41 protein-coding genes (1 of these 41 only partly in view) are annotated in these 46580 nt (G+C 47.2%); 26 read left to right on the top strand and 15 right to left on the bottom strand.

What is annotated here, in order from left to right; genetic code table 11:
* Together DPF93_RS10200 and pdxY are read left to right on the top strand one after the other, a co-directional pair.
* Positions 1 to 207, top strand: a 207-nt coding sequence (locus DPF93_RS10200) for an integrase core domain-containing protein (RefSeq protein WP_164675314.1), incomplete at its 5' end; no start/stop codon positions are given.
* A gap of 808 nt (positions 208 to 1015) precedes the next feature.
* Positions 1016 to 1903, top strand: a complete 888-nt coding sequence (gene pdxY / locus DPF93_RS10195) for a pyridoxal kinase PdxY (RefSeq protein WP_114766080.1) — start codon at positions 1016 to 1018, stop codon at positions 1901 to 1903.
* Positions 1904 to 2023: 120 nt separating this feature from the next.
* On the opposite strand, the gene add is transcribed toward pdxY, so the two are convergent.
* The 5 genes from add to glnA form a co-directional block, all read right to left on the bottom strand.
* Positions 2024 to 3025: an adenosine deaminase gene (gene add, locus DPF93_RS10190; RefSeq protein WP_114766079.1), complete on the bottom strand. Its 1002-nt coding sequence runs from the start codon at positions 3023 to 3025 to the stop codon at positions 2024 to 2026.
* A 92-nt stretch (positions 3026 to 3117) separates the two neighbouring features.
* Positions 3118 to 5658 (bottom strand): phosphodiesterase GepA, encoded by a 2541-nt coding sequence (gene gepA, locus DPF93_RS10185; protein ID WP_114766078.1) that lies wholly within the window; start codon positions 5656 to 5658, stop codon positions 3118 to 3120.
* A 192-nt stretch (positions 5659 to 5850) separates the two neighbouring features.
* Positions 5851 to 7254 carry a nitrogen regulation protein NR(I) gene (gene glnG, locus DPF93_RS10180; RefSeq protein WP_114766077.1) on the bottom strand — a complete coding sequence of 468 codons (1404 nt, stop codon included), beginning with the start codon at positions 7252 to 7254 and terminating at the stop codon, positions 5851 to 5853.
* A 38-nt stretch (positions 7255 to 7292) separates the two neighbouring features.
* A complete protein-coding gene (gene glnL, locus DPF93_RS10175; RefSeq protein WP_114766084.1) occupies positions 7293 to 8342 on the bottom strand; it encodes a nitrogen regulation protein NR(II) in 1050 nt (349 codons plus the stop codon).
* 333 nt (positions 8343 to 8675) lie between these two features.
* Positions 8676 to 10085, bottom strand: coding sequence for a glutamate--ammonia ligase (gene glnA, locus DPF93_RS10170; protein ID WP_075651984.1), 1410 nt, complete (start codon positions 10083 to 10085; stop codon positions 8676 to 8678).
* Positions 10086 to 10651: 566 nt separating this feature from the next.
* Between glnA and typA the strand changes: the two genes are divergently transcribed.
* Both typA and DPF93_RS10155 read left to right on the top strand, forming a co-directional pair.
* Positions 10652 to 12487, top strand: a complete 1836-nt coding sequence (gene typA / locus DPF93_RS10160; protein WP_114766075.1) for a translational GTPase TypA — start codon at positions 10652 to 10654, stop codon at positions 12485 to 12487.
* Positions 12488 to 12588: 101 nt separating this feature from the next.
* A complete protein-coding gene (locus DPF93_RS10155; RefSeq protein ID WP_114766074.1) occupies positions 12589 to 13149 on the top strand; it encodes an AAA family ATPase in 561 nt (186 codons plus the stop codon).
* Here the strand turns inward: DPF93_RS10155 and DPF93_RS10150 are convergent.
* Positions 13127 to 13768 carry a DUF2959 domain-containing protein gene (locus DPF93_RS10150; RefSeq protein WP_114766073.1) on the bottom strand — a complete coding sequence of 214 codons (642 nt, stop codon included), beginning with the start codon at positions 13766 to 13768 and terminating at the stop codon, positions 13127 to 13129. The two genes, DPF93_RS10155 and DPF93_RS10150, sit on opposite strands and share 23 nt — an antisense overlap.
* A gap of 37 nt (positions 13769 to 13805) precedes the next feature.
* On the opposite strand from DPF93_RS10150, the gene DPF93_RS10145 reads away from it, so the two are divergent.
* The 3 genes from DPF93_RS10145 (at position 13806) to DPF93_RS10135 (ending at position 16179) form a co-directional block, all read left to right on the top strand.
* A complete protein-coding gene (locus tag DPF93_RS10145; protein WP_114766072.1) occupies positions 13806 to 14750 on the top strand; it encodes a virulence factor BrkB family protein in 945 nt (314 codons plus the stop codon).
* Positions 14722 to 15156 (top strand): D-aminoacyl-tRNA deacylase, encoded by a 435-nt coding sequence (gene dtd, locus DPF93_RS10140; RefSeq protein ID WP_114766071.1) that lies wholly within the window; start codon positions 14722 to 14724, stop codon positions 15154 to 15156. The genes DPF93_RS10145 and dtd overlap by 29 nt, the downstream gene beginning before the upstream one ends.
* A 93-nt stretch (positions 15157 to 15249) precedes the next feature.
* Positions 15250 to 16179, top strand: coding sequence for a bifunctional GNAT family N-acetyltransferase/hotdog fold thioesterase (locus DPF93_RS10135; protein ID WP_114766070.1), 930 nt, complete (start codon positions 15250 to 15252; stop codon positions 16177 to 16179).
* Here DPF93_RS10135 and DPF93_RS10130 read toward each other — a convergent pair.
* The 4 genes from DPF93_RS10130 to hslR form a co-directional block, all read right to left on the bottom strand.
* Positions 16149 to 18119 carry an AsmA family protein gene (locus tag DPF93_RS10130; protein WP_114766069.1) on the bottom strand — a complete coding sequence of 657 codons (1971 nt, stop codon included), beginning with the start codon at positions 18117 to 18119 and terminating at the stop codon, positions 16149 to 16151. The two genes, DPF93_RS10135 and DPF93_RS10130, sit on opposite strands and share 31 nt — an antisense overlap.
* A 109-nt stretch (positions 18120 to 18228) precedes the next feature.
* Positions 18229 to 19857 (bottom strand): phosphoenolpyruvate carboxykinase (ATP), encoded by a 1629-nt coding sequence (pckA, locus tag DPF93_RS10125; protein ID WP_114766068.1) that lies wholly within the window; start codon positions 19855 to 19857, stop codon positions 18229 to 18231.
* A gap of 336 nt (positions 19858 to 20193) precedes the next feature.
* Positions 20194 to 21069 carry an Hsp33 family molecular chaperone HslO gene (gene hslO / locus DPF93_RS10120; RefSeq protein WP_114766083.1) on the bottom strand — a complete coding sequence of 292 codons (876 nt, stop codon included), beginning with the start codon at positions 21067 to 21069 and terminating at the stop codon, positions 20194 to 20196.
* Between the two features lie 29 nt (positions 21070 to 21098).
* On the bottom strand, positions 21099 to 21485 hold the full coding sequence (hslR, locus tag DPF93_RS10115) for a ribosome-associated heat shock protein Hsp15 (protein ID WP_114766067.1): 387 nt from the start codon (positions 21483 to 21485) through the stop codon (positions 21099 to 21101).
* A gap of 227 nt (positions 21486 to 21712) precedes the next feature.
* On the opposite strand from hslR, the gene gspC reads away from it, so the two are divergent.
* From gspC to DPF93_RS10055, 12 genes are all read left to right on the top strand, one after another.
* On the top strand, positions 21713 to 22588 hold the full coding sequence (gene gspC / locus DPF93_RS10110) for a type II secretion system protein GspC (RefSeq protein WP_244204707.1): 876 nt from the start codon (positions 21713 to 21715) through the stop codon (positions 22586 to 22588).
* 34 nt (positions 22589 to 22622) lie between these two features.
* On the top strand, positions 22623 to 24641 hold the full coding sequence (gene gspD / locus DPF93_RS10105) for a type II secretion system secretin GspD (RefSeq protein ID WP_114766065.1): 2019 nt from the start codon (positions 22623 to 22625) through the stop codon (positions 24639 to 24641).
* Positions 24642 to 24643: 2 nt separating this feature from the next.
* The gene (gene gspE / locus DPF93_RS10100) at positions 24644 to 26131 is read left to right on the top strand and encodes a type II secretion system ATPase GspE (RefSeq protein ID WP_425275303.1); all 1488 of its coding nucleotides are present in this window, start codon (positions 24644 to 24646) and stop codon (positions 26129 to 26131) included.
* Entirely contained in the window at positions 26131 to 27366 is a 1236-nt protein-coding gene (gspF, locus tag DPF93_RS10095) for a type II secretion system inner membrane protein GspF (protein WP_114766063.1), read from the top strand. The genes gspE and gspF overlap by 1 nt, the downstream gene beginning before the upstream one ends.
* Before the next feature lie 33 nt (positions 27367 to 27399).
* Positions 27400 to 27846 (top strand): type II secretion system major pseudopilin GspG, encoded by a 447-nt coding sequence (gspG, locus tag DPF93_RS10090; RefSeq protein WP_114766062.1) that lies wholly within the window; start codon positions 27400 to 27402, stop codon positions 27844 to 27846.
* A gap of 69 nt (positions 27847 to 27915) precedes the next feature.
* The gene (gspH, locus tag DPF93_RS10085; RefSeq protein ID WP_114766061.1) at positions 27916 to 28500 is read left to right on the top strand and encodes a type II secretion system minor pseudopilin GspH; all 585 of its coding nucleotides are present in this window, start codon (positions 27916 to 27918) and stop codon (positions 28498 to 28500) included.
* Complete coding sequence (gspI, locus tag DPF93_RS10080; RefSeq protein ID WP_114766060.1) at positions 28487 to 28843, top strand: type II secretion system minor pseudopilin GspI; 357 nt, start codon at positions 28487 to 28489, stop codon at positions 28841 to 28843. Before gspH ends, gspI begins: the two co-directional genes overlap by 14 nt.
* Positions 28830 to 29486 (top strand): type II secretion system minor pseudopilin GspJ, encoded by a 657-nt coding sequence (gspJ, locus tag DPF93_RS10075; protein WP_114766059.1) that lies wholly within the window; start codon positions 28830 to 28832, stop codon positions 29484 to 29486. Before gspI ends, gspJ begins: the two co-directional genes overlap by 14 nt.
* Positions 29476 to 30489: a type II secretion system minor pseudopilin GspK gene (gene gspK, locus DPF93_RS10070; protein WP_114766058.1), complete on the top strand. Its 1014-nt coding sequence runs from the start codon at positions 29476 to 29478 to the stop codon at positions 30487 to 30489. Before gspJ ends, gspK begins: the two co-directional genes overlap by 11 nt.
* A complete protein-coding gene (gspL, locus tag DPF93_RS10065) occupies positions 30455 to 31663 on the top strand; it encodes a type II secretion system protein GspL (protein ID WP_114766057.1) in 1209 nt (402 codons plus the stop codon). The genes gspK and gspL overlap by 35 nt, the downstream gene beginning before the upstream one ends.
* A 10-nt stretch (positions 31664 to 31673) precedes the next feature.
* Positions 31674 to 32165, top strand: coding sequence for a type II secretion system protein M (locus DPF93_RS10060; RefSeq protein ID WP_114766056.1), 492 nt, complete (start codon positions 31674 to 31676; stop codon positions 32163 to 32165).
* A gap of 4 nt (positions 32166 to 32169) precedes the next feature.
* Positions 32170 to 32931: a type II secretion system protein N gene (locus DPF93_RS10055; protein WP_114766055.1), complete on the top strand. Its 762-nt coding sequence runs from the start codon at positions 32170 to 32172 to the stop codon at positions 32929 to 32931.
* A 66-nt stretch (positions 32932 to 32997) separates the two neighbouring features.
* On the opposite strand, the gene envZ is transcribed toward DPF93_RS10055, so the two are convergent.
* Positions 32998 to 34305, bottom strand: a complete 1308-nt coding sequence (envZ, locus tag DPF93_RS10050; protein WP_114766054.1) for a two-component system sensor histidine kinase EnvZ — start codon at positions 34303 to 34305, stop codon at positions 32998 to 33000.
* A 70-nt stretch (positions 34306 to 34375) separates the two neighbouring features.
* Positions 34376 to 35095 (bottom strand): osmolarity response regulator transcription factor OmpR, encoded by a 720-nt coding sequence (ompR, locus tag DPF93_RS10045; RefSeq protein ID WP_075652052.1) that lies wholly within the window; start codon positions 35093 to 35095, stop codon positions 34376 to 34378.
* Positions 35096 to 35398: 303 nt separating this feature from the next.
* Between ompR and greB the strand changes: the two genes are divergently transcribed.
* Entirely contained in the window at positions 35399 to 35875 is a 477-nt protein-coding gene (greB, locus tag DPF93_RS10040; protein ID WP_114766053.1) for a transcription elongation factor GreB, read from the top strand.
* Between the two features lie 82 nt (positions 35876 to 35957).
* The gene (locus DPF93_RS10035; RefSeq protein ID WP_114766052.1) at positions 35958 to 38279 is read left to right on the top strand and encodes a Tex family protein; all 2322 of its coding nucleotides are present in this window, start codon (positions 35958 to 35960) and stop codon (positions 38277 to 38279) included.
* 89 nt (positions 38280 to 38368) lie between these two features.
* Here DPF93_RS10035 and DPF93_RS10030 read toward each other — a convergent pair whose 3' ends face one another.
* Both DPF93_RS10030 and bioH read right to left on the bottom strand, forming a co-directional pair.
* On the bottom strand, positions 38369 to 38839 hold the full coding sequence (locus DPF93_RS10030; RefSeq protein WP_114766051.1) for an ATP-dependent Lon protease: 471 nt from the start codon (positions 38837 to 38839) through the stop codon (positions 38369 to 38371).
* Positions 38840 to 38973: 134 nt separating this feature from the next.
* Positions 38974 to 39765: a pimeloyl-ACP methyl ester esterase BioH gene (bioH, locus tag DPF93_RS10025; RefSeq protein ID WP_114766050.1), complete on the bottom strand. Its 792-nt coding sequence runs from the start codon at positions 39763 to 39765 to the stop codon at positions 38974 to 38976.
* A gap of 64 nt (positions 39766 to 39829) precedes the next feature.
* On the opposite strand from bioH, the gene DPF93_RS10020 reads away from it, so the two are divergent.
* Both DPF93_RS10020 and nfuA read left to right on the top strand, forming a co-directional pair.
* On the top strand, positions 39830 to 40546 hold the full coding sequence (locus DPF93_RS10020) for a ComF family protein (RefSeq protein ID WP_114766049.1): 717 nt from the start codon (positions 39830 to 39832) through the stop codon (positions 40544 to 40546).
* Positions 40547 to 40637: 91 nt separating this feature from the next.
* Positions 40638 to 41225: a Fe-S biogenesis protein NfuA gene (gene nfuA, locus DPF93_RS10015; RefSeq protein ID WP_075652064.1), complete on the top strand. Its 588-nt coding sequence runs from the start codon at positions 40638 to 40640 to the stop codon at positions 41223 to 41225.
* Between the two features lie 52 nt (positions 41226 to 41277).
* Here the strand turns inward: nfuA and DPF93_RS10010 are convergent, their stop codons facing one another.
* Positions 41278 to 41886, bottom strand: coding sequence for an outer membrane beta-barrel protein (locus DPF93_RS10010; RefSeq protein WP_114766048.1), 609 nt, complete (start codon positions 41884 to 41886; stop codon positions 41278 to 41280).
* 352 nt (positions 41887 to 42238) lie between these two features.
* On the opposite strand from DPF93_RS10010, the gene nudE reads away from it, so the two are divergent.
* The 3 genes from nudE to DPF93_RS09995 all read left to right on the top strand — a co-directional run.
* Positions 42239 to 42787, top strand: a complete 549-nt coding sequence (nudE, locus tag DPF93_RS10005; protein ID WP_114766047.1) for an ADP compounds hydrolase NudE — start codon at positions 42239 to 42241, stop codon at positions 42785 to 42787.
* Between the two features lie 25 nt (positions 42788 to 42812).
* Positions 42813 to 43640, top strand: coding sequence for a 3'(2'),5'-bisphosphate nucleotidase CysQ (gene cysQ / locus DPF93_RS10000; protein WP_114766046.1), 828 nt, complete (start codon positions 42813 to 42815; stop codon positions 43638 to 43640).
* Positions 43641 to 44488: 848 nt separating this feature from the next.
* Positions 44489 to 46580: the 5' portion of a beta-N-acetylhexosaminidase gene (locus tag DPF93_RS09995; protein ID WP_114766045.1), read on the top strand. It continues 554 nt past the right edge of the window; 2092 of the gene's 2646 nt are visible here — the first part of the coding sequence; it begins with the start codon at positions 44489 to 44491; the stop codon falls past the right edge of the window.

Below are 46580 nucleotides of genomic sequence, written 5' to 3'. Positions count from 1 at the left end.
TGCTACCAGAATGCGTTAGCAGAGAGAGTCAATGGGATACTAAAACAAGAGTTCCTACTCAATAGATGTCAAGACATCAAAGAGCTCAACCAACTAGTAAAAGAGTCTATTAGTATCTATAACAATATGAGACCACATCTTAGCCTCGGGATGAAAACCCCAAATGAGGTTCATGAAAAAAGCCAGCTGCTAACGCAGTTGGCTTAGCATAAAACTGTCAACGTATTTTAGGACGAGACACTGCGAAAATGAAATTGGAACGCTCGATATCTACAATATCGAATTTCGGGAGCTCGCCGTATCTGTAATACGTCGTTTCGAGAGGCGAGAGTCCAGAGCGTTTCGCACTAGAGATGCTTCACTTCTATTTCTCTTTGCTTATCCATCTTCCTAAATGTGTGTTTATCACTGCTTGCCGCTTTAACGCTTCTGAAAGAGCTTTCTATGTTTGTTTAGCTGAAATGCTACTCCGTTATAAGGAAACTTGTATTATCGCGCTACAGAGTTCGTTGAGGGGCTTTTCGTTAGGTTGGATCAGCGATCTTTTGCTGATTAAGTTTAGTTGTGATTGTATTGAATGAAGTGAGTACGCTAGAGTTGTCACTAGTGTGCAAATAATTGTACATCGTCATTTGCCTCCTTTTTATTCATCCTGCTCGTGTAACTGTTATCGCAATCACACAACCATTTACTCACTATCAAAAGGCTAGTTTTAGTGCAATACACCTTGATCGAGGAATTGAAATTAAATCTGGCGAGACATCAAGGTTTTAGTCGATATTTTTTGTACCCCAATATTTACGGGGTTTTTATGCTTATCACAGCGCTTAGTGTTTCTTTTATTGATTAAATAAATTCTAATTAAAACTATTAAACAGACCTAGATATGTAAAGTCATTGTGATGGTGGCAACTGAGCCTAGGCATTGATTTACTGACCGATCCGCCGTGCAGTTTTGGCGTTTTGGGTGGTAATTACTTTTTACAGCGATTTGCAATTTAAGAGGTTTAGACAAATGCGCGGTGTGATTTCAATTCAAAGTCATGTGGTTTACGGCCACGCGGGAAATAGCTCAGCTGTTTTTCCATTGCAACGTATGGGGTTTGAAGTATTCCCTATCCATACTGTGCAGTTTTCTAATCACACTCAGTATAAAGAAGGCTGGACTGGTCATGCTTTCCCAGCGTCTGATATCGAAGATCTCACGCAAGGTTTAGAAAACATTGGTGCACTGAAAAAATGTGATGCTGTGGTGACGGGTTACCAAGGTAGCGTTGAACAGTGTGAAATGGTTGCTGAGCTGGTTAAAAAAGTGAAGTCTTACAATCCTGCTTCTATCTACGTTTGCGATCCTGTGATGGGTGCACCGGATAAGGGCTGTATTGTTAGCGAAGGGATTTCAGAGTATTTGCTTAATACACTAATGCCGATGGCGGATGTGATTGTGCCGAACCAATTTGAACTGAGTCAGTTTGTTGGCATGGAAATCAACAGCCTAAACGATGCAGTTGCGGCATGTAAGAAGGCATTGACCTTAGGTCCTCAAATCGTACTGGTGAAACACCTGTACTCAATCTCTGACGATAAGTTCTCTATGATGTTGGCATTTGATGATCAATGCTTTATTGCTCAGCGTCCACAGTTGGACTTTGATAAAGCGTTGGTTGGCGTTGGTGATCTTATCTCATCTCTGTTTACGGCAGGATTACTCAAAGATTGGTCGGTCGCACGTGCGTTTAAACACTGCAATGAAGCGGCATATGCTGTGGTGAAGAAAACTCATCAGCTTGGTGAGTGGGAGCTGCAAACTATCGCTGCGCAAGACGAGTTGGTTGAGCCTGTTGAGAAGTTTGATTTGGGTAAGTGTGTACAAGATAACTCATTTACTTACTACTCAATCTAAACCTGAATTAAATAAAAAGCCGTTCGTGAGACCTCTCGCTCATGAACGGCTTTTTGCTTTCTATCTACCCACACATTTTGCCAATATCGCTATCAACTTGGCGTGTAGTTAGATTCGAGTTTAGCGGTTGGCTACTTTGTCTTTTAGCGCTTGTTTTTCCGCTTGAGAGATAAACGCAAGCTCTAGACCATTAATCTGCGCACGGCGAATCTGCTCAGCCGTTAAGCCAGCTTGTGGCGCTGCGACTTCATATTCGTGTGGCAGTTCAATCCCTTCCACTGCAGGGTCGTCTGTGTTGATACACGCCATAACACCGTGATCAAGGAATTGCTTAAGTGGGTGGTTTGCTAGTGACTCGACGGTGCTGGTTTGAACGTTTGAAGTTAAGCACGACTCAATACCAATCTTGTGCTCAGCTAAGTAATCCATCAGCTTTGGATCGTGGATTGCTTTCACACCATGACCGATGCGTGTGGCACCAAGCTCTTGGATCGCCTGCCACATGCTTTGTGCGCCCGCCGCTTCACCAGCGTGAACGGTAACATTGAGACCGGCATCTTTAACTTGGGCAAAGTGTTTTACAAACAGCTCGCCTGGTTGACCCAGTTCATCACCAGCAAGGTCTACTGCCACGATGTGGTCTTTTTGGCTTAGAATTGCATCGAGTTCTTGTTGGCAAGCATCAGTACCAAAAGTACGGCTCATAATACCGATCAGGTTTGCTTTGATGCCAAAGTCACGAATACCCGCTTGCACACCATCCACAACCGCTTCAACCACGCCAGCAACCGGCAGGTTGTGTTTCATTGCCATGTAGTAAGGGGAAAAGCGCAGTTCAGCGTAGTCAATCTGCGCGTTGAGCGCATCTTCAACGTTTTCATAGGCGACGCGACGGCATGCATCAAGATCGCCCAATACAGCGACGCCCCAGTCTAGCTTTGCAAGGAAAGCGACGAGAGAAGGCTCGGCTTCGACAATTTGTACGTGAGGTGTTAGCCCTGCAACATCATTAGCTGGTAAAGCCACTGCAAATTTCTGACCTAACTCAAGAATGGTTTGAGTGCGGATATTGCCATCAAGGTGGCGGTGCAGATCGGTGAGGGGCAAATTCTTAGTTATCATTATACTTAGCTCAATTGTGTGATTTGAGCTAAGTATAAGAAGCAAATTACTGAGTGTCAGCCCAGTAAAGCGCCTATTTCGGTGAAAATTGACTATTCCGGCTTCATGTTAACCAAATCTGTTGGCCAGTCGGCAAATGGCACTGGGCGGCTGTAGAGAAAGCCTTGCCCTTGTGGGCAATCGAGTTGTTTCAGCATTTCTGCCTGTTCTACGGTTTCAATACCTTCCGCGACGATATCTACCTTCATGCCACGTGTCATATTGATGATTGCCGCGACGATAGATGTATCAAGCTGATCGGCTTGTAACTTATTAACAAAGGTGCGTTCGATTTTTAAGCAGTCGAATGGCAACTTATATAGGTAGGCAAGTGAGCTATAGCCGGTACCAAAATCATCAATCGCGATTTGGATGCCCAGATCTCGAATCGCCTGCATATTTTGTATCGTCACTGGATCGTTATCAACTAAGCGCGACTCGGTAATTTCTAGTAGTAAATTCTTCGCTGGCAACTTGGTTTGGCTCAAAATCGCTTGCAGCTCATCTAACAAACCCGCCTGCGAAAGTTGGTTCACTGACAAGTTAACATGCAGGTGGAAGCTGTCATCCCACTTACCTTGCTGCATACCTAAAACCGCATCATGGCAGGCTTGAGTGAGGATCATCTTACCTATCTCTGAAATAAAGCCACTCTCTTCGGCAATGGGGATAAATTCCAGTGGCGAGATCAGCCCAGCACTTGGTGAGACCCAACGAGCCAGTGCTTCTGCGCCAATTACTTTGCCTGATTGGATTTCAACGATAGGCTGGTAATAAGGGATAAATTCTTTGAGCTCGATAGCCTGTTTGATTTTTGCCAACATACGCGTTTTTTTGCGTGAAATGTCCGCCATTTCAGGTTTGTAGTAGCTGATTGAAGCTTGGGCTTGTTTTGCGTTACTGAGCGCGATGCTGCCATTGCGTAGCCAAGTCGTCATACTGCAAGGTTCAATGCCATTCACCACGCCGAGCGATACTTGCAAGATGATACTTTCTTGTCCCATACAAAACGGGGCTGAGAACATCTGTTGAATGCGCCCAGTGGCTAAAGAAATCTCTTCATTTGATTGCGGGCTTGGCAGATAAATAGCGTATTCATCGCCACCGATACGGGCAGTGAGTGCGCCGTCGTCAAATGTCGTTTTGATGCGCTCGGCAATAAGCACCAATAACTGGTCACCACTTAAGTGTCCCATACTGTCATTGATGTTACGGAATTTATTCACGCCGATTAGGATCAAACATCCTTCAAGTTTGGTCAGTTGATCGCAGGTGTTAACTAAGCCTTCTCGACTGTATAGCTTGGTCAAAGAATCATAGCGTAGGCGAGAGCTGATTTCTTCAAATGATGCTTTAAGGTTATCCGCCATATCATTAAAAGCGTGCACCAACATCGACGTTTCGTAGATTTTGCCCGGTTTTGGCATCTCACTATCCCAGTTACCTTGGGCAAGTTGTTTGGCGGCGTTTGCCGTTGAAGTAATTGGTGTCACGGTGCGGTTAAAAGCAAACAGACCGATGATGATGCCAATCGCACTGATCACAAAGCCGATGATCCAGCTATTGTGTTGATTTTCAACCATAGAGCCGAGGAGATCGTGTTCGGCAATTGAAACGCCGATATACCAGTTGAGACCATTGGTATCGTGATATGGCGTAATCAGGTGGAAATAGCGTTCACCCTCGATGTAGGTGGTAAAGAGCTTGTCCGCTTGAGGCAGGGCAATATCATGTGCGTAAAGGGCGCTGGATTGGATCACCGCGTTAGAGCTCTCGGCGCTTAATAAACGCTGTCCTTTCAGGCTTTGCTCGGTACCCCAAGAGATGATGCTGCCACCTGTGGAGTGGGCAACCAGACGACGCTGCTCGTCAAACAAGTAGATCACTGCGCCAGTATTAGTTTGCTGCTGATGCAAGAAAGCATTGAAAGTACTGAGTTTAACATCGCTGACCACAACGCCCTGAAGCGTTTGACCGTAATAGACTGGCTCTATCGCCGAAAGTGTGACTTCTTGGCGCTCATCGGCATTGGCATAAATTGGTGACCAGCGTGAGTCTTTAATGCCAGCGAAAGGCTTATACCAAGGGCGAAAGCGCGGATCGTAATCTTTGATAACAGAGCGTACATTGTTACTCACTTGGTGGTCTTGATAGATCACCAAACCGCGATAGTGAAGATTGTCTTGCAGCATCAGCGTGAAATCATCCACGTCTTCTTTACGCAGACCCACGTACTCACCGTTTTCGCTGCCAAAGCCGATGTTGTCGAGCTGTGGAACGTGTCCATACAAATCGCGGAATTTACTCAGCATTGCGGTTTGAATCGCCGAGACATCATGAGGTTGATACAGAGAGTGCAGCTCAATGCTGTGGCTGAGGGCTAAGCTTGCTTGTAGAGGCTGCTCAAGGAACGATGATAGCTCAAGCTCTACATTATCACTCAACGTTGATAGTTGCTTACGACTCACATCGGTCGCCATTTTCTCATAGTTGCTATTTTGCACTACGGTCAGCACGGTAAAGGTGCAGAGAAAAATCAGCACGAACGGTAAAACCACTGCCGTTCTTAACGTAAATTGGTGGTTGAGCAGCATTACTTTTATTCTTTTAATATGGTGTACTGTAATTGTATTGATTTTATACAATAAGGCGAGCGCTTTATGGCGTAGAACGCTGAGAAATTGACAAAATTATCATTCCGGTGAATTGGTTAATTTTGTCATTGAACGGGCTTAAACGAGCCAAAATAGGTCATTCAAGCCATAAGTGTTCAAATGCCGATTGGTTTAATACAGCTCTTTGAGTTTGCGAGTTAAGGTATTTCTTCCCCAGCCCAATACTTTCGCCGCATCCTGTTTATGCCCGTTGGTATGCTCTAGCGCCACTTCCAATAAAATACGCTCAAACTCGGGTTGCGCGAAATTGAGCAATTCAGTATCGCCATTGGCTAGTGCCTGTTTTGCCCATTGGGTAAGCTGTTGCTGCCAGTTTCCTTCACTATCGTGGTGAATGCTCGCTTTGGCTTCAAGTAATTCAGCAGGTAAATCATTAGGGAGTACCTCACTGCCACTCGCCATCACGGTTAACCAACGACAAATATTCTCTAGTTGACGTACATTGCCGGGCCACTCGAGTTTTGCCAGTGTTTCAATGGTACTTGGGTGCAGGGTTTTCACATCCACCGCCAGCTCTTCAGAGGCAAGCTGCAAAAAGTGTAGTGCTAATTTTTCAATGTCTTGGCGACGCTCACGCAGCGCAGGGATCTGAATGCGAATCACATTGAGGCGATGGAATAAGTCTTCACGAAAATCGCCTTTGTGCACCAATTTTTCCAGATCTTGGTGGGTCGCAGCGACGATGCGTACGTCGACTCGGATCGGAGAATGACCACCGACTCGATAAAACTGCCCATCAGCGAGGACGCGCAAGAGGCGAGTTTGAATATCAAGCGGCATATCACCGATTTCATCGAGAAACAGTGTGCCACCATTGGCTTGTTCAAAACGCCCTTGGCGCACACTGTTGGCACCGGTAAAGGCGCCTTTTTCGTGTCCAAATAGCTCTGATTCAATCAAATCTTTAGGAATCGCCGCCATGTTGAGGGCAATAAATGGATTTTTCGCTCTAGGGCTGTGGCGGTGTAGTGCATGGGCAACTAATTCTTTACCCGTTCCGGACTCACCATTGATCAGTACAGAAATCGATGAGCGCGAAAGGCGACCAATGGCGCGGAAAACCTCTTGCATCGCAGGTGCCTCACCAATGATTTCTGGTGTCGGTTGTAGCTGGTTATCTGCTTTGGCTTGCTGCTGGCGTTGCTCTTGGTTATGGGCGATGGCTCGTTCGACTAAGGTGAGAGTTTCATCAACATCAAACGGTTTCGGTAGGTATTCAAATGCACCTTGCTGATAGGCGTTAACCGCAGCATCAAGATCGGAGTGGGCGGTCATGATGATCACCGGTAAGTCAGGTGATTGCTGATGAACTTGACTAAGTAGCTCTATCCCACTGATGCCGGGCATACGAATATCTGAGATCAAAACGTCAGGAGTTTCTCGCTCAAGGGCAAGTAAGACGCTTTCTCCGTCAGCGAAAGTGTCGCACTTGATATTGGCTGAAGAGAGTGTTTTTTCCATCACCCAACGAATCGAACTGTCGTCATCAACAACCCAGACGTTTCCTTTACTCATAGTTCCTCCTCACAGCCATGCGTTAAATCCTAGCGTTATTATTTGATTGGCAGATAAATCGTAAAACAGGTGTGCCCTGGCCAACTTTCTACGTCTATCTTGCCTTTATGTTGGTCAATTAAGTTTTGTGAAATAGATAAACCCAGCCCCGTCCCTCCATCGCGACCACTGACCATAGGGTAGAAAAGCGTATCTTGCAGATCGGCTGGAATGCCCGGTCCGTTATCTATCACCTCGATGCGCGCTGCTAATTTGTAGCGCTGACCATGAATATTAGCTTGATGCACCGTTCTGGTGCGAATGGTGATCTGCCCTCGCTCTTGGCTAGCTAAGATCTGTCCGGCGTTGCTGACAATGTTCAGTAGTGCTTGCTCAATCTGCTCTACATCCATATTGATGTCAGGCAAGCTGGGGTCATAATCGCGTTCGATAACGATTTGGCTGCCGACATCGAGCTCAACCAGTTGGCGAACTTTTTCGAGAATAAGGTGCAAGTTCTCGCAGCTTTTCTTACCTGGTTTTTGTGGCCCTAGCAAACGGTCGACCAGCGAGCGTAGTCGGTCTGCTTGTTCGATGATGATCTGGGTATATTCTTTAAGGCTTGCATCAGGAAGGCAGCGTTCAAGCAGTTGCGCGGCGCCTCGTAAGCCACCAAGTGGATTTTTGATTTCGTGGGCAAGCCCACGCACCAAAAGTTTTGCCGCTTGTTGCTGGGCATGTTGGTTGAGCTCTTGTGAGAGTCGGCGTTGCTGATCAATCTTGCGCATCTCCACCAAAAGTAGCAGCTCTTTTTGCCAAGTGATTGGGCTGACGGTGACTTCTAACATCAATGGGCGACCATCCACCACAAAGGTGACGTCACTGTCGGTGATGCTTTGACCGCTCTGTAGTGGCTGGGAAAGTAAAGCGAGATCAAGAGAAGCATGCTGAATATGTTTACTCAGCGGAGACGAGATCAAGCGTTTGGCGCTTTGCGAAAACAGCTGCTCTGCGGATGGATTGGCATAACGAATCTGCAGTGACTCGTTCATGATTAAAACCGCAGTTACTTGATGATTCAGTATTGTGGTAGTTAGCTCGACACTCACTCCGATCTCCATTTCCTTGTAATGCACCATGTTGGTGCATTATCGCTAAACTGTTGCTGTTTCTCTATGAGATAAATGGCGAAAACTAGCGTGATAGTATGATCCCGTCGTGGTTTTGCACATCATTGGTGAGAAAGCTCAGTCACTAAGCATGCATTTTCCCTTATAGATAGAGTAATGCAATTTGCTTGCCGTACTAGGTAGCGCCATCTTTCTCTTTCCTCAACTCTCAATTCTCACCTCTCAATTCTCAATTCTTTCTTCTCACCTCACTTTTCCGCTGGGCAAAAAAAAGACCCGCCATCTGGCGAGTCTTATCAAGCTACTGAGTGATTAAACAGAGTAGTAAAGTTCGAACTCAAGTGGGTGAGTCGCCATGTTTACGCGCTCAACATCTTGAGATTTCAGTGCGATGTATGAATCGATGAAGTCATCAGAGAATACGCCGCCTGCAGTTAGGAACTCACGGTCTTCGTCTAGAGCTTTCAGTGCAACTTCTAGAGACTCAGCCACTTTTGGAATCTCTGCTGCTTCTTCAGCAGGTAGATCGTACAAGTCTTTATCCATTGCTTCGCCTGGGTGGATCTTGTTCTTGATACCGTCAAGACCAGCCATTAGTAGACACGCAAACGCTAGGTATGGGTTTGCTGCTGGATCTGGGAAGCGAGCTTCGATACGACGAGCTTTCGGGCTTGGTACCACTGGGATACGGATAGAAGCTGAACGGTTACGAGCTGAGTAAGCTAGCATTACTGGTGCTTCGAAACCTGGTACTAGACGCTTGTATGAGTTAGTTGATGGGTTAGCAAACGCGTTGATTGCGCGAGCGTGCTTGATGATACCACCGATGTAGAATAGAGCTGTTTCAGATAGACCGCCGTACTTGTCACCAGCAAATAGGTTAACGCCATCTTTTGCTAGAGATTGGTGCACGTGCATACCAGAACCGTTATCACCTACTAGTGGCTTAGGCATGAATGTCGCAGTCTTACCAAATGCGTGTGCAACGTTGTGTACTACGTACTTGTAGATTTGGATTTCATCCGCTTTAGTTGTTAGCGTGTTAAAGCGAGTTGCGATTTCGTTTTGACCCGCTGTTGCTACTTCGTGGTGGTGCGCTTCTACTACTAGCCCCATTTCTTCCATGATTAGACACATAGCAGAACGGATGTCTTGAGAAGAGTCAACTGGAGCTACTGGGAAGTAACCGCCTTTCACGCCTGGACGGTGACCTTTGTTACCGCCTTCGATTTCAGAACCTGTGTTCCACGCTGCTTCTACGTCGTCGATCTTGAAGAAAGAACCAGACATGTCGTTAGAGAACTTCACATCATCAAATAGGAAGAACTCCGGCTCTGGACCAACAAGAACAGTGTCTGCGATACCGGTAGCGCGCATGTAGTCTTCTGCACGTTTAGCGATTGAGCGTGGGTCACGGTCGTAACCTTGCATTGTTGCAGGCTCTAAGATGTCACAACGGATGTTTAGCGTTGCGTCTTCTGTGAATGGGTCAAGAACAGCTGAAGATGCGTCAGGCATCATCACCATGTCTGATTCGTTGATACCTTTCCAGCCAGCCACTGAAGAACCATCAAACATCTTACCTTCTTCGAAGAAGTCTGCGTCGATCTGGTGCGCAGGGATAGAGATGTGTTGCTCTTTACCTTTCGTATCAGTAAAGCGTAGGTCAACAAACTTAACTTCGTTTTCTTGAATCAGTGATAAAACGTTTTCTACTGACATCTTGGATAACCTCCAGTGTTATTAAAGCGGTGTATAGCTCGGTTAACTAAATCATATCTTGAATAAGTTGAAATTTGAGCTACTAAACAATGTTGTATTTCCTAAAGCCAAATCCGTGCCAAAAAAATTAACTCATATATTTCATTGGTTTACGTAAATTGCTTCTTCCGTGCGAAAAGTTATTGCACCAAATTGATCTTGTATTGCACTAAGTTGGTGCAATTTGGCGGTAATGCACAATGTTGGCGCAATACGCTGCTGGTTATTCCGCACCGAATTGCACAATATGTCAACGACAGGAAGATTAAATTGGAAACTTTGTTGGCTAAAATTTCGACAGAGCAAGGCAAAGAAGTTAGCTATGCTTAGGGTGTACTGGAAAATTGACAAAATAGAGGCTACCGAAATCTCATTTTATCGCCTAAAACCTCAGGATAGATCACATATTTCTAGGTTTTTCGCCAAAATCTGGTACATTAATGGCCGTTTTTTTAATCAGAAAATGTCGCTGGGGAGCACCCGTTCCCAACTAGGGGCATTTCATTTAAATTAAGTGAATCAAATCCATGGCTACTCCACAGATTGATAAATTAAGAAATATCGCGATCATCGCGCACGTTGACCACGGTAAAACCACACTGGTTGATAAGCTACTTCAACAATCAGGTACGCTAGAGTCTCGCGGTGAAGCTGAAGAGCGAGTCATGGACTCGAACGACATCGAGAAAGAGCGTGGCATTACCATCCTTGCTAAAAACACAGCAATCAACTGGAATGACTACCGCATCAACATCGTAGATACTCCGGGACACGCGGACTTCGGTGGTGAAGTTGAGCGTATCATGTCGATGGTAGACTCAGTGCTACTTATCGTTGACGCTGTTGACGGTCCAATGCCGCAAACGCGTTTCGTAACGCAAAAAGCATTTGCTCACGGTCTTAAGCCAATCGTTGTAATCAACAAGATTGACCGCCCTGGTGCACGTCCTGATTGGGTTATGGACCAAGTGTTCGACCTATTCGACAACCTAGGTGCAACTGATGAACAGCTAGACTTTAAAGTAGTTTACGCATCAGCACTGAACGGTTGGGCGACGCTAGAAGAAGGCGAAACTGGCGAGAACATGGAACCACTATTCCAAACTATCGTTGACCAAGTTGAAGCGCCTCAAGTTGACCTAGATGGTCCACTACAGATGCAAATCTCTCAGCTAGATTACAGCTCATACGTTGGTGTTATCGGTGTTGCTCGCGTAACTCGTGGTAGCGTTAAGCCAAACCAACAAGTAACTATTATCGGTGCAGACGGTAAAACGCGTAACGGTAAAGTAGGTACAGTAATGGGTTACCTAGGTCTTGAGCGCCATGACGTTGACCAAGCACACGCTGGCGACATCATCGCGATCACAGGTCTTGGCGAGCTAAAAATCTCTGACACTATCTGTGCACAAAACGCAGTAGAAGCGCTTCCAGCACTGTCTGTTGATGAACCAACAGTAACCATGACGTTCCAAGTAAACACGTCACCATTCGCTGGTAAAGAAGGTAAGTTCGTAACTTCACGTAACATCCTTGAGCGTCTAGAGAAAGAACTAGTGCACAACGTAGCACTACGTGTTGAAGAAACAGACAACCCAGATCGTTTCCGCGTTTCAGGTCGTGGTGAACTTCACCTATCTATCCTGATCGAAAACATGCGTCGTGAAGGCTTCGAGCTAGCAGTATCTCGCCCAGAAGTAATCATCAAGCGTGACGAAAATGGTAACCTTCTAGAACCGTTCGAAACAGTAACAATCGACGTTCAAGAAGAGCACCAAGGCGGTATCATGGAGAAAATCGGTTTACGTAAAGGTGAACTGAAAGACATGTCTCCAGACGGTAAAGGTCGTGTACGTATGGACTTCGTTATGCCATCTCGTGGCCTAATCGGTTTCCAAACTGAGTTCATGACACTAACTTCAGGTTCAGGTCTGCTATACCATACGTTTGATCACTACGGTCCACACAAAGGCGGTAACATCGGTCAACGTATCAACGGTGTACTAATTGCTAACGCAATGGGTAAAGCGCTAACTAACGCACTGTTTAACCTACAAGAGCGTGGTCGTCTATTTATCGGTCACGGTGTTGAAGTTTACGAAGGCATGGTTATCGGTATCCACAGCCGTGACAACGACCTAACAGTAAACGCACTGAAAGGTAAGCAGCTAACGAACGTTCGTGCATCTGGTACAGATGACGCGCAGGTTCTTACTCCGCCAATCGTTATGACTCTTGAGCAAGCTCTAGAATTCATCGATGACGACGAACTAGTAGAAGTAACACCTGAAAGCATCCGTATCCGTAAGAAATTCCTAACGGAAAGCGATCGTAAGCGTGCTTCTCGCGAAGCTAAGTCTTAATTATTAAACTCATCGTTTAATAGTGATCGCTAAGCGATAGATGAAAGGGCTCTGATTGATATCAGGGCCTTTTTTATAGCTGTTTTTCATCGAGGCAATGCATGTTACCTATCATAATTACCGGCGGACCGGGTGCTGGCAAAACCAGTTTAATTAATCAGTTGGCAAAGCAAGGTCATCAGACTTTTGCTGAAGTCTCTCGCGACCTGATTGAGCAGCAGGCGCAATTAGAAAATGGCATTTTGCCTTGGCATGATCTGCCAGGGTTTGCCGATTTATGTCTAACTCACATGGGTGAGCAAAAGCGACAAGCGGCGCAGCACCCTGTGGCATTTTTAGATCGTGCCATCCCAGATATTTGTGGTTATTTAGCTGAGGCTAAGCTGGAGATTGATACGCGCTATCTTGAAAGCAGTGCGGGCTATCATCCGCAGGTGTTTTTCTGTCGCCCACATCAGGCTATTTATGTGCAAGATGAGGTGCGCCCGTACCCATTTGCTGGCGCGTTGGCGATTCATGATGCGCTGGTGGCAATCTATCAGCAGCTAGGCTATCAAGTGGTGGAAGTGCCTTGGGGCAGCTTAGATGAGCGCGTGGCGTTTATCGAGAGCGCGATTGCGCTCCCGATAGAGAGTAGGCTTACTTGGCTTGAAGTTTGTTGAGGAACTTGTCCGATTCGTCGATTGCTTGGTTCATCTGACGGATTGCCTGTTCAATCTCTTTCTCTAAGCTAACAAACTCACCTTGTAGCGAGCCAATCGCGCTGGCGTTAAGGTTGTGCTTAAGAAAGAGCGTATTGTCACGTAGGGCATTCAATACTGGTGTCATGCGTTGCTCGGCGCGCTGCATCGCTTTAATCATGGTGTTGTACGAAGTGCGCGTTTCACGCAGTTTCTGCTCGCTGGCGCGGCGTAGAGAAGCGCTGGTGTACAGATCAAGCTCATCTTGCCATTCAGCAAACAGCGCTTCTGAGACATCTTCAATTGCAGCAATGCGATCGCTAACATCTTGCGCGGCGCTCTCACTCGCTTCATATTTATCATTGATTTGGTTGTAAACCGTTTCTAGTTCACCACCATCAAAATTGGTTAAAGCTGACAGAGCTTCCAAAGCACTGGTAAACTCTTGTTGTGCTTCTTGTTGTGACTGCTTAGCATCTTCTACGCGGTCGACCATAATATCGCGTTTATGTACGCCGACTTGCTCCATTGCCGCATAGTAGGTGGACTGACAGCCCGTAAGAGTGGTGAGGGCAATAAGCATCGCAATCAGATAAGGCATCTTTAAGTCCCTGTAATAATCAATAATAGTAATTAGGATGAATCAGATGATAGGGAGATACAAGTTGAAAATGACTTCTATCATTCAGCATATTAATCAATTTGCGCGCTATCTCTTAACCCGCATGTTGCATGACCGGGTCAATGTTAATGCGGGGTATTTGGCGTACATTACCTTGCTTTCAATCGTGCCAATGTTGACGGTGTTGCTCTCGGTATTATCGTCGTTTTCGGTTTTCGCTAATGTCGGCACGGTGATTCAAGATTTTGTCATTACCCACTTTGTGCCCACCGCCGGTGATGCGGTGAAATCGGCGTTGCTCGAATTTATCCAAAACACTGGCAAGATGACCGCGGTCGGTGGTGCTTTCTTGTTTGTCGCTGCACTAATGCTGATCTCCAATATCGATAAAAATCTCAACTATATTTGGCGGGTAAAGCACAAGCGTCGCGCGGTGTTTTCCTTCTCAATGTACTGGATGATTCTGACCCTAGGACCGATTTTGGTTGGCGCAAGCATTGCGGTGACTTCGTATGTTACTTCTCTGACGGTAATGGATAACCAAGTTGTCTCAAGTGCTTATCAGTTGATGCTGCGTTGGCTGCCGTTGATTCTCTCTTTCTTAGCGTTTGTTGGCTTGTATATGTTGGTGCCGAACAAAAAAGTGCAACTTTCCCACGCTATGATCGGAGCTTTAGTCGCGGCGCTGCTGTTTGAATTGAGTAAAAAAGGCTTTGCTGCTTACATCACTCAGTTTCCATCGTACCAACTAATTTATGGCGCGTTGGCAACGATTCCGATTCTGTTTATTTGGGTTTACCTATGCTGGTTGATTGTGCTGGTTGGCGCTGAGGTAACCGCGGCACTTGGTGAGCAAGAGCACTGGAGTGACGAGACAGAAATGGTACACTCGGACTACAGATATTTGCCGAATAATCAAAAAGGAAGCCCAAGTGATAGCTCTGATCCAGAGAGTGAGTGAAGCCGCAGTACGCGTTGATGGAGAAGTGGTTGGTGAAATTGACAGTGGTCTTTTGGTGCTTTTGGGCGTAGAAAAAGACGACGATGAAGCCAAAGCGCAGCGTCTTATGGAGCGCGTCACCACTTACCGTGTGTTTGAAGACCAAGATGGCAAGATGAACCTCAATGTCAAACAAGTTGAGGGTAAGGTGCTGGTGGTTTCGCAATTCACTTTGCCAGCTGATACCAAAAAAGGCACTCGAGCAGGATTTTCGCGTGGCGCGCATCCGGTTGATGCGGAGCGTTTGTATGACTACTTTGCCGATCAATGTGAGCAAGTGCTGCCAACAGAACGTGGTCGCTTTGCCGCAGATATGAAAGTGTCACTGGTCAACGATGGTCCGGTGACGTTCTGGTTGCAAGTATAACGAACCAATCCCCAAGCCGCTTAATGGTTTGGGGAACCATTGCAGCACTCTGCTGCCTAAATTGATTGATGAGCAGCAATAAAAGGGATTTTTATGTTTAAGCTGATCACGCCAAAAACAGATAACCAACTTAATAAGTACTATCAGTTTCGCTGGCAAATGCTGCGCGAACCTTGGCGTATGCCGCAAGGCTCTGAGCGTGACGAATTCGATGCCATGAGTCATCACCGTATGATTGTTGATGGTCGCGGTCGTCCGATGGCGATTGGTCGATTGTATATGACGCCAGACAATGAAGGTCAGATCCGCTTTATGGCGGTAAAAAGCAATCGCCGTAGCAAAGGCATGGGCTCGCTAATCTTGGTGGCGTTGGAGTCGTTAGCGCGTCAAGAAGGTGCCAAGCGTTTGGTATGTAATGCACGCGAAGAGGCGATCGACTTTTACGAGCGCAATGGTTTCGAGCGTCGTGGTGAGCTCAACGATCAGCGTGGTCCGACGCGTCACCAGCAGATGGTGAAACCGCTCGACCCTATGGCGAATGTGCTGCGCCGCCCTGAGTGGTGCGCCGAACTGCAAGAGCGTTGGGAGCATCATATTCCCATCAGCGATAAAATGGGCATCAAGATCAACCAGTACACTGGCTATCAGTTTGAATGTAGCGCCCAACTTAATCCCAATCTTAACCCACATAACACCATGTTCGCCGGATCGGCGTTTACCTTAGCGACGTTAACCGGTTGGGGGATGACGTGGTTATTGCTCAAAGAGCGTGGCCTGCATGGCGATATAGTCTTGGCAGATAGTCAGATCCGTTATCGCCATCCTGTCGAGCAAAATCCCGTTGCCCAGAGTTCACTCGATGGCATTAGTGGTGATTTAGACCGCCTGGCGAGCGGACGCAAAGCGCGCATCATTATCCATGTGACTATCTACAGTGGCACTCTCGCCGCTGTCGAGTTTGTCGGCACTTATATGCTGCTACCCAATTACAATCAATTACTGGATTCAAGGCTCGATTGCTGAGGGTTTAACTGCTTGTTGGATAACGGCTGTTGCGTGTTTAGCTGTGGGCAGATATCTTCAATTTGGTAAGCTTTCGCACTCAGATCGAGTTGTAGACGCTGACATTTATCTTCGAGCTGTAGCAAAACCGTCGCCAACTGCGGTTTTGCTAAATCAATTTTTCCTGCCAGCTGCGCACTCGGCGTTTCATTTGGTGAGTTTAAGATTATTCTGCCGCGATCTGCGGTGATCATTAGCTTATCAAGGGCGAAGTCGTGGCTAAATTCACTCTTCTCTTGTTTCGCCGTTTTGCTTGGCGCTAGCACCGAGAGTTGGCTCTCGCGCAAGCTGGCATCAATGCTGCCGCTTAGTGAATGTGCAAACATCGAATAATCTCCAGCTAAGCCATTGAGTTTGCCGTGCCAATCACTGATACCACTGAGATGTAGTGCTGCAGGAAGAGTGGTTAGTTGCTGCTCAAATGGCAAGCCATCGACAGTAAAATCGAGCTGCCATGGCGCGCTCAGTTGTTGTCTATCCCAACTTCCAGAGGCTTCAATATAGCCCGTTTCTAGTGGTAAAAATAAGCGATCAAGCTGCCAAATGTTAGCTTTATTGCTCATTTCTATAATTGCTTGAGTGCTGAGATAGTTGGCGTAGCTGGCACTATTTGCGGTGATTTGCAGCGAGCCCTGCCATAAACCGAGCTTGTTGTTCTGTTTAATAGCTAACTGCTTTCCTTCAACATTCACTCCAGACGCTTGCCAGAAAGGTTTATCGTTAATCTGGATCAGTTGGGCGTTATTAATATCCAATTGATCTATGGTCAGGTCGGCAATCTTATCGCCCCAATGACTGATTGCTGCGAGCTTTTCTTTACCAATATCGAGCCACTTGGCACCCGAAATGGTTAGGTTTTTTAGCTGGATGGCATCGGGGCTGACTTGCCCTTGTAATTGCACTCTGCCTTGCTGCCAATCGGTGTCGAGCTCGGCAACCTCAATGTTGTTGGGTGAGAAATAGAGCGTAGCACTTGGTGCAACAAATTGTTCGCCTTGGTAGTTAAGTGTATCGGCATTAAATGACAAATAACCTTGTTTTTGCTGCCATATCGATACAGATGGCGTGATTTTTTCCACAGAAAGGTCAAGGTTGAGTAATTCGATACCTTGATAGCTAAGGTTACTTTTTAGAATGTCTAAGCTATTGATGTCGCGAATCCAACCACTTTTTGCCAACTCGTTTAACCAACGGAGTTCATTTTGTGTCTGAGTCAGATTAAGCCCATCAATGGTGACATTGATCAGTGACCAACCTTGTGGGTATTGCTCTGCTTGCCCAGAGATTTGCCCGCCATTCCATTCAAAAGAAGCCCCATATACTGTGCTGTCTTGCGCTTGGTAATTCACATCAACCAGCAGGTTATTGAGCGCGTGACCTTGATAGTAGAGCTGGTCGGCAGCAAATTGAATATTACCAAAAGGTAGCCCTTGTCTCGGCTTCCAGATGGGTTGTTCGATTTGCACGTTCACATTGCGTGCGGACACTTCGCCCCAACTGAGATCGCTGTGCTTAATCGCTAACTGTCTGGTGGTGAAGCGCGTGGTGAGTTGCGCTAATGGGCTTAACTCCTGTTCTGATTGCAAGGCAAGATTAGCCCCTTCAATCACTAAAGCATCAAGCTGGATACTGTTGGCGCTTGGTAATGTAGCCGCAAACCATAACTCCGCTTTAGGCAGGTAGAAGGAGTCGTCAGTGGCATAGCGCACCCCTTCAAGCGTGAGTTGCAGCGGGGGGGTGTAGCTCGCTTGTTCGACTTGAATTTCGCTGTGAGTGATATTGAGCAAGTAATTGACCAGCGATGTGGCGTATTGGCTGCGCAGAGCACCGTATAAGGCAGCCAGCGCTGCAATAGCAATAAGCGCCAATAACAAAAAGAGATAACTCAGTCGTTTAATCAATGTCTTGTCCTAATAAGAGCCACATGGTGATTCTGTGCGTTATTCTGCCGAGCTGCAACAAAAAAGCCCCTCAAAAGAGGGGCTAGTGGTTAGAATCAAGCCGTTGTCACTAATCGAGCTGAGGACCAGCTGCGACTAATGATTTGCCTTCTGCATTGTCAGTGTATTTATCGAAGTTGTTGATAAAGCGCTGCGCCAGATCGTGCGCTTTGCTTTCCCATTGTAGTGGGTCGACGTAAGTATCACGTGGATCAAGGATGCTTGGATCCACACCTGGTAGTGATGTTGGTACTTCTAGGTTAAAGATCGGAATATGCGTGGTTTCTGCATGCTCAATTGAACCGTCCAAGATTGCGTCAATGATGCCGCGCGTATCTTGAATCGAGATGCGCTTACCGCTGCCATTCCAGCCGGTGTTAACGAGGTAAGCTTCAGCACCCGCCGCTTCCATACGTTTTACTAGTACTTCTGCGTACTTAGTTGGGTGTAGAGTTAGGAATGCTGCACCAAAACACGCTGAGAAGGTTGGTGTTGGTTCAGTGATACCGCGCTCTGTACCCGCCAATTTAGCGGTAAAGCCAGATAGGAAGTGGTACTTAGTTTGCTCTGGCGTCAGTTTTGACACCGGTGGTAGTACGCCAAATGCGTCGGCAGAAAGGAAGATCACCTTGTTGGCGTGACCGCCTTTTGAAACAGGCTTAACGATGTTGTCGATATGATGCAGTGGGTAAGAAACACGCGTGTTCTCAGTTTTCGAACCATCATCAAAATTGATTGAACCGTCGTTGCGAACCGTTACGTTCTCAAGCAACGCATCACGGCGGATCGCATTGTAGATGTCTGGCTCAGCTTCTTTTGATAGCTTGATGGTTTTCGCGTAACAACCACCTTCGAAGTTGAATACGCCGTCATCATCCCAGCCGTGCTCATCGTCACCGATCAGTGCGCGTTTAGGGTCGGTCGATAGCGTGGTTTTACCTGTACCTGATAGACCGAAGAAAATAGCCACATCGCCATCTTGACCCATATTGGCACTACAGTGCATTGAAGCAATATCTTTAAGCGGTAAGAAGTAGTTCATCATTGCGAACATACCTTTTTTCATCTCGCCGCCGTACCAAGTACCACCGATTAACTGAGTACGCTCAGTTAGGTTAAATACAGTGAAGTTTTCAGAGTTTAGTCCATGCTCTTCCCATTTCTGGTTAGTGCATTTCGCGCCATTCATCACCACGAAGTCAGGCTCAAAGGTTGCCAATTCTTCTTCGCTAGGACGAATAAACATGTTTTTCACAAAGTGAGCCTGCCACGCTACTTCAGTGATCACTCGAATGCTTAAGCGAGTATCAGGGTTAGCGCCACAGTAACCGTCAATAACAAAAAGGCGTTTGCCAGAAAGTTGAGAAGTGACCAATTGCTTAAGATCATTCCACACTTCTTGGTTGATTGGTTTGTTATCGTTTTTCACCGCATCGGATGTCCACCACATGTGTTCTTCTGTCGTAGCATCTTTAACGATGTATTTATCTTTTGGTGAGCGACCAGTGAAGATACCAGTATCAACCGCTACAGCGCCAAGCTCGGTCACTACACCGCGCTCATAGCCTTGCAGATCGGCACGAGTTTCTTCCTCGAAAAGCATTTCATAGCTTGGGTTTCTAACCACTTCTTTTACGTCGTATAGCCCATGCTTCGAAAGATCAATTGTTGCAGCCTTTGTATGTTCCATAACGGTCATAGGTGCTCCTTGTGATAAGTTTTTGTAGGGATTTTGTAAGAATGTTTTAATTTTTATATGTTAACCATGCTAGCAACGGGCCCGCGACAAAACAGGGGTATAGCTCAAATATTGCCCATAAATTTTGTGAGGATTTAGGTAACGCGTCACATATTGGCTTCACTATTTTATCGTGTGCGCAAACAGTTGCGCTAGATCAAATATATTATTAATGTGTAGAAATTAAGTATAGCGTTCGGTGCTAACAAAGCCTGTTATGGTGGGGTTTTAGGTGTAAAAAAAGCCAGCATAAAGCTGGCTTGTATAACATTTTAGTTACTTGTTAAGTTACGCAAATTAATGCAGTGTTTCGTTACCATTTTCTGCGTTGATGAATAGCTCAGTAACTTCTGCTTCGTCGAATGAGTATGTTGTGCCACAGTAATCACAATGTAAAGACACTGTGCCAGACTCCGCCAAAATGTCATTAATTTCAGCACGGTCGACGGTAATGATGGCAGCACCACTGCGCTCACGTGAACAGCCACAGTGGAACTCAACTGGTTGTGGTTCAAACAGGCGAACTTTGTCTTGGTTGTAAAGACGGTAAAGTAGCTCTTCTGCACTTAAGCCAAATAGCTCTTCGTTTTTCACTGTATTAGTCAGTTGCTCTAGATGCTCGAAGTCATCTGGCGTACCTGTGCCATCTGGCATTACTTGGATAAGCATACCTGCAGCGTGCGCTTTGCCTTGGAACTCACCAGTGCGGATCCATAGGCGCGTTTTTAGCTGCTCAGAGTTTGCGAAGTAGTTTTCGATAACTTGCGTTAGGTTTTCACCTTCAAGACCAACCACACCTTGGTAGCGTTCACCTTTTTTCGGCTCGATGGTGATCACTAGGTAACCTTTACCCATCATCTCGTGCAGCGTTGCGTCTTCAGCAATGTCGCCTTCCCAACGCGCCACACCACGGATCTTCTGATCGTGGTCGCCGTTGATCACGGCAAGAGAAACCGGACCATCACCTTGAAGTTGGATCGTGATTGAACCTTCAAACTTCAATGTTGCGGTAAGTAGTGTGGTTGAAACCAATAGCTCACCAAGTAGCTTTTGTAGCGCTACAGGGTATTCCTTGCTGGCAATAATTCGTTGGTATGCTTCATCCAGTTGCACCAATTCGCCACGTACTGATAGTTCTTCAAATAGGTAGCGGTTTAAAACGTTGTTGTTGATTACAGTATCAGTCATTTGGAGAGTCCAACTTATTGATGTTTAAACTTGATAATATCGCGGCGCTGCTTTTTGTCAGGGCGGCGGTCCGGGCTAGGGTTGTGCGCATTGAGTTTGCGTTGAAGCGCATGCGCTTCACGTTTAGCAATGCTTTCTGTAGTTTCAGTGTAGAGGGTCTGGGCTTCAGGTGCACCGCGGCGTTGCCCGGAAATCTTCTCTATCGTCACGGTTTTTTCTTCATTACCTTGACGTAAAGTGATCACCGCACCCAGCTCAACAGCTTTGCTCGGTTTGCTGCGTTGCCCATTATAATGGACTTTACCACCATCAACCATATTTCGCGCGATGGAGCGTGTTTTATAAAAACGTGCCGCCCAAAGCCATTTATCCAATCTTATTGCTTCTGCTGGGGAACTCATCTCGCTCTCTACCTTCTAACTAGCTCGAATATTGCCCATACAATGGTGATATGGAGCCCATTTTTCAAGTTAATGCTCAAAAAATAATTAACATCCCAGTTTGTAGGAATCTTTTCTATATAGCCCTAATCTATAGTTTGCTAGAATTAAGGGTTGCTGGTCATATAGATAGAAGCAACTAACCCCAATCAGCGACCTCAGTGAATGCCAGTTACCAAGGAAATGCCGTGAAACTCAGCACCCGTTCTTCAGTTTTACCTAAGCTTATTGCCAACCAAGCGCGAGTCAGTCTGTTGCTGACTATCACGTTATTGTTGTGTACGGCATGGGTGTTAGGGCGTTTAGTGTGGTTTCCCTATCAGCAAACCCAAATTACCCCTTGGAAAGCGAGCGCTTCATCAAATCAAGCCACTGATGCCCGTTTAGATACCGCCAACTTGTACAACAGCCACCTGTTTGGTGAATACCAAGCGGCAGTAAAACCTGTCGTTAAGCCAAAATTGGAAGATGCTCCTAAGAGCCGCTTAAATATTGTGGTTGTCGGGGTGGTAACCAGCACCAATCCACAAAAGAGTCTGGCGGTGGTCGCTAAAGGCGGTAAACAGGCGACTTATGGCATTAATGAGGTGATTGAAGGGACGCGCGCTAAGCTGGTTCAAGTGCAAGCGGACCGCATTATTGTCGATAACGCTGGACGCAATGAAACGGTGATGCTGGAAGGGTTGAAGTACGCAAAACCGGAACCACAAGTGAGCACAACGCAGCCGGCAAAAGCCAATCAAGTGGTGGCGAGCAAAGATAAGCTCAGCCAAATCCGAGCAGAAATTACCAGTAATCCACAACAGATTTTCCAATACGTTCGCATGTCACAGCTCAAGCGTGATGGTGAGCTAGCTGGTTACCGACTTAGCCCAGGCAAAAGTCGTGAACTATTTGATTCAGTCGGTCTCAAAGAAGGCGATGTTGCCACACATTTAAATGGCAAAGATTTACGCAATGCGGCCGCAATGGGCGAGGTCTTTAAGAGCTTGCCGAACTTAACCGAATTGAACTTGACCGTAGAGCGTGATGGACAACCCTACGATATTTATATCGAATTGTAAGACGCGCAGAGAGTGATCCTTTGAGGAGTAAAAAGTGAAGCATTGGCTTAAAAAAAGCGCATGGTTATTGGCAGCATCGTTAGCTGCTTCTCCGATGGCAACCGCGAGTGAATACAGCGCCAGCTTTAAAGGCACCGATATTCAAGAGTTCATTAATATCGTTGGTCGCAATCTAGAGAAAACCATCATTGTTGATCCATCTGTACGCGGCAAAATTGACGTGCGTAGCTACGACACGTTAAGTGAAGATCAATACTACAGTTTCTTCCTCAATGTGCTTGAGGTGTATGGCTACGCTGTAGTGGAAATGGACAATGGCGTGATTAAGGTGATCAAATCGAAAGATGCGAAAACCTCCGCGATTCCAGTGGTTGGTGACGGCAATGTTAAGGGTGATGCTGTCGTTACACGCGTGGTTGCCGTGCGTAACGTATCAGTACGTGAACTCTCGCCTTTGCTACGCCAGCTTAATGACAACGCGGGTGCGGGTAACGTGGTGCACTATGACCCAGCCAACATTATTTTGATCACAGGTCGCGCAGCAGTAGTCAACCGCTTGGCAGATATTATCAAACGCGTTGACCAAGCAGGTGACAAAGACATTGAGTTGGTGGAGCTTAATAATGCATCTGCAGCGGAAATGGTGCGTATTGTTGATGCGCTAAACAAAAGTAGTGACAGCAAGAACACGCCGGAATTTTTACAACCAAAATTGGTAGCCGATGATCGCACCAACTCAGTGCTGATTTCTGGTGATCCACAGGTTCGCAAGCGTCTGCGTAAGCTTATCCAGCAGTTGGATGTTGAGATGGCGACCAAAGGTAACAACCAAGTGGTGTACCTAAAATACGCTAAAGCCGAAGACTTGGTAGATGTGCTAAAAGGCGTATCAGACAACTTACAAGCAGAGAAATCGGCGGGCACCAAGAGTTCTGGTTCATCAAATAATGAAGTGGTAATTGCCGCTCATGCATCAACCAATGCTCTCGTTATCACCGCGCCACCATCGATTATGAGCGCACTGCAAAACGTGATTGCGCAGTTGGACATTCGCCGCGCGCAAGTGTTGATTGAAGCGCTGATTGTCGAAATGGCTGAAGGCGACGGTATCAATCTTGGAGTGCAGTGGGGTTCACTAGAGACAGGTGCAGTAGTGCAATACAGCAATACGCAAGCGCCAATTGGTCAGGTTCTTGTAGGCTTAGAAGAAGCAGGCGATCAAACTAGCACCGAATACTACACCGATAATAATGGTAATCGTGTTCCTTATAGCGTGACCGAATCTGGCGACTACAGCACCCTCGCATCAGCTCTTGCTGGCGTAAATGGTGCAGCGGTAAGCCTAGTGATGGGTGACTGGACGGCGCTACTCACGGCGGTATCGAGTGACTCAAACTCGAACATTCTTTCTTCACCAAGCATTACTGTGATGGATAACGGCGAAGCGTCATTTATTGTCGGTGAAGAAGTGCCAGTTCTGACAGGCTCAACAGCAGGCTCAAACAACGACAACCCATTCCAAACCGTTGATCGTAAAGAAGTAGGCATCAAGCTAAAAGTGGTACCGCAAATCAACGAAGGTAACTCAGTACAACTGAACATCGAGCAAGAAGTGTCGAACGTACTGGGCGCAAACGGTGCCGTGGACGTGCGTTTTGCTAAGCGTCAACTGAATACCTCGGTGATTGTTGAAGATGGTCAAATGATTGTACTGGGTGGTTTGATTGATGAGCGCGCACTCGAGAGCGAATCAAAAGTGCCGCTGCTGGGTGATATTCCGGTTCTGGGTCACCTGTTTAAATCAACCAGCACTCAAGTTGAGAAGAAAAACCTGATGGTGTTTATCAAGCCAACCATTATTCGTGATGGCGTGACGGCTGATGGCATTACTCAGCGTAAATACAACTTTATCCGTGCAGAGCAGCTGTACAAGTCTGAGCAAGGCTTAAAGCTGATGGATGACAGCCACATTCCAGTGCTGCCTGAATTTGGTCAAGAGCGTAAGCATCCGGCTGAAATTCAAGCCTTTATCGATCAGATGGAAAGCAAGTAATGATGGATATGCCGCTCACGACTGTGCAGCGCCGTCTGCCATTCAGTTTTGCTAAGCGCTTTAACTTGGTGCTGGAGCATGACGTGCAAGGTGCGACCTTGTTTTACGTTGCCCCTTTGGCGATTGAAGCGCTACTGGAAGTTAAACGTGCGATTTCTGCTGACTTTGCTCTGCAGGCGGTGACGCAGGATGAGTTTGAGAAAAAACTCACCCAAGCTTACCAACGCGATTCTTCGGAAGCGCGTCAGTTAATGGAAGATATCGGCGCTGACAGCGACGATTTCTTCTCACTGGCGGAAGATTTACCGCAAGATGCCGACTTGCTGGAATCAGAAGACGATGCGCCAATCATCAAGTTGATCAACGCCATGTTGGGCGAAGCGATCAAAGAAGGTGCATCGGACATTCATATCGAAACCTTTGAGAAGAGCCTGTCGATTCGTTTCCGTGTCGATGGTGTGTTACGTGATGTGCTTTCGCCAAGTCGTAAGCTCGCGCCACTGTTGGTGTCGCGTGTGAAGGTTATGGCGCGTTTGGATATTGCCGAGAAGCGCGTACCACAAGATGGTCGTATCTCGCTGCGTATTGGTGGACGAGCGGTGGACGTGCGTGTTTCAACCATGCCATCGTCACACGGTGAGCGCGTGGTAATGCGTCTATTAGATAAGAACGCGACGCGTCTTGATCTGCACAGCTTGGGCATGAAGCCACATACCTATCAGCAGTTCCGCACCATGATTGAACGCCCACACGGCATCATCTTGGTTACCGGTCCGACGGGTTCAGGTAAATCGACCACGCTATACGCTGGTCTACAAGAGCTGAATAGCAACGAGCGCAATATCCTCACCGTAGAAGACCCAATCGAATTTGATATCGACGGTATCGGTCAAACCCAAGTAAACCCGAAAGTGGACATGACCTTTGCGCGTGGCTTACGTGCGATTTTGCGTCAAGACCCGGATGTGGTGATGGTGGGTGAGATCCGTGACTTAGAAACCGCACAAATCGCGGTACAAGCCTCACTGACGGGTCACTTAGTGATGTCGACGTTGCACACCAACACTGCGATTGGTGCTATCACTCGTTTGCGTGATATGGGCATCGAACCGTTTTTGATTTCATCTTCACTGCTTGGTGTGTTGGCGCAGCGCCTGGTGCGTACCTTGTGTTCATGTAAGCAGCCATATTCTGCCGATGCGGCGCAAAAAGCGTTGTTTGGTCTTGGCAGTGAGCAAGAGCTAACTCTCTACAAACCACAGGGTTGTGAGAAGTGTAGCGGTAAAGGTTATCGTGGTCGTTCTGGTATTTATGAACTGCTGGTGGTCGATGAACAAGTCCAAGAGCTGATCCACAACGAAGCGGGTGAGCAGGCGATAGAAAAAGCGATCCGAGCGAAAACGCCAGCGATTCGCGACGATGGTTTAGAGAAAGTTCGTCAAGGTATCACTTCGCTTGAAGAAGTGATGCGAGTAACCAAGGAAGGCTAATGGCGGCGTTTGAATACAAGGCGCTCAATGCAAAGGGCAAGTCGCAAAAAGGCGTTCTTGAAGGCGATAATGCCCGTCAAGTACGCGTGCGTCTAAAAGAGCAAGGGCTGGTGCCAATTGAAGTGGTGCCGACTCAAGCTAAGCAGTCGGCTGCGAAAGGCAAGTCGACCGCGCCAGCAACCTTGACCTTTAAACGCGGTCTGAGTACGCCTGACCTAGCGTTGATCACTCGTCAACTGTCGACGTTAGTGCAATCAGGTATGCCACTTGAGGAATGTCTGCGCGCAGTGTCAGAGCAATCAGAAAAACCGCGCATTCGTACTATGCTACTGGCGGTGCGCGCTAAGGTCGTTGAAGGTCATACCTTGGCTGATGGCTTTGCTGATTACCCGCATATCTTTGACGAATTGTTCCGCTCTATGGTGGCAGCTGGTGAGAAATCAGGGCATCTGGATAGCGTGCTTGAGCGTTTGGCGGACTACGCCGAAAACCGGCAAAAGATGCGCAGTAAGCTGCAACAAGCGCTGATTTACCCAGTGGTTTTGGTGGTGTTTGCTATCAGTATTGTGGCGTTTTTGCTTGCCTCTGTGGTGCCAAAAATTGTTGGTCAGTTTGTGCAGATGGGGCAAGAGTTGCCATTCTCAACGCAAATCTTGATTGCTTGCAGTGAGTTTGTTCAAAACTGGTGGATTCATTTGGCGATCGGCTTTATTGCGCTTGCCTATTTGTGTCGCTTTGCCTTAACCAAGAAAAACATCCGTTTAAGTTGGGATCGCAAAGTGATCGGTATGCCTGTGATTGGCAAAATTGCGCGTGGTTTAAATACGGCTCGTTTTGCTCGCACACTATCGATTTGTACTTCGAGCTCAATTCCGATTTTGGAAGGCATGCGGGTTGCGGTTGACGTGATGTCGAATCAATTCGTTAAGCAACAAGTATTGCTGGCTGCTGATCGCGTACGTGAAGGTGCCAGTTTGCGAAAGTCACTTGAGCAAACCAAGCTCTTTCCACCCATGATGCTGCATATGATTGCTTCGGGGGAACAAAGTGGTGAACTGGAAGGCATGCTAACGCGCGCTGCCGATAACCAAGATACTAACTTTGAATCTATGGTCAATATTTCACTGGGTATTTTTACCCCATTGATGATTGCTGTGATGGCTGGTTTAGTGCTGTTTATCGTCATGGCGACCATGATGCCGATTTTGGAAATGAATAACTTAATGAGTGGCTAATTCACTCAACGCTTTGTGTTACTGGAGAAAATAATGAAACAACAACACAAGAAAAAACAATCTGGTTTTACCCTGCTGGAGCTGATGGTTGTGGTTGTTATCCTCGGTATTTTAGCGAGTGTGGTAGCGCCAAACCTACTAGGTAGTAAAGACACGGCATCGCAAAAGAAAGCGGCAGTCGATATTAAAGCATTGGAAACTGCGCTTGATACGTACCGCCTAAACCACAACGTGTACCCAACCACAGATCAAGGTTTGGAAGCGTTGGTGAGCGAGCCGAGTAATCCAACGCCGCGTAACTATCCAAAAGATGGTTATATTAAGCGTCTACCACAAGACCCATGGGGCAACGATTACCAATATTTAAGCCCAGGAGATAAAGGCACCATCGATATCTTCACTTTAGGCGCTGACGGTGAAGAAGGCGGTGAAGGCGTGAATGCTGACATCGGCAACTGGAATCTAGAAGACTTCCAATAATTATCATCCCAGTGGCGGCTTCGGTCGCCATTTGTAGCTTATATGTTCTGCGTGGTGCCTAAGAGTAAAATGCCAAAGAATAAAGGTTTTACCTTATTAGAAGTGTTGCTGGTGATTGCTTTGCTGGCGGTTACTGTCACCACGGTGGTGTTTGCTTTGCCTGATAACCAGCGTGATGAAGCGAAACAGCAAGCCAATGCACTCTGGCACCGCTTGCAATTACTTAATGAAGAAGCCTTGCTCAGTGGGCGCGATTACGGTTTACGCGTCGATGAAGAAAAAGCGACTTATTACCTGCAACAGTTAGAGGAAAACGGCTGGCAACCGCTATCGCTGGATCGTATTCCCTACGAGAGCGAGCTACAAGATGGCTTGGCAGTGAAGTTCACTCTAGGAGGTTCAATCTGGCAGGACCAAGCTCGGCTATTTGAGCCAAGCTCTTTGTTTGATGAAGAGATGTTTGCCGAATTTGAACAACAGAAGCAACTGCCACAACCGCAGGTGTTCTTTATGTCGAGTGGTGAAATCACGCCATTTTCTATTGCTATTTATCCGCAGGAGACTGATATCGAACAGTCTGCTTGGCAAGTAGTGGCAAAAGAAAATGGTCAAATCATTTTACTGGCACCGGGAGAGCAAGATGAAGCGCAATGAACGCGGGCTCACCTTGTTAGAAGTGCTGGTGGCATTGGCAATTTTTGCTATGTCGGCGATGGCGCTGATTCGTTCGGTCGGACAGCACATCAACACTTTGACCCTAATGGAAGAAAAAACCTTTGCCGCTATGGTGGCAGACAACCAAATTGCTCAGGTGATGCTCAATCCTAAAGGGCTGAGCAAAAAGAGTGGCAAAGAGACGTTAGCTGATCGTGAATGGTTTTGGACCGTCGCGCCAGTCTCCACTCAGCAAGGTTTAATTCGTGCGTTTGATGTAGAGGTGGCTCGTGAAAACAAAGGCGAAGCCATAATTACGGTGAGAAGTTATGTGCCAAAGTAACTTATCTCAAGGTCGCAAACGCCTATTGGGTTTTACCCTGATTGAAGTGCTGATTGCGATGGCAATTTTTGCCTTTATGGCGATTGGTGCGCAGCAGGTGTTGAGTCAGATCTATCGTAGTAACGATATTTCACAGCAGCGTAGCGAGCGACTGAAAACGCTGCAACGAGCGCTAGTGTTCCTTGATAACGATTTTCGTCAAATGGCGCTGCGTCAGATGCGCACCAACGGTGAAGAGGCGAGCGATAACTTGCTCGAATGGCGTGATTACTTGTTGGACTCCGATCTAAAAGGCGTGATGTTTACCCGCAGCGGTTGGCATAACCCAGCGCAGCAGTTTCCCCGCGGTGAAGTCACCAAAGTTGGTTATCGAGTGAAAGAGGGTGTGCTGGAACGAATCTGGTGGCACTACCCAGATACACCTGCTGGGCAACAGGGCGCTGAAATGCCTTTGATTGACCAAGTTGAAGAGTTTGATTTGCGCTTTTTTGATGGCAAGCAGTGGAGCAATAGCTGGGATAAAGCATTGAGCTTGCCGACTGCTGTCGAAGTGATGCTGCGTTTTAAAGATTATGGCGAAATTAAGCGCGTCTATTTAACCGGAGGCGGCAGTCTTGCGGCGGAGGGGCGTGATGAAAACTAAACAGCGCGGCGTTGCCCTGCTGATCGTGTTACTGCTCTTGGCGATGATGACAGCGGCTGCGGCAACCATGTCAGAGCGATTGTTTGGACAGTTTAAACGTTCCGCAAACCAAATTAATTATCAGCAAGCGTATTGGTATGCGATGGGGGCAGAGGCTATCGCCATTGAAGCCATCCAGCAGAGTTACAAAGACAGCGATACCATTAACCGCTCACAACCTTGGGCGATTGAAGAGCAAAGCTACCCGCTTGATTACGGCACGCTAACAGGAAAATTAGTCGATCGCCAAGCTTGCTACAACCTCAATGCGTTAGTTGAGACGGCGGCAGTAAACAACTCGCAGAATGCACCTTATCTGGTAACGGTGCTGCAAGATTTGCTTAGCGAGCTTGAGGTTGATGAGTATGTGGCAGAAATTGTTGCTCATTCGGCTTGGGAGTTTGTCGATCGTGATAATGATATCAACTCTGTCACGGGTGTCGAAGACAGCACTTATGAAGCTATGTCGCCAGCCTATATGGCAGCAAATGGTATGTTAGCCGATGAGAGTGAGTTTCGTGCCATCAACCAAGTTTCTGGTGAGGTCATGGCGATAGTTCGCCCTTATCTTTGTGCTTTGCCAACGACGGAGTTTCGCCTTAACGTCAACACCTTAATGCCGGAACAGTCGGCGTTATTAGTGGCAATGTTTGCCAAGCAACTCAGCGAGAGTGATGCGAAAACCGTGTTGGAAAATCGCCCTTTCGATGGCTGGGGAAGCGTGGATGATTTTTTGGCTGAAACCCAAATCGCAGCATTAAACGAAGCGTTAAGAAAACAAGCAAAAGGCTATCTTTCAGTAGATAGCAAGTATTTTGAATTGGATGCACAAGTTGTTGTGGATGAGTCGCGCGTGCGCATTCGTAGCCAACTATTTAGTGCCAATCGAGAAACTGCGACGGTGATTAGCCGCCGCTTTGGAGGAATCGGTGAGCGAGTTCTTAATCGTTCGACTGAGCAATAACAAACAAGCTAACCAACAGTGGTTAGTTTGGTCTGAAAGCCAGCAAGAAGTGATCGCCAGTGGCGAGTTGAAGGCTGAGCAGTCATTGGCAGAGATCGAAAGCTATGGTCAGCAGCGCCCAACGATTGTGCTGCTAAATAGCGCCGATGTGTTACTCAAGCAGGTAGACATTCCGGCGGGTGGCGCCAGACAGTTCGACAACATGTTGCCATATCTGATTGAAGACGATGTCGCACAAGATGTTGAAGGTCTGCATATCAGCACGCTGGCTAAACAAGGTAATCACGCGTTTATCGCTGCGGTAGATAAAGCTTGGTTATCTGAGCAGCTAACCCAGTTAGCGGAAGCGGGCTTTGTGGTGATCAAGGTATTACCAGATGCGCTTGCGCTACCTGAACTTGATGCGATCAGCGCGGTTGAAATTGACGGTCAATGGTTGCTGAAAAAATCTGCTTATCAAGCCATCAGTGTTGATAGCGCTTGGCTCGCTATGGTAGCGCAGTCTGAGTGGGTAAAAAGCGACGATAACTGGCTTGATTTGCAAGCGTATAGCCCGTTGCCAGAGCTTGCGTTAGCAACCGAGCAGCATTGGCAAAATATAGAGCCACAACTGGTGATGCAGTTACTGGGCACTCAAGCGATCCACAGCAAAATTAACTTACTAACTGGTAGTTTTAAGCCTAAGTCTTCTTTAGTGAAGCATTTGAAAGTGTGGCGAAAAGCAGCGATAGCAGCGGGTGTCTTGGTGGTGGTACTGCTGGTGCAAAGCTTAATTCAGGCTCAGCAAGCTCAGCAACAAGCGGATGTGTATCGCGCTGAAAGTGAGCGCATTTTCCGAACTGTGTTGGCGAAGAATAAGATCCCAACCACCAGTTATCTAAAGCGTGAACTTGAGAGTGAAGTAAAACGTCTTTCTGGCGTAGCCTCGGATGACTCAATTTTACATTGGTTAGTCAAACTGCCAAATACGCTGAAAAATATTCCTAACTTTGAAATGACCGGATTTACCTTTGATAGCAATCGCGGTGAAATCAAGCTTGAAGCACGCAGTAAAGACTTCCAAGCGTTTGAACAAGCACGAACTCAGTTAGAGCAACAATTTGCCGTTGAACAAGGGCAAATCAGTAAGTCTGGTGATTTTGTCACTGGTAACTTTGTTCTGAAACAGCAGTGAGGAGAATGAGATGCAAGCTATTTTAAACTCGCTGCAGATTTGGTGGTATCGCATTACCCCACGTGAGCAGCGTTTAGTGATGATTGGCAGTTTAGTGCTGGTGTTTGGCGTATTGTATTGGGGCATTTACCAGCCGATCACGCAACGTGCTGAGCAAGCGCAGTTTAACTTGAACAGCGAAAAACAGCTGCTAGGTTGGGTAAGTGACCAAGCGGACAAGATTGTTGAGTTACGCGGCAATGGCGCGAAAGCGATTTCACCCCTGCCGTTAAACCAAGCGATCTCTTCGTCAGCACGTCGCTTTGATGTAGAGATGGTGCGCGTGCAGCCTCGTGGTGATGAAATGCAAGTTTGGGTACAACCTCTACCTTTCAATCAGTTGATTTCTTGGGTTGAATACATGCAAGCAAACCATGCGATTGAGGTGCTGTTTCTTGATATCGATAAGAGCAGCCAAGCGGGTATGGTTGAGGTAAAGCGTCTGCAATTAAGCAAAGGATAAGCAAGTGAAAGGAAAACTATTGTTGGTCTTAGCGCTGCTGGTGACTTTTCTTGTCAGCGCGGTAGTGCATCTACCGATTCAAGCTGTGTTAGCTTATGCTCCGCTACCTAAACAACTGCGCATCGCAGGTGCCAGTGGCAGTTTGTGGCAAGGACAAGTGCAGCAACTGCAGTGGCAGCGCTATAACTTTGGTCAAGTGTCATGGCAATTGCAACCAAGCCAACTGTTGACCGGCAAGGTGCAAGCCAGTGTGCGTTTAGGCACAGGTAATCCTTGGCAACTACGTGCTAGAGGAGTGGTGGGTTATGGTTTAAATGGTGCCTACGCGCAGGATGTGATCGCGTCGTTGCCGGCGACAGAAGTGATGAAATTTGCTCCGCCGCTACCCGTGCCGCTGGGGATAAGTGGTCAGCTCGAATTGAGCATCCAGTCACTAGAGTATTCAGCGCCGTACTGCAGTTCGGGTAAAGGTAAGTTGGTCTGGAACACAGATTCTATCGGTACACCGCTGGCGGATCTGCAAGTCGGGCCGGTTGTGGCGGATCTTACTTGTCAGGACAATGCGATTACGGTTGCTGGCAATCAGCAAAGTAAGCAAGTGAACAGTGAATTTAGTCTAGAGCTTAACGCGAATCGTCAATACAGTGCGCAAGCGTGGTTTAGCCCGCAAGCTGATATGCCGACGGCATTAAGTCAGCAGCTACAATGGCTGCCAAAACCAGATAGCCAAGGTCGCTACCAGTTTACCTATCGCGGTCGAATCTAGACATAAAAAAGCCCCAAGATTGGGGCTTTTTGCTATTTCAGTACCGTCATTAATCACTGATGGTGTTTACTTGTTTACCGGGAAGCTCACCTGCACTTTTAAGCCACCTTCACCGCGATTATTCACTACCACCGAGCCGTTATGCTGACTGACGATACGTTTAACGATTGCTAGCCCAAGTCCGGTGCCTTCACTGCCTCGGGCAGTGTCGCCACGGGTAAAGGGTTCAAATAGCTTGGCGATTTGATCTTTTTCAATCCCCGGACCGTTGTCTTCGATGCATACCCAGCACAGTTTGTTATCGGCGGTCATTCCGGTTGAGATTTTCACCCAGCCATTGCCGTAGCGTACGGCATTAACCACTAAGTTACTCACGGCTCGTTTAATCGCAATCGGGCTGCCATAAGCCGGTTTAAGTGGGCTAAGCTGAGTCGCCATTTCAATATGTTCACTACTGCCCTCTGAGTTGGCAAGATCTTGCGCAATCTCATTGAGGTCAACTTCAGTAAATGACTGTTTATTGACTGGCTTAAGGTAGTCCATGAACTGACTGATGATCTCGTTACACTCTTCGGTATCGCTGATAATGCCCTCGGCAAGGTAGCTATCTTCTGGCGACATCATTTCTGTCGCTAAGCGAATACGTGTCAGTGGCGTGCGCAAGTCATGACTAATACCTGCCATCAAAAGAGCGCGGTCTTCTTCCAGTGCTTGGATGCCTTTTGACATTTGATTAAAAGCGCGTGTTACCGAGCGAATTTCTGTAGAGCCCTTTTCTGGTAGCGGTGGAGGGATCGCGCCACGCCCCACGCCTCTGGCGGCTTTTTCCAGCGCCAGTAGTGGTCGATTCTGCAAGCGCATAAATAACCAACCGCCAGCAATAATTAGTAGCGCCATCAGCAAGCTGTTACGAAACAGTGGGGTAAAGTCTTCTTCTTGCAGCTCAGAGAGTGGGATGCGAATTAATGAATCAGGCAGGGCACCGATACTGAGCCAAAGCACATAGCTTTCGTCCCCTTGTGCCATTCGAACATCGGTTGGCGTGCCAAGTTCGTGACTCATTTCCTCACTCATCAGGTCGATACTGATCGCATGATGATATTGCTCGGCAATCGGGCTGTCTTTGCTGTGCACGGTGACCCCAAGACGCTCCAACACTTGGCGACGCATCGGCGCATCCATGGCTAAAGCGTTTTCCGAAGTGTCGGAATCGTCGAGCATCAGATTGATTTCATAGCTGAGGATCTTGTTAAACTGTTGCAAACTCGGCAGCAAAGCGTAATTAAAAACGGCGTAGTAAGAGTAGACTTGGCTGGCAATTAAGAGCGTGACAAAGAGTAATAAGGATTGAGTGAAGGAACTGCGAAAACGCATAGACTTAACCTATTAGATGATAGGAACGAAAAGTGCGAGTCGAAACTCGCACTTGTTGGGATAAGTTGGCTTACGCTTCTTTGCCATCTGGCACAAAAACATAACCTAAGCCCCACACGGTTTGGATATAGCGCGGCTTGCTTGGGTCCACTTCTAGCATGCGGCGCAGACGTGAGATCTGCACATCAATTGAACGCTCCATGGCTGAGTATTCACGACCACGAGCCATGTTCATCAACTTATCGCGTGAGAGCGGTTCACGTGCATTAGTCACCAGCGCTTTCAGTACCGCAAATTCACCCGATGTTAGCGGCATCGCTTCATCGCCACGGTACATTTCACGTGTACCTAAGTTCAAACGGAAATCACCAAACTCCACCACTGACTCTTCCGCACTTGGCGCACCAGGCAGTTCAATAGTTTGACGACGTAGCACCGCTTTAATACGCGCTAGCAGTTCACGAGGGTTAAATGGTTTTGGCAGGTAATCATCGGCACCCACTTCTAAACCCACGATACGGTCAATTTCATCACCTTTGGCGGTCAGCATCAAAATTGGCAGCTCGTTATTGGCATTACGCAAGCGGCGACAGATCGATAGACCATCTTCGCCCGGTAGCATCAGGTCGAGCACCATTAAATGGAAATTTTCGCGCGTCAGTAAACGGTCCATCTGTTCGCCATTGGCGACACTGCGCACTTGGAAGCCTTGCTCCGATAGGTATCGCTCCAACAGCGCACGTAATCGAGCATCGTCATCCACAACGAGGATTTTATGATTTTCTTGCATTGAAACACCTTATTCAAAAGCAAAGCATATAGACAAAAATGTATCACTGTTTGTAAAAGCGTGCTTGCTCAAATTGTTACTCTTTTTATCTTAGCTGCATTTTTGGTGGGTTCAGTCGCTTGCTACCGGTTTCGCATTGATAGTTTTACGATGAGCAACCTGCCTGTTGATCACCAATAAATCATCAGAAAAAGCTCATAATCCAACTTTGATCGGCAAAGATTGTGTTAGTAACAGCGCTAACTCTTGCCTATGGTTAAAAAACAGTGACAATCAGGGAATACTCAGAAATGGATAAGTAGAGTGAAAACAAATCTAATTACCCGTGAAGGCTATGATCGCTTAAAGCAAGAACTCGATTTTCTATGGCGAGAAGAGCGCCCTGAAGTGACCAAGAAGGTGACTTGGGCGGCTAGCCTTGGTGATCGTAGTGAGAATGCCGATTATCAATACAACAAGAAGCGTCTGCGTGAGATTGACCGTCGCGTACGCTATCTGCGTAAACGCCTTGAACAAGTTAAAGTGGTCGATTACGCCCCGCAGCAAGAGGGCAAAGTCTTCTTTGGTGCTTGGGTTGAAATTGAAAACGACCAAGGTGATACCAAATCATTTCGCATCGTTGGTCCAGATGAAATTTATGGTGATGCTAAGAACTACATCTCGATAGATTCGCCAATGGCACGCGCGCTACTGAAAAAAGAAGTCGATGACGAGTTTTCAGTAAAAACCCCTGAAGGTTACAAAGAGTGGTTTGTTAATCAGATCCGCTACCAAAATTAGTCAGTAACCTGCGCACTTAAGGGTGAAAACTATGCTCTTCACCCTTATATAAATTAACTCATTTCCAAAAGAGATCGCACGGATGAGCCAAGCTATCTGCAAATTAATCGCTCAGGAACTGAATGTTCGACCTGAGCAAGTGATTGCTGCTGTTAACCTAATTGATGACGGTAACACAGTGCCATTTATCGCGCGTTACCGTAAAGAGGTAACGGGCGGTTTAGACGACACCCAACTGCGTAACCTAGATAGCCGTTTGGCTTACTTGCGTGAGTTGGATGACCGTCGTCAAACCATTCTTAAATCGATTCAAGAGCAAGGCAAGCTAACCGCTGAGCTTGAGCAAGAGATTCACCAAGCCGACAGCAAAACCCGCTTGGAAGACCTTTACTTGCCTTACAAGCCAAAGCGTCGCACCAAAGGACAAATTGCAATTGAAGCTGGGCTTGGGCCTTTAGCGAATACGCTATGGAATCAGCCACAAACTGAGCCTGAGAGCGAAGCGGCGAAATACCACAATGCAGAACACGGCATCACGGATAACAAAGCCGCTTTAGATGGCGGTCGCGCGATTATCATGGAGCGTATTGCCGAAGATGCTAACTTGCTTGAGAAGATCCGTAATCACCTTAATCGCAATGCAGAATTAGTAGCGCGCGTAGTGGTAGGACAAGAGCAGGCAGGCGAGAAGTTTAAAGACTACTTTGAGCACAATGAAGCACTCAATAAAGTGCCATCCCACCGTGCGCTGGCGATGCTGCGTGGTCGCAATGAAGGTTTCTTAACTCTAGCGATGAATGCCGATCCTGAGCAAGAAGAGGGCGTGCGCCAGTCTTACTGCGAAACTCTGATTGCTGACCATTACGGTATTTCACTGAGCCAAGCGCCAGCAGATGTGTGGCGTAAACAGGTGATCAGTTGGGCATGGCGCATCAAAGTATCGATGCACATGGAAACTGAGCTGATGGGGGCGATGAAAGAGCGCGCGGAAATCGAAGCGATTGAAGTGTTCGCCACCAATCTTAAAGATCTGTTGATGGCAGCGCCAGCCGGTCCGCGTGCAACGCTGGGTCTCGATCCGGGTCTACGTACGGGCTCGAAAATCGCGATTGTCGACTCAACCGGTAAGCTATTGGCAACAGAGACCATTTACCCGCATCCACCACAGAACCAATACGACAAATCAGCGCAAATCGTTGAGCAGTTAGTGCGTAAGTACAACGTTGACCTGATTGCGATTGGTAACGGTACCGCTTCGCGTGAAACAGACAGCTTTGTGGCGGATGTGATTAAACGCGGCAACCTGAAAGCGCAAAAAATCATGGTCAGCGAAGCGGGCGCATCAGTATACTCAGCGTCAGAGCTAGCAGCGAAAGAGTTCCCAAATCTCGACGTATCACTGCGTGGCGCAGTGTCTATTGCCCGTCGTTTACAAGACCCATTGGCAGAGCTGGTGAAAATCGATCCGAAATCTATCGGTGTGGGTCAATATCAGCATGATGTGAGCCAATCTATGCTGGCAAAACGCCTTGATGCGGTTGTGGAAGACTGTGTAAACGCGGTCGGTGTGGATGTCAACACCGCTTCGGCAGCACTGCTTAACCGTGTGGCGGGCTTGTCGACGACATTGGCACAAAACATTGTTGATTTCCGTGATGAAAATGGTCGCTTTGAAAGCCGTACCACTTTAAAGAAAGTCGCGCGTCTTGGACCTAAAGCGTTCGAACAGTGTGCCGGCTTCCTACGCATTATGGATGGTAAAAACCCGTTGGATGCATCATCGGTGCACCCAGAAGCGTACCCAGTGGTGAAAGCCATAGCCGAGAAAAGCGGCAAGCAAGTAAAAGCGCTGATTGGTGACTCAACATTCCTGAAAGGTCTGCATGCAGTGGATTACACCGATGAAAACTTCGGTCTACCAACAGTAACAGACATCATCAAAGAGCTGGACAAACCGGGTCGCGACCCACGTCCGGAATTCAAGACGGCGACGTTTGCCGATGGCGTAAACTCAGTATCAGATCTTGAAATCGGTATGGTATTGGAAGGCGTGGTGTCTAACGTGGCAAACTTCGGCGCGTTTGTTGATATTGGCGTCCATCAAGATGGTCTAGTGCATATTTCAGCGCTGACTGATCGCTTTGTGTCTGATCCGCGTGAAGTGGTCAAAGCCGGCGATATCGTTAAAGTTAAAGTGATGGAAGTGGATGTGCAGCGTAAGCGTATTGCACTTTCGATGCGCCTAAATGATGAGCCGGGACAAGATAACCGCACTCAACGTAGTGCTGCCCCGCGTGGTGGTAACAACCAGCGCTCACAAGGTCAGCGTCGCCGTGAAGAGCCGACGGGCAATGGCGCTATGGGCGGCGCGTTTGCGGCTGCCTTTGCGAAAGCGAAACGCTAACTTGCATCGATAAAGAAAAAGCCCCGCTCAATGAGTGGGGCTTTGTTTTTCTAGGTATTCACTCTATTTCTTGGAGAGAATAAGAGCGACTACAACACCGCAATGACCTCTGAAGGTGTATGTGGCGCAACAGCATGCCCGTAATGAAACTTGATTACGGTACGGCGCTTCGCCATTTTACCTTCGGTTATCGCTGCATCGATAACGCGCTTGGGTAAACGAAACCGCATTGCGTAGCCTTTACCTTGCTGATTGCTGTAACTCGCAAGTGCGAGTAACTCAAACAAACGATCCAAAGGATTCTGTGGCGGGTCATGTTGAGATGCGTCAATCGCGTACTCGTCATCGGCGCCATAGTTTGGATGTTCGGCGGGATCCCACGCGGACTCACGTCGGCGTTTATCTTCTCCGCTGATTTTGCGCTCAGCATTACTTTTGGCTAGTGCAACCGTAGGGACAATAGGCTGCCGAATACGATTGTCTCGCGCCGTTTGTTCCGTGTGCACATTAACCGATGGGGCGATAAGTGGCACGCTCACATTTGTGGGTGACACGATCATAACCGAGACCTCCTCAGCTTCGCCCACTGACATGGCTATAAGGAATGTCAGTTGAAAGTATTATCGGCTGAGGTGGTCAAAAATTTAGCGCCATCTTCAAAAATTTGTCACCGCAATATGTAAGCGGATGTATATCAAGGGTTTGCGCGAATAAACTGCTCAACTTGCTGACAGAACAGCTCGAATTCAGTCATAAACGGTGCATGTGATGATTGGCTAAACACATAGCTTTGGCTCTCTGGCATCAGCTGCGCGACATCTTCTGCGACTTGAATTGGCACTAAACCATCTAAGCGACCGTAGAGACGCAGTGTGGGTACGCGAACTTGATTAAGCTGGTGGCGATAGTCGATGTCGCCAAGCAAGTTTAGGCCCGCAAGTAGCGCTTGTTGATTCGGCTCCGGGCGCGATAAGACCGCTTGTTTGAGTGCTTTGAGATCTTGCCTTGCGGATGGGCTACCCATCGCTTGCAGGGCGATAAAGCGTTCAATCGTGAGCTGAAAATCATCCAACAATTGCGCGGTAAAGGCTTTGAGGACTTTGGCTTGAATGCCACGCCATGGTTTTTGTTCAGCAAAACAAGGCGAGCTCGCGACAGTAATTAGACCATTGATGCGCTTTGGATGATGCAGGGCGATATGTGAGGCGACTAAACCACCGAGTGACCAGCCGAGCCAAGTCGCATTGTCTGGCGCTTGTTGCAGCACTTGCTCGCTTAGATCCGCCAGTGTTGTAAAGCTTGATTGATGGCTGTGTCCAAAGCCAGGCAGGTCAACAACATGGACACGAAAATGTTGGCTAAGTACTTCAGCGGTCTGCTGCCAAACTGCGCCATTCATGCCCCAGCCATGTAAAAGCACCAAATCCTTGCCTGCACCAAAACTTTGCCAATGTAACTCTGCTGCTGTTGTCTCAATCTCTACCACTTAAATCGTCCTTTCATGCTGACTGCTGTTGCACTATGAAGTAAACCCTTAGCCCGAGTAGACTATGTTAACGCAATGGTGGCAGAAAAACAGGCAGCGATTGGTTGCACATTATTGTCAGTGCTGCGGTCTGGCGATCGAGCGCCGAGAGAAGGCTGCCAAGCTCACTTGGTTACTGTGCTGGCGCTGCCAAGCGGCGTTACAAGTGCCGCGCTGTCGCCGCTGTGGTATCGAATGTCTGACGGAAGTGGATCTTTGTGGTGTTTGCTTGTCTTCGCCGCCACTATGGCGCCAGCTCTATTGTGTCGGTGACTATACGCCGCCACTGTCACACTATGTGCAGCAGTTAAAATTTCAACGCCAACTGCACCAAGCCGATGTGTTAGCGCAGATGCTGGCAGCAAAGCTCTCGCCTGAGATTGACGTGATCACCTTTGTGCCTTTGCATTGGCAGCGCCAGCTTTGGCGTGGTTTTAATCAAAGTGAGTGGATTGCGAGGGCATTAGCACAGCGACTAGGCGTGCCATGCCAAGCAATGTTTAAACGGATACGTGCAACACAGCCGCAGCTTGGCATGAGCCGCCAAGCCAGACAAAAAAACTTACACAATGCTTTTAAGCTGCATGGTGCTTGCCATAATTCTGCCATCGCGATTGTCGATGATGTCGTGACAACAGGCAGCACCGTACAGCAATTATGCAAATTACTGCTTGATGCCGGAGCCAAAAGCGTTGATATTTATTGCATCTGCCGGACTCCTGAACCGCACAGTGAGCGATAAGTTGACGATTTCGTCTTAAAGGACTAGATCTGAAAATTTTCAGGAGTAAAATGGTCAACAAATATCCTACAAATTTACTCAGGTATTCGTCGTGTCAAATCCTATTACTATTAGCCAAAGCGCTCAAGAACACTTTGCTAAGCTGCTAGCTCAGCAGCCAGAAGGTACAAACATTCGCGTGTTCGTGGTAAACCCAGGTACGCAAAACGCAGAGTGTGGCGTGTCTTACTGCCCGCCAGAAGCGGTAGAAGCTACAGATACAGAGCTAAAGTTTGAGGTTCTGTCAGCTTATGTTGATGAACTAAGCCTGCCTTTCCTTGAAGATGCAGAAATTGACTACGTGACTGACAAGATGGGTTCTCAGCTAACGCTTAAAGCACCGAACGCGAAAATGCGTAAAGTGGCGGACGATGCGCCATTGGTTGAGCGCGTAGAGTATGTGATCCAAACTCAAGTGAACCCGCAACTTGCTGGTCACGGTGGTCACGTTAGCCTAGTTGAAATCACTGATGAAGGCGTTGCTATCGTTGCATTTGGTGGCGGTTGTAATGGCTGTTCAATGGTTGATGTAACGCTAAAAGAAGGCATCGAGAAAGAGCTACTACAACAGTTTGAAGGTGAACTAACCGCAGTTCGTGATGCAACAGAGCATGACCGTGGTGAGCACTCTTACTACTAATTCCTGTTGAAGATGATGACAAAAAAGGCGCTGATTAGCGCCTTTTTTGTCACTAGAATTTGTACTTGATGCCAAGCTGGTAAGTATTGGCGGAGGCTATCTCTGTCATCGGTTGGTGAATGAACTCGGAGATGATGGTGATATTACGATTAAAGCTGTACTCAACACCTAAAGAGAAATAGGGTTCAGTGAAATCATAGTCATCTGGTGTCTCTGTACTAGTGAGCGAGCCATTGTCATAGATATTTGCAGTGCGACTTTGTGTTAAGCGTGAGAAACCCGCCGAACCGACCAATTCAAAGTGTTCAGCTATTGGGTAGTGACCAGTCATAGCGATAAATAGGCTACTAAATTCTTGCTCACTATGAAAATAACGAGTGGATGTAGAGCTGCTTTTATACGATCCCTTTCCGAGTTCTCGCCATCCAATTTTCACCCCCACATAGTCGGTAAATAGATAACCGACCGCAAGTTCATAGCTGATGTCGTCATTATTTACATCATAACTTTTTTCATCGAGCATGTTGTCCATATCAACAACGCTATAGCCAATAGAACCTTGAAAATACCATTGTCCATCGAGTTGATTTTGCTCTGCATAGGCAAGGTTTGACGTCATAAATAATAATACTGCGCTGGTTAAAATGTGATGAGTTTTCATCGTACTGTCCTCTTTTTGTTTGGTTGATTTTTGAGCAGTATGCGACTGGTTTTATGAAAAGAATGTGCGCGATGGGCGTAATTGGTTACAGAAATAGGATGTTATTTTGAATATGTAGCTATGACATCATTTCTCATCAATGGCATTCATGAAGATACATTTTATATGCAGGTAATCTCTCAAAACTCTCAAAATGGAGGCTATTAACCAGAAAATAATTTGAGGTTTATTTAGCGAAACTGAATGTAGAAAATGTACAAATTAGTGCTTGAGATACTGGTTTAAACTATTGTCTTCTCATATATTAAGAATCTATATTCAGGTTGCTTAGCGCGAACAAAGGAGAAATCTTGTGAGTAGAAAAACGCTCCCAGAGATTCTGGACAAACAAACGGTAGCGACATCGCGCTTGTTTGCCATTGAAGCGTTGGACTTGCGCTTTAGTAACGGTGAAGAGCGCACTTACGAACGTATGCGTCCTAGTGGTCGTAATGCGGTGATGATTGTACCAGTAACCGCGCAAGGTGATTTACTCTTGGTGCGTGAATACGCAGCGGGTACTGAGCGCTACGAACTAGGCTTTCCTAAAGGGTTAATTGACCCGGGTGAGAGCGCCGCAGAGGCGGCTAACCGCGAGCTAAAAGAAGAGATTGGTTTTGGTGCCAATCAGATCGTGCCACTCAAAGAAGTGGTGCTGGCGCCGTCTTATTTTTCTAGCAAGATGACGCTGTTTGTCGCGCAAGATCTTTACCCTGAAAAGCTAGAAGGTGATGAGCCAGAGCCACTTGAGTTGGTGCGCTGGCCGCTAGCGCAAGCGGAAGAATTATTAACGCACCTCGATTTTAGTGAGGCGCGCAGTATTACTGCACTGATGCTCGCTTTGAGATACCTAAAACCATAATAGAGTTAGTGCCAAGGATTTATTTATGCCAATAACCCAAGACTTATCGCACCACTTACCGGCAGTGATTGATGTGGCGCGTGCTGCAGGTCAGCTGATTTTAGACATCTACCAGAAAAAACAGTACGAAGAGTACATCAAAGCAGATGAAACCCCGGTAACCAGTGCAGATCTGGCGGCGCATAAGTTTATTGTGGAAAAACTGTCTGAACTTACCCCGGATATCCCAGTTCTTTCCGAAGAAGCGGCGGATATTAGCCTAGAGCAACGCTCGCAGTGGGATCGCTACTGGCTGGTTGACCCGCTTGATGGCACGCAAGAGTTTATCGCCCGCAGTGGTGATTTTGCGACCATCATCGCGCTTATTGAAAACCACAAACCAGTGATGGGGGTGGTGTATGGTCCGGTTTCTGGCGTGACTTACTATGCCTACCAAGGTAAAGGTGCATGGAAAATCCCAGATATGAATGAGAGTGTGCGTATTACCACCCATCAGCATCCGGGTCAGCAACAGCCGATTGCGATTGCCATCAGTCGCCGCCAAGATATCAACCGCATTACCAGCCGCATGAGCAGTGCATGGAACTATGATTTAGTGCCACTTGGCTCAGCAGCACTCAAAGCTTGTTTGGTTGCCGAAGGGGCGGTCGATTGTTATCTGCGTCTTGGTCCAACCGGTGAGTGGGATACTGCCGCAACGCAATGTATCGTCGAAGAAGCTGGTGGACGTATTCTTAGTACCCAACTCGAACCGCTTTCCTACAATGAACGTGATACGTTAGAGAACCCAAACTTTATTGTCCTCGGTGATGAGAACTTACCTTGGAATGAGATCTTGTTGGTTAAAGACTAGAAGAGCGGAACGCCCAGCGTTGCTGGGCTTACGGATTTTGGAACGGTAATTGGAACGCTTTGCTACGGAACATTCCATTCCGGGAACGTGCCGTAAACGGCACTTACGGAGAGTGGTACGTTACGTTTTCGCACTCATGATATCGATTTTTGTCATCCTCGAGATGTGCAGCCGAGTCGGGTACCTCTAGCGAAGAGCTCACTTTCAGAAAAACCAGATTCCCTATCACGCGCTGCCGCGCGGTATGGAATGACAATCTTTTGCTTCAGTATCCAGTCTTACGAGTTCACTATCCACTGCCCAGCTCAAGATACGCACCTCCCGAAGAGAGGCGTAAGCCGAACGTCCCGCATCCGTGAGCGTAGCGTTCCCGATTCCTTATCCCCGCATCCGTGAGCGCAGCGTTCCCGATTCCGTATTCCCGACTCCGCTCTCACTTATTCCCCGCCGTGGAAAAACCGTCAAAATCCGCCTTGCTGCGTAAAATTCACCCGCCAGAAATTGAGACTTTCAGCACACTTTTCGTCACGAAAATTCAACAACTATCTTTCTTATCAATATGAAACCGCGATGGCACGCCAGTAAGTTATTGATGTTTTACTTAGTGAGTGTGATGTGCAGCCCAGAATTTTCGGCAAAATAATTTTTGAGATTTTGACGTTAAATTTAAATCATTGATTTTAAAGTTTTTATATTTTTGTTTGGCGGCGTAATTTGAATCAGATCACTCTATTAACACGATTAATTTTACGCTGGAAAATAACTACTTATATTGCCTGCCATTGGATTTTCTTTTTTGGTAAGTGCAGCTGTTTGGCTGCGTGTTATGTGTTTTATAGGTAAGTAAGATGTTGAAACCAACTTTGATCGCAGCTTCGGTATTAGCAACTTTGAGCGGTTGCTCGTCTCTGCAGAACTCACAACAAGTAGTCGATACGCTGGCAGACAACTTAGATATTCACTACCAAGTGGTGACCAACCATGGTGCTAACGATGGTTTAGCGTGTGAAAGCTTAGGTGCGGAATGGGCATCATGTAATCAAGTGATCATGACGCTAGAAAACCAAGGTGAAGCGGTTAATGGTAAAGATTGGGCGATTTACTTTCACAGCATTCGCTTAATTCTCGATGTGGATAGCGACCAATTTAAGATCACTCGCGTGACTGGCGACCTACATAAGCTAGAACCAACCGAAAAATTTGATGGCTTTGCCGCAGGTGAAAAAATTGAATTGGGCTTGATTGGTGAATATTGGCAACTATTTGCGACCGACTTTATGCCGGGCGCGTTTATCACCGCACCAGATGCACAGCCAAAAATGATTGCTTCACTCAACACAGAAGATGTGGCGAGTTTTGTTTCTGGTCTCGAGGGCGATAACCTAAAGCGCACACCGGATGACAACAATGTGTTCGCCACAGCCGTTACCCGTTTTGAAAAGAACGCCAATCTTGCCAAGCAAGATGTATCGACAACACTATTGCCAACCCCTCTGATTGTCGAACAAGGGCAAGGCGTGGTGAGTATCGCTAAGGGCATTAAGCTCAACAGCGCTGATTTCTCATCACAGCAGTATGCGGCACTGCAAGCGCGTGCCAATCTACTGGAAGTGAACCTTGCCGGTGAGTTAGCGGTAAATGCTGCGATTGTACCGAGTGAGTTTCCTGAAGATTTAGCGAAATCTGGTGCTTATGAGTTAGTGATCGCTGAAGATGGCATCAAGATCGTCGCATTTGACCAAGCAGGTTTGTTCTACGCAGTGCAATCAATTTTTGCCTTAACGGGTGAGCAAGAGACACTACCAGTATTGCGTATTATTGATGCGCCGCGTTTTGATTACCGTGGCGTGATGGTGGATGTAGCGCGTAACTTCCACAGCAAACAAGCGATTTTGGCGACGCTAGACCAAATGGCGGCGTACAAGATGAACAAATTACACCTTCATCTGACTGATGATGAAGGTTGGCGTTTAGAAATACCAGGCCTTCCTGAGCTAACCGACATCGGCGGCCAGCGTTGTTTTGATTTGGATGAACAACAATGTTTGTTACCGCAGTTAGGCTCTGGTCCTTCTTCTGATAATTTTGGTTCGGGCTACTTTAGCAAAGCTGACTACATTGAGATCTTAAAATACGCGGGTGCACGCAATATCGAGGTGATTCCTGAAATCGATATGCCAGCTCACGCACGTTCTGCAGTTGTTTCAATGGAAGCGCGTTACGATCGCTTAATGGCGCAAGGCAAAGAGCAGCAAGCCAATGAATATCGTTTGATGGACCCACAAGACACATCGAATGTTACGACGGTACAGTTTTACGATAAACACAGCTTTATTAACCCATGCTTGGACTCATCGACTCGTTTTGTCGATAAGGTAATTTCTGAAGTCGCAGCGATGCACAATGAGGCAGGCATGCCACTGACGACTTGGCATTTCGGTGGTGATGAAGCGAAGAACATTAAGCTGGGCGCAGGTTTCCAAGATATCAACGCGCAAGACAAAGTGACGTGGAAAGGCTCAATTGACCTGTCTCAACAAGATAAGCCATTTGCTAAATCGCCTCAGTGTCAGGCGCTGATCAAAGACGGTACCGTGAGTGATTTTGCTCACCTACCAAGTTACTTCGCTGAAGAAGTGTCGAAGATTGTCGCGCAAAAAGGCATTGCGAATTTCCAAGCGTGGCAAGATGGCTTGAAGTACAGCGAAGGCGGTGAGAAAGCCTTTGCTACTGAAAATACCCGCGTCAATTTCTGGGATGTTCTGTACTGGGGCGGCACTTCTTCGGTGTATGAGTGGTCAGCGAAGGGCTATGACGTGATTGTGTCAAACCCAGATTACGTTTACATGGATATGCCTTACGAAGTCGACCCACAAGAGCGTGGTTACTACTGGGCAACGCGTGCGACAGATACTCGTAAGATGTTCGGCTTTGCACCAG

It is taken from the genome of Vibrio rhodolitus (genome assembly GCF_003350325.1).
In the GTDB taxonomy this organism is placed as follows: domain Bacteria; phylum Pseudomonadota; class Gammaproteobacteria; order Enterobacterales; family Vibrionaceae; genus Vibrio; species Vibrio rhodolitus.
This window is presented reverse-complemented; position numbering and strand designations above follow the sequence as displayed.

Excerpts from the sequence above, each read along its gene's own strand:
- gspE (WP_425275303.1), top strand. The coding sequence starts at position 24,644 with ATGGATATGCCGCTCACGACTGTGCAGCGCCGTCTGCCATTCAGTTTT.
- ompR (WP_075652052.1), bottom strand. The coding sequence starts at position 35,095 with ATGCAAGAAAATCATAAAATCCTCGTTGTGGATGACGATGCTCGATTA.
- gspJ (WP_114766059.1), top strand. The coding sequence starts at position 28,830 with ATGTGCCAAAGTAACTTATCTCAAGGTCGCAAACGCCTATTGGGTTTT.
- envZ (WP_114766054.1), bottom strand. The coding sequence starts at position 34,305 with ATGCGTTTTCGCAGTTCCTTCACTCAATCCTTATTACTCTTTGTCACG.
- DPF93_RS10135 (WP_114766070.1), top strand. The coding sequence starts at position 15,250 with ATGTTTAAGCTGATCACGCCAAAAACAGATAACCAACTTAATAAGTAC.
- gspG (WP_114766062.1), top strand. The coding sequence starts at position 27,400 with ATGAAACAACAACACAAGAAAAAACAATCTGGTTTTACCCTGCTGGAG.
- cysQ (WP_114766046.1), top strand. The coding sequence starts at position 42,813 with ATGCCAATAACCCAAGACTTATCGCACCACTTACCGGCAGTGATTGAT.
- gspK (WP_114766058.1), top strand. The coding sequence starts at position 29,476 with ATGAAAACTAAACAGCGCGGCGTTGCCCTGCTGATCGTGTTACTGCTC.
- gepA (WP_114766078.1), bottom strand. The coding sequence starts at position 5,658 with ATGCTGCTCAACCACCAATTTACGTTAAGAACGGCAGTGGTTTTACCG.
- DPF93_RS10150 (WP_114766073.1), bottom strand. The coding sequence starts at position 13,768 with ATGCCTTATCTGATTGCGATGCTTATTGCCCTCACCACTCTTACGGGC.
- DPF93_RS10035 (WP_114766052.1), top strand. The coding sequence starts at position 35,958 with ATGAGCCAAGCTATCTGCAAATTAATCGCTCAGGAACTGAATGTTCGA.
- DPF93_RS10145 (WP_114766072.1), top strand. The coding sequence starts at position 13,806 with ATGAATCAGATGATAGGGAGATACAAGTTGAAAATGACTTCTATCATT.
- gspF (WP_114766063.1), top strand. The coding sequence starts at position 26,131 with ATGGCGGCGTTTGAATACAAGGCGCTCAATGCAAAGGGCAAGTCGCAA.
- DPF93_RS10155 (WP_114766074.1), top strand. The coding sequence starts at position 12,589 with ATGTTACCTATCATAATTACCGGCGGACCGGGTGCTGGCAAAACCAGT.
- glnG (WP_114766077.1), bottom strand. The coding sequence starts at position 7,254 with ATGAGTAAAGGAAACGTCTGGGTTGTTGATGACGACAGTTCGATTCGT.
- DPF93_RS10060 (WP_114766056.1), top strand. The coding sequence starts at position 31,674 with ATGCAAGCTATTTTAAACTCGCTGCAGATTTGGTGGTATCGCATTACC.
- glnA (WP_075651984.1), bottom strand. The coding sequence starts at position 10,085 with ATGTCAGTAGAAAACGTTTTATCACTGATTCAAGAAAACGAAGTTAAG.
- gspI (WP_114766060.1), top strand. The coding sequence starts at position 28,487 with ATGAAGCGCAATGAACGCGGGCTCACCTTGTTAGAAGTGCTGGTGGCA.
- DPF93_RS10010 (WP_114766048.1), bottom strand. The coding sequence starts at position 41,886 with ATGAAAACTCATCACATTTTAACCAGCGCAGTATTATTATTTATGACG.
- pdxY (WP_114766080.1), top strand. The coding sequence starts at position 1,016 with ATGCGCGGTGTGATTTCAATTCAAAGTCATGTGGTTTACGGCCACGCG.
- pckA (WP_114766068.1), bottom strand. The coding sequence starts at position 19,857 with ATGACCGTTATGGAACATACAAAGGCTGCAACAATTGATCTTTCGAAG.
- add (WP_114766079.1), bottom strand. The coding sequence starts at position 3,025 with ATGATAACTAAGAATTTGCCCCTCACCGATCTGCACCGCCACCTTGAT.
- DPF93_RS10030 (WP_114766051.1), bottom strand. The coding sequence starts at position 38,839 with ATGATCGTGTCACCCACAAATGTGAGCGTGCCACTTATCGCCCCATCG.
- DPF93_RS10020 (WP_114766049.1), top strand. The coding sequence starts at position 39,830 with ATGTTAACGCAATGGTGGCAGAAAAACAGGCAGCGATTGGTTGCACAT.
- hslR (WP_114766067.1), bottom strand. The coding sequence starts at position 21,485 with ATGAGTTCCCCAGCAGAAGCAATAAGATTGGATAAATGGCTTTGGGCG.
- gspH (WP_114766061.1), top strand. The coding sequence starts at position 27,916 with ATGCCAAAGAATAAAGGTTTTACCTTATTAGAAGTGTTGCTGGTGATT.
- typA (WP_114766075.1), top strand. The coding sequence starts at position 10,652 with ATGGCTACTCCACAGATTGATAAATTAAGAAATATCGCGATCATCGCG.